At 63.8% G+C, this 54310-nt stretch carries 57 protein-coding genes and 1 tRNA gene (2 of these 58 cut by a window edge); 33 read left to right on the forward strand and 25 right to left on the reverse strand.

What is annotated here, in order from left to right; translation table 11 throughout:
- The 5 genes from D1227_RS15220 to D1227_RS15240 form a co-directional block, all read left to right on the forward strand.
- Positions 1–606: the end of a bifunctional [glutamine synthetase] adenylyltransferase/[glutamine synthetase]-adenylyl-L-tyrosine phosphorylase gene (locus tag D1227_RS15220; RefSeq protein WP_119405235.1), read on the forward strand. The gene continues 2124 nt to the left of window position 1, outside the view; the window shows 606 of its 2730 coding nt (coding positions 2125–2730); the start codon falls outside the window, past its left edge; it ends in the stop codon at positions 604–606.
- 49 nt (positions 607–655) lie between these two features.
- Complete coding sequence (locus D1227_RS15225) at positions 656–1138, forward strand: EF-hand domain-containing protein (protein ID WP_233350130.1); 483 nt, start codon at positions 656–658, stop codon at positions 1136–1138.
- 132 nt (positions 1139–1270) lie between these two features.
- Entirely contained in the window at positions 1271–1768 is a 498-nt protein-coding gene (locus tag D1227_RS15230; RefSeq protein ID WP_233350129.1) for a sigma-70 family RNA polymerase sigma factor, read from the forward strand.
- A gap of 2 nt (positions 1769–1770) precedes the next feature.
- Positions 1771–2229 (forward strand): hypothetical protein, encoded by a 459-nt coding sequence (locus tag D1227_RS15235; protein WP_147373328.1) that lies wholly within the window; start codon positions 1771–1773, stop codon positions 2227–2229.
- Positions 2226–2789 (forward strand): periplasmic heavy metal sensor, encoded by a 564-nt coding sequence (locus tag D1227_RS15240; protein WP_119405238.1) that lies wholly within the window; start codon positions 2226–2228, stop codon positions 2787–2789. The genes D1227_RS15235 and D1227_RS15240 overlap by 4 nt, the downstream gene beginning before the upstream one ends.
- Before the next feature lie 9 nt (positions 2790–2798).
- On the opposite strand, the gene D1227_RS15245 is transcribed toward D1227_RS15240, so the two are convergent.
- The 7 genes from D1227_RS15245 to D1227_RS15275 form a co-directional block, all read right to left on the reverse strand.
- Positions 2799–3197, reverse strand: coding sequence for a GFA family protein (locus D1227_RS15245; protein WP_119405421.1), 399 nt, complete (start codon positions 3195–3197; stop codon positions 2799–2801).
- A gap of 4 nt (positions 3198–3201) precedes the next feature.
- The gene (locus tag D1227_RS15250) at positions 3202–4635 is read right to left on the reverse strand and encodes an amidase (protein WP_119405239.1); all 1434 of its coding nucleotides are present in this window, start codon (positions 4633–4635) and stop codon (positions 3202–3204) included.
- 84 nt (positions 4636–4719) lie between these two features.
- Positions 4720–5121 carry a metallopeptidase family protein gene (locus tag D1227_RS15255; protein WP_119405240.1) on the reverse strand — a complete coding sequence of 134 codons (402 nt, stop codon included), beginning with the start codon at positions 5119–5121 and terminating at the stop codon, positions 4720–4722.
- A 22-nt stretch (positions 5122–5143) separates the two neighbouring features.
- On the reverse strand, positions 5144–5617 hold the full coding sequence (locus D1227_RS15260; RefSeq protein ID WP_119405241.1) for a YbjN domain-containing protein: 474 nt from the start codon (positions 5615–5617) through the stop codon (positions 5144–5146).
- A 15-nt stretch (positions 5618–5632) separates the two neighbouring features.
- The gene (locus D1227_RS15265; protein ID WP_158586670.1) at positions 5633–6586 is read right to left on the reverse strand and encodes an endonuclease/exonuclease/phosphatase family protein; all 954 of its coding nucleotides are present in this window, start codon (positions 6584–6586) and stop codon (positions 5633–5635) included.
- 150 nt (positions 6587–6736) lie between these two features.
- Positions 6737–8890 (reverse strand): methylmalonyl-CoA mutase, encoded by a 2154-nt coding sequence (gene scpA / locus D1227_RS15270; protein WP_119405243.1) that lies wholly within the window; start codon positions 8888–8890, stop codon positions 6737–6739.
- On the reverse strand, positions 8887–10827 hold the full coding sequence (locus tag D1227_RS15275) for a methylmalonyl-CoA mutase family protein (protein ID WP_119405244.1): 1941 nt from the start codon (positions 10825–10827) through the stop codon (positions 8887–8889). Before D1227_RS15275 ends, scpA begins: the two co-directional genes overlap by 4 nt.
- A 180-nt stretch (positions 10828–11007) precedes the next feature.
- Between D1227_RS15275 and D1227_RS15280 the strand changes: the two genes are divergently transcribed.
- Positions 11008–11253 carry a hypothetical protein gene (locus tag D1227_RS15280; protein WP_147373329.1) on the forward strand — a complete coding sequence of 82 codons (246 nt, stop codon included), beginning with the start codon at positions 11008–11010 and terminating at the stop codon, positions 11251–11253.
- A gap of 278 nt (positions 11254–11531) precedes the next feature.
- Positions 11532–12134, forward strand: a complete 603-nt coding sequence (locus D1227_RS15285) for a hypothetical protein (protein ID WP_147373330.1) — start codon at positions 11532–11534, stop codon at positions 12132–12134.
- A gap of 6 nt (positions 12135–12140) precedes the next feature.
- Here D1227_RS15285 and D1227_RS15290 read toward each other — a convergent pair whose 3' ends face one another.
- Entirely contained in the window at positions 12141–12887 is a 747-nt protein-coding gene (locus D1227_RS15290; protein ID WP_119405247.1) for a pyridoxine 5'-phosphate synthase, read from the reverse strand.
- Between the two features lie 90 nt (positions 12888–12977).
- Positions 12978–13292: a hypothetical protein gene (locus D1227_RS15295; protein WP_119405248.1), complete on the reverse strand. Its 315-nt coding sequence runs from the start codon at positions 13290–13292 to the stop codon at positions 12978–12980.
- A gap of 279 nt (positions 13293–13571) precedes the next feature.
- Here D1227_RS15295 and D1227_RS15300 point away from each other — a divergent pair, with 279 nt between their 5' ends.
- The 4 genes from D1227_RS15300 to D1227_RS15315 all read left to right on the forward strand — a co-directional run bounded on the left by D1227_RS15300 (position 13572) and on the right by D1227_RS15315 (position 18411).
- Positions 13572–14516: a calcium/sodium antiporter gene (locus tag D1227_RS15300; protein WP_119405249.1), complete on the forward strand. Its 945-nt coding sequence runs from the start codon at positions 13572–13574 to the stop codon at positions 14514–14516.
- A 136-nt stretch (positions 14517–14652) separates the two neighbouring features.
- Entirely contained in the window at positions 14653–16965 is a 2313-nt protein-coding gene (locus tag D1227_RS15305) for a hypothetical protein (RefSeq protein ID WP_119405250.1), read from the forward strand.
- 73 nt (positions 16966–17038) lie between these two features.
- Positions 17039–17602 carry a carboxymuconolactone decarboxylase family protein gene (locus D1227_RS15310; protein WP_119405251.1) on the forward strand — a complete coding sequence of 188 codons (564 nt, stop codon included), beginning with the start codon at positions 17039–17041 and terminating at the stop codon, positions 17600–17602.
- Positions 17599–18411, forward strand: coding sequence for an SDR family NAD(P)-dependent oxidoreductase (locus tag D1227_RS15315; RefSeq protein WP_119405252.1), 813 nt, complete (start codon positions 17599–17601; stop codon positions 18409–18411). Before D1227_RS15310 ends, D1227_RS15315 begins: the two co-directional genes overlap by 4 nt.
- Here the strand turns inward: D1227_RS15315 and D1227_RS15320 are convergent.
- From D1227_RS15320 to D1227_RS15340, 5 genes are all read right to left on the reverse strand, one after another.
- Positions 18408–18881, reverse strand: coding sequence for a nuclear transport factor 2 family protein (locus tag D1227_RS15320; protein ID WP_158586671.1), 474 nt, complete (start codon positions 18879–18881; stop codon positions 18408–18410). The two genes, D1227_RS15315 and D1227_RS15320, sit on opposite strands and share 4 nt — an antisense overlap.
- An 86-nt stretch (positions 18882–18967) precedes the next feature.
- The gene (locus tag D1227_RS15325) at positions 18968–19738 is read right to left on the reverse strand and encodes a class I SAM-dependent methyltransferase (RefSeq protein WP_158586672.1); all 771 of its coding nucleotides are present in this window, start codon (positions 19736–19738) and stop codon (positions 18968–18970) included.
- 201 nt (positions 19739–19939) lie between these two features.
- The gene (locus tag D1227_RS15330) at positions 19940–20584 is read right to left on the reverse strand and encodes a glutathione S-transferase family protein (RefSeq protein ID WP_119405255.1); all 645 of its coding nucleotides are present in this window, start codon (positions 20582–20584) and stop codon (positions 19940–19942) included.
- Complete coding sequence (locus D1227_RS15335; protein WP_119405256.1) at positions 20581–21507, reverse strand: hypothetical protein; 927 nt, start codon at positions 21505–21507, stop codon at positions 20581–20583. The genes D1227_RS15330 and D1227_RS15335 overlap by 4 nt, the downstream gene beginning before the upstream one ends.
- 83 nt (positions 21508–21590) lie before the next feature.
- The gene (locus tag D1227_RS15340) at positions 21591–23165 is read right to left on the reverse strand and encodes an ABC-F family ATP-binding cassette domain-containing protein (protein WP_119405257.1); all 1575 of its coding nucleotides are present in this window, start codon (positions 23163–23165) and stop codon (positions 21591–21593) included.
- A 190-nt stretch (positions 23166–23355) separates the two neighbouring features.
- Here D1227_RS15340 and D1227_RS15345 point away from each other — a divergent pair, with 190 nt between their 5' ends.
- The 3 genes from D1227_RS15345 to D1227_RS15355 all read left to right on the forward strand — a co-directional run bounded on the left by D1227_RS15345 (position 23356) and on the right by D1227_RS15355 (position 26396).
- On the forward strand, positions 23356–24657 hold the full coding sequence (locus tag D1227_RS15345; protein ID WP_119405258.1) for an NADH:flavin oxidoreductase/NADH oxidase family protein: 1302 nt from the start codon (positions 23356–23358) through the stop codon (positions 24655–24657).
- Between the two features lie 94 nt (positions 24658–24751).
- A complete protein-coding gene (locus D1227_RS15350; RefSeq protein ID WP_119405259.1) occupies positions 24752–25465 on the forward strand; it encodes a helix-turn-helix transcriptional regulator in 714 nt (237 codons plus the stop codon).
- 208 nt (positions 25466–25673) lie between these two features.
- Positions 25674–26396, forward strand: coding sequence for a helix-turn-helix transcriptional regulator (locus D1227_RS15355; RefSeq protein ID WP_119405260.1), 723 nt, complete (start codon positions 25674–25676; stop codon positions 26394–26396).
- A 9-nt stretch (positions 26397–26405) separates the two neighbouring features.
- On the opposite strand, the gene D1227_RS15360 is transcribed toward D1227_RS15355, so the two are convergent.
- Genes D1227_RS15360 through D1227_RS15370 form a run of 3 tightly spaced genes read right to left on the reverse strand, consistent with a single transcriptional unit; the run spans position 26406 to position 28261 of the window.
- Positions 26406–27218, reverse strand: coding sequence for an SDR family NAD(P)-dependent oxidoreductase (locus D1227_RS15360; protein WP_233350128.1), 813 nt, complete (start codon positions 27216–27218; stop codon positions 26406–26408).
- 60 nt (positions 27219–27278) lie between these two features.
- Positions 27279–27917, reverse strand: coding sequence for a DUF2461 domain-containing protein (locus D1227_RS15365; protein ID WP_158586673.1), 639 nt, complete (start codon positions 27915–27917; stop codon positions 27279–27281).
- A 2-nt stretch (positions 27918–27919) separates the two neighbouring features.
- A complete protein-coding gene (locus D1227_RS15370) occupies positions 27920–28261 on the reverse strand; it encodes a TfoX/Sxy family protein (RefSeq protein WP_119405262.1) in 342 nt (113 codons plus the stop codon).
- Positions 28262–28505: 244 nt separating this feature from the next.
- Between D1227_RS15370 and D1227_RS15375 the strand changes: the two genes are divergently transcribed.
- The 4 genes from D1227_RS15375 to D1227_RS15390 all read left to right on the forward strand — a co-directional run bounded on the left by D1227_RS15375 (position 28506) and on the right by D1227_RS15390 (position 31364).
- On the forward strand, positions 28506–29252 hold the full coding sequence (locus D1227_RS15375; protein WP_147373332.1) for a hypothetical protein: 747 nt from the start codon (positions 28506–28508) through the stop codon (positions 29250–29252).
- 96 nt (positions 29253–29348) lie between these two features.
- Entirely contained in the window at positions 29349–30368 is a 1020-nt protein-coding gene (locus tag D1227_RS15380) for an NAD(P)H-dependent flavin oxidoreductase (RefSeq protein ID WP_119405264.1), read from the forward strand.
- A 109-nt stretch (positions 30369–30477) separates the two neighbouring features.
- A complete protein-coding gene (locus D1227_RS15385; protein ID WP_119405265.1) occupies positions 30478–30906 on the forward strand; it encodes a D-Ala-D-Ala carboxypeptidase family metallohydrolase in 429 nt (142 codons plus the stop codon).
- Complete coding sequence (locus D1227_RS15390; protein ID WP_119405266.1) at positions 30894–31364, forward strand: hypothetical protein; 471 nt, start codon at positions 30894–30896, stop codon at positions 31362–31364. Before D1227_RS15385 ends, D1227_RS15390 begins: the two co-directional genes overlap by 13 nt.
- A gap of 69 nt (positions 31365–31433) precedes the next feature.
- On the opposite strand, the gene D1227_RS15395 is transcribed toward D1227_RS15390, so the two are convergent.
- From D1227_RS15395 to D1227_RS15405, 3 genes are all read right to left on the reverse strand, one after another.
- Positions 31434–33374, reverse strand: coding sequence for an alpha/beta hydrolase family protein (locus D1227_RS15395; protein ID WP_119405267.1), 1941 nt, complete (start codon positions 33372–33374; stop codon positions 31434–31436).
- A 168-nt stretch (positions 33375–33542) separates the two neighbouring features.
- Positions 33543–36731, reverse strand: coding sequence for a TonB-dependent receptor domain-containing protein (locus tag D1227_RS15400; RefSeq protein WP_158586674.1), 3189 nt, complete (start codon positions 36729–36731; stop codon positions 33543–33545).
- A 412-nt stretch (positions 36732–37143) separates the two neighbouring features.
- A tRNA-Thr gene (locus D1227_RS15405) sits at positions 37144–37218 on the reverse strand.
- Between the two features lie 77 nt (positions 37219–37295).
- On the opposite strand from D1227_RS15405, the gene D1227_RS20070 reads away from it, so the two are divergent.
- The 5 genes from D1227_RS20070 to D1227_RS15425 all read left to right on the forward strand — a co-directional run bounded on the left by D1227_RS20070 (position 37296) and on the right by D1227_RS15425 (position 41065).
- A complete protein-coding gene (locus tag D1227_RS20070) occupies positions 37296–37445 on the forward strand; it encodes a hypothetical protein (RefSeq protein ID WP_199288216.1) in 150 nt (49 codons plus the stop codon).
- A gap of 78 nt (positions 37446–37523) precedes the next feature.
- Positions 37524–38804 (forward strand): UDP-N-acetylglucosamine 1-carboxyvinyltransferase, encoded by a 1281-nt coding sequence (murA, locus tag D1227_RS15410; RefSeq protein ID WP_119405268.1) that lies wholly within the window; start codon positions 37524–37526, stop codon positions 38802–38804.
- Between the two features lie 11 nt (positions 38805–38815).
- The gene (locus D1227_RS15415; RefSeq protein ID WP_119405269.1) at positions 38816–39277 is read left to right on the forward strand and encodes a DUF2948 family protein; all 462 of its coding nucleotides are present in this window, start codon (positions 38816–38818) and stop codon (positions 39275–39277) included.
- Complete coding sequence (gene hisD / locus D1227_RS15420) at positions 39277–40584, forward strand: histidinol dehydrogenase (protein WP_119405270.1); 1308 nt, start codon at positions 39277–39279, stop codon at positions 40582–40584. Before D1227_RS15415 ends, hisD begins: the two co-directional genes overlap by 1 nt.
- Positions 40577–41065, forward strand: a complete 489-nt coding sequence (locus D1227_RS15425; RefSeq protein ID WP_119405271.1) for a UPF0262 family protein — start codon at positions 40577–40579, stop codon at positions 41063–41065. Before hisD ends, D1227_RS15425 begins: the two co-directional genes overlap by 8 nt.
- Here D1227_RS15425 and D1227_RS15430 read toward each other — a convergent pair whose 3' ends face one another.
- Positions 41066–42091, reverse strand: coding sequence for an HWE histidine kinase domain-containing protein (locus D1227_RS15430; protein WP_119405272.1), 1026 nt, complete (start codon positions 42089–42091; stop codon positions 41066–41068).
- A 182-nt stretch (positions 42092–42273) separates the two neighbouring features.
- On the opposite strand from D1227_RS15430, the gene infA reads away from it, so the two are divergent.
- Positions 42274–42492 carry a translation initiation factor IF-1 gene (infA, locus tag D1227_RS15435; RefSeq protein ID WP_084394245.1) on the forward strand — a complete coding sequence of 73 codons (219 nt, stop codon included), beginning with the start codon at positions 42274–42276 and terminating at the stop codon, positions 42490–42492.
- Between the two features lies 1 nt (position 42493).
- Positions 42494–43069 (forward strand): Maf family protein, encoded by a 576-nt coding sequence (locus tag D1227_RS15440; protein WP_119405273.1) that lies wholly within the window; start codon positions 42494–42496, stop codon positions 43067–43069.
- A 6-nt stretch (positions 43070–43075) separates the two neighbouring features.
- Here D1227_RS15440 and D1227_RS15445 read toward each other — a convergent pair whose 3' ends face one another.
- Positions 43076–43882 (reverse strand): hypothetical protein, encoded by an 807-nt coding sequence (locus tag D1227_RS15445; protein WP_119405274.1) that lies wholly within the window; start codon positions 43880–43882, stop codon positions 43076–43078.
- 135 nt (positions 43883–44017) lie between these two features.
- Between D1227_RS15445 and D1227_RS15450 the strand changes: the two genes are divergently transcribed.
- The 5 genes from D1227_RS15450 to D1227_RS15470 all read left to right on the forward strand — a co-directional run bounded on the left by D1227_RS15450 (position 44018) and on the right by D1227_RS15470 (position 47495).
- Positions 44018–44737 (forward strand): protein tyrosine phosphatase family protein, encoded by a 720-nt coding sequence (locus D1227_RS15450; protein ID WP_119405275.1) that lies wholly within the window; start codon positions 44018–44020, stop codon positions 44735–44737.
- Positions 44738–44809: 72 nt separating this feature from the next.
- On the forward strand, positions 44810–45118 hold the full coding sequence (locus D1227_RS15455) for a hypothetical protein (RefSeq protein WP_119376955.1): 309 nt from the start codon (positions 44810–44812) through the stop codon (positions 45116–45118).
- A gap of 85 nt (positions 45119–45203) precedes the next feature.
- Positions 45204–45479: a hypothetical protein gene (locus D1227_RS15460; RefSeq protein WP_119376954.1), complete on the forward strand. Its 276-nt coding sequence runs from the start codon at positions 45204–45206 to the stop codon at positions 45477–45479.
- Between the two features lie 111 nt (positions 45480–45590).
- Positions 45591–46487: a hypothetical protein gene (locus D1227_RS15465; RefSeq protein ID WP_119405276.1), complete on the forward strand. Its 897-nt coding sequence runs from the start codon at positions 45591–45593 to the stop codon at positions 46485–46487.
- Positions 46488–46526: 39 nt separating this feature from the next.
- Positions 46527–47495, forward strand: a complete 969-nt coding sequence (locus D1227_RS15470; protein ID WP_119405277.1) for a hypothetical protein — start codon at positions 46527–46529, stop codon at positions 47493–47495.
- Between the two features lie 2 nt (positions 47496–47497).
- On the opposite strand, the gene uvrA is transcribed toward D1227_RS15470, so the two are convergent.
- Positions 47498–50425: an excinuclease ABC subunit UvrA gene (gene uvrA / locus D1227_RS15475; RefSeq protein WP_119405278.1), complete on the reverse strand. Its 2928-nt coding sequence runs from the start codon at positions 50423–50425 to the stop codon at positions 47498–47500.
- 209 nt (positions 50426–50634) lie between these two features.
- Here uvrA and ssb point away from each other — a divergent pair, with 209 nt between their 5' ends.
- Entirely contained in the window at positions 50635–51123 is a 489-nt protein-coding gene (gene ssb / locus D1227_RS15480; protein ID WP_119405423.1) for a single-stranded DNA-binding protein, read from the forward strand.
- A gap of 20 nt (positions 51124–51143) precedes the next feature.
- A complete protein-coding gene (locus tag D1227_RS15485; RefSeq protein WP_119405279.1) occupies positions 51144–51878 on the forward strand; it encodes a nucleoside/nucleotide kinase family protein in 735 nt (244 codons plus the stop codon).
- Here D1227_RS15485 and D1227_RS15490 read toward each other — a convergent pair.
- Positions 51875–52501, reverse strand: coding sequence for a YitT family protein (locus tag D1227_RS15490; RefSeq protein ID WP_119405280.1), 627 nt, complete (start codon positions 52499–52501; stop codon positions 51875–51877). The two genes, D1227_RS15485 and D1227_RS15490, sit on opposite strands and share 4 nt — an antisense overlap.
- 32 nt (positions 52502–52533) lie before the next feature.
- Positions 52534–53550: a Kelch repeat-containing protein gene (locus tag D1227_RS15495; RefSeq protein WP_233350127.1), complete on the reverse strand. Its 1017-nt coding sequence runs from the start codon at positions 53548–53550 to the stop codon at positions 52534–52536.
- Between the two features lie 161 nt (positions 53551–53711).
- Here D1227_RS15495 and D1227_RS15500 point away from each other — a divergent pair, with 161 nt between their 5' ends.
- Positions 53712–54310: the 5' end (the start) of an acyl-CoA dehydrogenase family protein gene (locus tag D1227_RS15500; protein WP_119405281.1), read on the forward strand. 637 nt of this gene lie beyond the right edge of the window; the window shows 599 of its 1236 coding nt (coding positions 1–599); the start codon lies at positions 53712–53714; the stop codon falls past the right edge of the window.

A 54310-nucleotide genomic window follows, 5' to 3' on the forward strand; every position in this document is an offset into this window, starting at 1 on the left:
CTTCGGGCTTTCGACCGCTACCAGCATCATGATGCCTGGACATGGGAGCTGATGGCTCTTACGCGCCTTCGCCCTGTGGCGGGGCATGACGCGCTCGGCGAGCGGGCGCTCGAAATCGCCCATGATGCCATCGTGAATGGCAAGCCGGATGATGAGCGGCGCGCGGATATCCTAGACATGCGCCGCCGCCTCTGGAAAGAGCGACCGCCGCGCGGGGAGTGGGACCTGAAGCTCGCCGATGGCGGCCTGGTCGATCTTGAGTTCATTCTGCAGCAGGAGATGCTGCTGTGCCATAGTGCCGATTGCGTCTTGCCGACCGTCATCGATGCAGCGGAGACGCTCGGAGAGGCAGGGCGGCTGACCGCTGACGAGGTGAAGACGATCACGTCGAGCTTCTCCTTCCTTCAGTCCATTCAACAGATCCAGCGCCTTGCTGTCGGAGCCGAGCTGACGGCGGACCAGTTTTCCGAGGGCCTGAAAGCCCGTCTTGCCCTCGCTGCAGGGTGCGAGCGTTTCAGCGAGGTCGAGAGCCGCTACAGGTCTGTCCGCAAGCAGATCTCAGACCTCAGGTGTGAAAAAATCGGCACGCTCGCGACGGACTCCTGAGGCTTCCTCGTTCCACGCTGTGGGGCATGAAAAGAGGAAGACCCGAGACATGAAGACACTTGCAATTATCGCATTGATGGCTGGCACAGCGACCGTCGGTGCAGCCGGCCTTGCTGCGGCCCAGCCGCATCATGGCGGCATGGCAAACATGATGGAACGGTTCGATACCAATGGTGACGGCCAGATCACGAAAGAAGAAGCAGAGGCGGCCAAGGCGGCGCGCTTTGCCGAGGCCGATACCAATGGTGATGGCGGTCTGAGCATGGCCGAGATGCAGGCCTTCCACGCAGCCGAGAAGGCGCGCCGGATGGAAACCATGCGCCAGCGCATGTTCGAAAAGGCTGACGCCGACGGAAATGGCGTCATCAGCGCCGATGAATTCGAAGCGCGCGGCGCGCCGATGTTCGACCGCATGGACGCCGATGGCGACGGTGTGATCACCGCTGACGAGATGCAGGCGATGCGGGACCGGCGATGCGATGGCGCTATGGGCGATTGCCCGCGCCGCGGTGGTGGCCCTGGCCCTCGATAACTTGATCTGGCGGCGGCCGGAGCAGCGTTTGCGAATTTCCTCCCTCGCAACCTGCGCCGGCCGCGCTAGTCTGACTGGGTGTCAGCGATCAGCGAACGAGATGAGATCGCACGGGCGGCGGCTGGAGACCGGATGGCACAGTCGGCCCTCGTCAATCGTCACATGCCGGTCGTCTGGCGTGTGGCCTTTCGCATGCTTCGCGACCGGCAGGAGGCCGAGGATGTGACGCAGGAAACCTTCCTCAGGGCCTGGAAGATGCTGCCGGACTGGGAAGACCGGGCAAAATTCTCGACTTGGGCCTGCACCGTGGCGATCAATCTCTGCCGTGACCGCCTGAAGAAGAAGAAGCCGGTCCTGATGGACGAACTGCCCGAGCAGGCGGACCTGGCCCTGCGGCCCGAGCAGGCGCTGACGCAGAAACAGGCAAGTGCCCGAATCAAGGCGCTGGTCGATGCTTTGCCGGAGCGCCAGAAAGAAGCGCTCACCCTTTGCGCCTTCGAAGGGATGGGCAATATCGAAGCGGCGGAGACTTTGGGGGTCAGCGTCGAGGCGCTGGAGAGCCTGCTGGCCCGGGCGAGACGGAAACTGAGGCTTGAGCTGGCCGGTGACAGCGGAACAGGAATGAGATGATGATGACAGATGACCGCCTCCATGCGCTGATTGCGGCCTATGGCGCCGATCCGGCTTTCTGGCCGGAAGACGAGCGGGCGGCCGCCGAAGCCCATCTTGCGGCGGATGCCGGCCGGTTTGCAGCGGCGCTGGAAGAAGCGCGCGCCCTGGATCTTGCCTTTGCGGAGGCCGATATCCCCGACGCCCCGTCGGGACTGGCAGCGCGTATCCTGGCCGAAGCGCCGCAAGCGGCGAGACCGGGCGCCAGCTGGGCTGGCCGCTTGGGCGATATCCTGTTTCCCAATGGGCTGCGCTGGCCGGCCGGCGCGACAGCGGCTGCCCTCGTGATGGGATTGACGGCCGGTGTGTTCACGGCGCCTGCCACCGCCGATGATGGCTATCAGACGGCAAGCGAGGACCTCGTCTATGGCGCCCTCGGCTATGGCGGCTTCGATGCCTATGTCGAGGAGGTCAGCGGATGAGCCAGCAGCGAGCGCTCTCGACCCTAGGCATCGTGCTGGTGATCTCGCTCATCGCCAATGCCCTTCTGGTCGGTCTCTGGATCGGTAACACGGTCGGGCGTGGCAGCAATACGCCAGTTGAACGCGGGCCGCGCGGCGGCGGCGAGGATGCTGTCATCGCGCGCGCGCTCGAATCGGTTCTCCCGGACGGGGCCCGGCAGGACATGCGCGCGGCTTTCCGCAAAGGGCTACGCGAGGCGGCGCCCTATATGCGGGAGAAGCATCGTGCGCGCCAGCAATTGAAGGATGCGCTCGCGGCTGATCCGTTCGACCCGGCGGCCCTCCAGCAGGCGTTTGAAGATATCCGGGCGGCCGATGAGCAGCTGACCCGGTCTTTCCACGCGGTCCTGTCCGAAGAACTGGCGACCCTGTCGCCAGACCAGCGCGCAGAGCTCGTCGCGTGGATGGACAGGATGGAAGCTCGGCGCCGCGCCTGGCACGGCCGGTTCGGCGAAGACGGCCATGGTCCGCGAGGCCACCATAACGGTCCGCCGCCGCCGCTGGATGACCAGCCGGACTAGAGGCTAAGTCTATCCGCGGGACTTGTGGGCCAGACGCGCCGCGTTGGCTTCCCAGTTCTGCCCGTCGAAATTGGTGATCTTCGCGTCCATCGCCTGCCAGTCATCGAGGCATCGCCAGGTGATGCCGTAACCGTCCGGATTGGAGCGCGGGACGTAGAAGCTTTTGATCCCGCAGACCCGGCAGAAGAGATGGCGGGCCGTGCCCGTATTGAAGCGGTATTCGGTCAGCAGGTCTTCGCCTTGCAGCAGCCGGAAGCGGCTGGCCGGGACGATGATGTGGTCATTGCCGCTCATCGCGCAGATCGTGCAATTGCAGTCCTCGACCTCGACATGACCGGGCAGGTCGACCTCGAAGCGCACGCCGCCGCAATGGCAGCCGCCAGCATGGGTGGTCAGCGTATCGTTCATGAACTCAGTCGAACCAGACAGGCGGACGCCGGCCAATCCACGGCGTGGCCCGCTCGATCTGGCCTGCGATGGAATAGAGCAGGTCCTCACGGCCGAGACGGGCGCCGAACATCATGCCAAGCGGCAGATTGTCGGCGGTCTGGTGAAGCGGCAGCGAGATGGCGGGCCAGCCCGTCTGGTTGAACACCGGGCACCAGGGCGCAAAGCTTGTCACGGCTTCGCCATAGGCGTCCATGTCCTCCGGATCGAGGCTGAGCACGCCGAGCTCGACTGGCGGGCGCGACAGGGTCGGGGCGAGGACCAGATCGTAATTGCCATGGTCCATGAAGGTCTCGAACTCGAAGGCCGCCTGCAGGAAGGCATTGTTGGTGCGGACAAGTTCGGCCATCGGGATGGTCCGCCCGAATTCGATGAAACGCAGGGAGACCGGCTCGAAATCGTCCGCGCCGATCTTGCGCCCGAAGGCCTGCTCGCGCTCGTCGGCAATCGCCGCCATGGCGGAGGACACGATCATCATCATGCCCTTGCCGAGCGCTTCGCCGTTGAGGGTCGGGCCGGCTTCCTCGACCGTATGGCCGAGCGATTCCAGCAGTTTCGCCGTGGCGTCGAGGCCGGCGGTGGCTTCCTTGTCCGGGGTGATCCCGTTGGGCGCGGTTCGCCAGAGCGCGATGCGCAGCGGTCTCGGGTCACGCTGGGCGGCGGTGAGATAGCTGGTGCCCGACGGCGGGGCGATATAGCGTCCGCCCCGTTCCTGCCCCTGCGTCGCATCGAGCAGGGCGGCGCTGTCGCGAACGCTGCGGGAGACGCAGTGATTGGTCGACAGGCCGAACCAGTTCTCGCTGAGCGGCGGGCCCATGGGAACACGTCCGCGCGAGGGCTTCAGGCCGACCAGCCCGGTGCAGGCCGCCGGAATGCGGATCGAGCCGCCACCATCGCTGGCATGCGCCATGGGCAGGACGCCGGACGCCACCGTGGCGGACGCGCCGCCCGATGAGCCGCCCGAAGTGCGCTCGGTATTCCAGGGGTTGCGCGTCTTGCCATAGAGCGCGCTTTCGGTGGAGGTGGTCAGTCCGAATTCCGGACTGGTCGTCTGGGCGAAAATCACGAGACCGGCAGCCTTGTAGCGCTGGGTCAGCGTGGAATCGAAATCGGCGACGGTGTCCTTGAAGGCGCGCGACCCGCTGGTCAGCGGCAGCCCGTTGAGGCGGACGCCAAGATCCTTGGTCGCGAAGGGCACCCCGGCAAATGGCCCGTCGGGAAGCCCGGCCGCGATCTGCTCGCGCGCATGATCCTCGAAGATTTGCGAGAAGCAGTTGAGCGGCTCTTGCGCCGCTTGGGCGCTTTCAAGGGCAGCATCGAGCAGTTCGCCCGGTGTGACTTCCTTCTTCCGGACCAGATCGGCCAGGGCCGTCGCATCCTGATCGGCGAATGCCTTCATTGCTGAGTCTCCTCCCTCACCCTCGGTTTTTGCAAATCTATCGACCGAAGCTCGTAAAGGGCAAGGCAGGGCGACGGATTTGCTTCAATGATCGTGTCCGGCTTCATCCAGCAGGTCGTGCATTTCCTCGTCCGACCAGCCGAAATGATGGCCGAGTTCGTGGATCACGACATGTTCGATCAGCTCGCTGAGAGTCACATCCGGACGTGTCTGCAGCTCCGCCAGGAGGGGGCGCCGGTAAAGGAAGATGCGCGCCGATTCCGGGCTTGGAAACGTCACGCTGTCATGGATCAGCGGAATGCCCTGATAGAGACCGGTCAGGTGCATCGGATTTGAGATGCCGAGATCCCTCAGCACATCGCGGTCGGCAAAGTCCTGAACGTGGATCACGATCCGGCCGGCAGCCTGCCGGAAAGACTCGGGCAGGCCGGCATAGGCGTCTTCCGCCATGGACTGGAATGTATCAAGGTCAGGAACGTCACGCATCAGTCGGTCTTCCGCCCGGCTGTCAGTCGTTCACCCAGTGCTTCACATAGGTGTTCACGGCCTGCTCGAAGCGCTGGACGTCGCCGCCATCGATAACCGACTCACCGGACACGTCGATGACATAGTCGATGCCGACAAGGTTGCCGTCGCCATCCTCGGCCGGGAACACGAAGGCCCGTCCGATCGGGAAGCTGTCATTGTAGCGGTTCGTCTTGAGCAGCGTTTCTTCGTCGATGTCGCCGTCGATCTCGAAGGCCGTAAACATCACAACGATACCGCACTCATCGAACTGGTCGCACTCATCAAGGCGCACATACATGGAGCGCTCGTTCAGCCGGGCATTGATCACATGGGCATCCTGGCCAACGCCGGTCGAACTGGCGATCTCGGCGCCATAGGCTTCGAGTACCGCTTCCACATCGCTGGGTGTGACCGGTCCGGCCTGCGCGGCGAGCGGCAGGCAGGCAGCTGCTGCCATCGCGTACAGAGCTTTCATGAAGGCATTCCTTGATCAGTTTACACGGGGTCGCTTGGGCGGAGTCTCGCATGCACCGCGGCAGGGCGCAAGCGAGCTGGCGCCTTCTTCTCCGTCGCCGTCATCGAGCGTCAGCGCGCCCGGCTCCGGGACCCAGATGTCGAACTGGGTCAGGCGATGGTCCGAGCCCAGATTTTCGCCGACGCTGTGATTGTTGCAGACAAGACCCCCCCGGCAGAAGGCAAGGTCGATCGGGATGGTCAGGAAGCGGGCGAGGCCGGGCGTATCCATCATGTCGTCAATGTTCACCCGGCCCGGCCAGGTGCCGGCCCAGCGCTCATTGGCCAGGTGGAAGCCGAGATCATCCTGCATGCGCCGGCCGATCCGGCCCCAGGGCACCGAGTTGAAGTCACCCAGGACAACCAGCGGACCGTCAATGCCATCGAGCATTGTCCTCAGTGCCCGGTAGTGGCGCATCTGCGCTTCCGGCTCCTTGAAGGGCCAGGGGCGCGTGAAGTGGGCAACGACGACGGTGATCTCGCCATTCGGCGTCTCGACTCGGGCATGCAGCGTTGCCGGCTCATAGTCGCGCTTGCGGACCTGATAGTCCTTGATCGGGTATTTCGAGAACAGGCGAAGCCGGGCCCAGCTGTAGCGCCGCGTCTGTGCTTTCGCCATATAGGGCCAGCGCTCCTGCAGCCGGGCTTCCCATGGCGCCAGCGTGTCGTCACGGGCCTCGACGAGGGCGATGATGTCGGGATCCTCGCGCTCGACCTTGTTGACGATGCGCTCGAAGACGATGTTCTCGACATAGATATTGTGCTGGTAGACCTTCAGCTTCACCGCGCCATCCGGGACCGGGATGACGGGGTCATGCAGGATCGGCGCACCCGAGATGAGGCCGGCCAGGGCTAGCGGAATGAACCCGCCATGCTTCAGGCTGATGCGCGGCCACAGCATGAAGGCGACCAGCAGGACCGGCGCGGCCACCAGCACCCAGATCGAGGGCAGCAGGAATTGTGCGACGGCGTCAAAAAACCAGTGCTGCCGGGCAAGATGAGAACCCAGAACACTCAGGCATGACAGGACGACGAGGCCGTCGACCAGCCATGGCAGTTTCTTGATCCATTTGGCCAGGGCTTACTCCGCGGCTGTGTTGACCGGGTCGTCCTGCAGCGACTCCAGCATGGTACGCGCCGCATCTGCAATGACCGTGCCGGGCGGGAAGATCGCCGACGCGCCTGCGGCCCGCAGGGCGTCATAGTCACCGGGCGGAATAACCCCGCCAGCAATAATCTGGGTACTGGCGGCGCCCTCATTGCCGAGGGCGCGGCGCAGCTCGGGGATCAGCGTCAGGTGGCCGGCCGCCAGCGAGGAGGCGGCGACAATATCGACGCCCGCCTCACGCGCATCGCGGGCTGCTTCCTCCGGGGTCTGGAAGAGCGGGCCGATCTCGACCTCCCAACCGAGGTCCATCAGCGCCGAGGCAACGACCTTCTGGCCGCGGTCGTGTCCGTCCTGGCCCATTTTTGCGATATAAATCCGGGGCTTGCGGCCCTTCTTCTTTGCAAAGTCTTCGGCGAGCGCCCGGGCTTCATTGGCCTTTTCGTCCTTGCCGATCGAGCCGCCATAGACGCCCTTGATCGAGCGGATGACGGCCTGGTGACGGCCCTGGCTGCGTTCGACGGCTTCCGAGATTTCGCCCACCGTTGCCTTGGCACGGGCGGCATCGACGGCGAGTTCCAGCAGGTTACCCTTGCCGCTTTCAGCGGCGGCAGCGATCGCGTCGAGCTTGGTGTCGACTTCCGCCTGGTCGCGGTCGGCCTTGAGGCGGGCGAGCTTGTCGAGCTGCATGCGGCGCACCGTGGCATTGTCGACCTTCAGCACCGGTACGTCCTCATCCTGGTCGAGCAGGAACTTGTTGACGCCAACCACGGTCTGTTCGCCGCTGTCGATGCGGGCCTGCGTGCGGGCGGCCGCTTCCTCGATACGCAGCTTGGGGACGCCTTCCTCGATGGCCTTGCGCATGCCGCCGAGTTTCTCGACCTCGTCGATATGCTCCAGCGCCTTGGCGGCAAGATCGTGGGTCAGGCGCTCGACATAGTAGGAGCCGCCCCAGGGGTCGATGGTCTGGCAGGCGCCGCCTTCCTGCTGCAGGAAGAGCTGCGTGTTGCGCGAGATGCGCGCGGAGAAATCCGTTGGCAGGGCCAGCGCTTCGTCGAAGCTGTTGGTGTGCAGCGACTGGGTCTGCCCGCCGACCGCCGCTATGGCTTCAAGGCAGGTGCGGATGACATTGTTGTAGACGTCCTGCGCCGTCAGCGACCAGCCGGAGGTCTGCGAGTGGGTGCGCAGCGACAGTGATTTCGGGTTCTTCGGATTGAACTGCTGGACGAGCTTGGCCCAGAGTAGCCTTGCCGCACGCAGCTTCGCCACTTCCATGAAGGTGTTCATGCCGATGGCCCAGAAGAAGGACAGGCGCGGGGCGAACTTGTCGATATCGAGCCCGGCATCGAGCCCGGCGCGGATATATTCGATGCCGTCGGCGAGCGTGTAGGCCAGCTCCAGGTCAGCCGTCGCGCCGGCCTCCTGCATGTGATAGCCGGAGATGGAAATGGAGTTATATTTCGGCATCTTTTCAGAGGTGTAGGCGAAGATGTCCGAAATGATCCGCATGCTCGGCTTGGGCGGATAGATATAGGTGTTGCGGACCATGAACTCCTTCAGGATGTCGTTCTGGATGGTCCCGGCGAGCTGTTCGGGCTTCACGCCCTGTTCCTCTGCCGCCGCAATATAGAGCGCGAGGATAGGCAGCACCGCGCCGTTCATCGTCATCGACACCGACATCTGGTCGAGCGGGATGCCGGAGAAGAGCGTGCGCATGTCGTAGATCGAATCGATGGCCACACCGGCCATGCCGACATCGCCTGTCACGCGAACATGGTCAGAGTCATATCCCCTGTGGGTTGCAAGATCGAAGGCGACCGACAGGCCTTTCTGACCGGCGGCGAGGTTGCGGCGGTAGAAGGCGTTGGAGTCCTCGGCGGTCGAGAAGCCGGCATATTGCCGGACGGTCCAGGGCCGCTGGGTGTACATGGTCGGGTAGGGGCCGCGGCCGAAGGGGGCAAGGCCCGGATAGTCATCGAGATAGTCGAGACCGACCGTGTCGGCGGCGGAGTAGGCCGTCGCGAGATCGATGCCTTCCGGCGTCTCAAGCGTGCGCTTGCGGGATCCGGATGGCGCCTTCGCATGCGGCGTTCCGAGGTCGAGTTTGGTGAAATCGGGGAAGGTGGTCATTTGGCAACTCCCAGTTCGGCCTGTGCCAGCTCAAGGACCTCGACGGCGTCGCAGCCCATGAAGATGTTGGTGTCACTATAGGCAGCTTCGAACTTGCCGGCGATGAAGACGCGTTGGGCGCCGGCCTTTTTCAGCGCGCGAGCGGCGTCGGCGGCTTCGGTTTCGTAGCGCCTGTCGCTGCCGCAAATGACGGCGATGTGGCAGCCGGAGGCCTTGAACCCGGCGGCGATGTCGTCCGCGGCTTCCGGAAGCGACGGGGCCTCCTTGCCCTCGATCCCGCCAGCGGCGAAGAGGTTGCGCGCAAAGTCGACGCGGGCATTGTGTTCGGCAAGTGGACCCAGCGTCGCGATGAAGATGGACGGGCGCTTGCCGGTCTTGTGTTCATGGGTGGTGGCGCGGTCCCGCAGGGTTTCGAAGTCACGGGCGAGGTGAATGGCAGCCAGCGCTTCGGCCGTCGTGTCGGCGCCCGAGCGGTCGGGCAGGTCCTGCAGGAAGGATTTGAGCCCCTCATTCGAGACCCGCGTTGCGTCAGATTTCTGGTGCGCTTCGGCGACCGGGGCGTCGACACCATCGATCAGTGGATACTCGCTGACGCCGGTCACAGGCACTTTGCGTTTCGCGATGGCCTTGAAGCGTTCGTCCCGTACAGCCTTGATCCGGCTCTGGAATTTGCCGGCCGAGAGGCTTTCGACGAGACCGCCTTCGCGCTCAATTTCCTGGAAGACGGCCCAGGCTGCTTCGGCGAGGTCTGTGGCGACTGTCTCCTCGAACCAGGCCCCGCCGGCCGGGTCGGCAACGCGGCCGAGGCCGGACTCCTCCATGGCGATGATCTGCGTGTTGCGGGCGGTGCGGCGGCCGAGTTCTTCCGGCACGCCGAGGGCTTCGTTGAAGGCCCGTACGGTGACGATATCGGCGCCGCCGACGGAGCCTGCGAAACAGGCGGCCGTGTTTCGCAGCATGTTCACCCACGGGTCGTAGCGGGTCAGCATGCGGGCGGAACTGACCGATTGCAGCAGCATGGGTTCGGAATCGAGACCCATGACCTCCAGCACCCGCGCCCAGAGGCGGCGGGCCGCGCGCAGCTTGGCGATTTCCAGCCCGTAATTGGCGCCGGTGGCGAGCGTGAACAGCGCCTGTTCGGGGAAGGCCTTGATGTCGTATCCTGCTGCCTCCAGCCGCCGCATCGTGTCGACAGCATGGGCGATCAGGCCGCCCAGTTCCTGCGCTTCCGAGCCGCCTGCCTCGTGGACTGCGCGCGCGTCGACCCGCAGCGTGGTTGCCTTCGGATAGCGAAGGGCCAGCACGTTGGCGAGTTCGGCGGTGCGCACGAAAGCCGCATCCATGCCGCCCTCGACGAACCCCTTGCGAAGGAGGAGGCCGATCGGGTCGATGTTGAAGGCGAACTTCAGCGCATCCGACGCGCCCTTGTCTTCGCCCCACAGGGCAAGGAGCGCGGCGACCGATGTGCCCGATCCCTTGCCGCGATGGTCGAGCGCGATGGTGGCAATGTCGGCGCGCACGCCCTCGAGCGCGAGCGACAGCGTGTGGGCATCCTCGATGGCGCAGCCGTGCTCGCCCGTGCAATCGACCGACAGTTCTACAGAAGACACGCCGCGTTCGAGGTCGCGCAGGATCTCGCTATTGGTTGTCTCCGGGTCGGGATGAGTAAAGGCCTGGCGGATGTCCCAGGGCAGGTAAGCGTCCGGTTCGGCCTTGGCGCCGCGCAGGTAGGGGGCGGCGCCGGGCGCGCCGAGCGGGTCGGTTGCGCTGGCAAAACCGTCTTCCCGATAGAGGGGCCGGATGGCGATTCCATCGTCGCTCTTGCGCGTAATCCGCTCCAGGCCACCGCCTTTCAGCGACTTTTCGACAGCGGCCAGCCAGTCGGCTTCCGTTGCGGTTTCGAAGTCATTGCTGAGTGAGAGGAACCCGTCTGCCATATCTGTACTCGTTCTTGTCTCTGACTGCCCCGGTATTGGCCGCTGGTTGACGTGCGGGTCAAGGCTTTCCACTAGGTCAAAGCACGCCCTTTCCCTAGCGGAAGTCCAAAGCCTCTTGACGCGCGCGCCGAATTGCGTGCAAATGAGAACTATTCGCAATTTAGAGGGAAAGCGATGACGATGGCATGGCAACAGCATCTGGCGAACGGCTCGGAGCGCGGGAAAGCGCAATCGGATCGCGGAGCGACGCAATCGGAGCCGGGCAGGGTTCGTATTCTGGACTGGGTTGAGAGCCAGACCTGCGTGACCCGCATCTGGCTCGACGAACTGATCGCGAAAGGCGACCCGGACGATCTGGTCAGCGAGCTTCACAAACAGGCGGCATGGCTGGAACTGATGCGGGACCGGCTGAAAAAGGCCTCGTAATGTCCGGCGGAAAAGCATCTTCATAAGCGGGGGAAAGTCCGGTGCCCCTCCACCGGATGGTCCGCCGCCGAGACAGTCTTATTTCCGTATGATTCCAGTACAATTCCAGTATGATTCCGGTCTGATTGCAGGCTGACCGTATCCGGCGAGATGTCTTGACGGTGCCTTTTCCCGCTATCGGCCCCGCTGGCGAAGGCCTCCGCGAAAATTCGTCCGCCCCCGGCCGGTGCCGTGGCAATCTTGCGCCCATCGACATGACCCAGGACGCCAGACCCCTCATGGCCGGAATGCCGCTTGGCCGCATGCTGAAGGTGCGGACGCTGGAGACGGCGCTGCGAACCGGCGAGACCTTTGAGTGTGCCGCCGCCCGCGCCCGGGTGTCGGCGTCGACGGCGAAGACCTGGGCCGCCTGGCTTGGCATCCGCAAGGGCGACCTTCTGGCCGAAACGCCGGAAGCGCGGCTTGAGCGCCATGGTGCCTGGGCGCTGGCGCTTGCCGGGCTCAACCGGCTGGACGAGGCCGCCGCCTGGGAGGATGAAGCCCGCAAGCTGGAGACCGCGCTCGCGCGGATCGGCAAGCGGGCGGACATGACCGCGGCGCCGGAGCCGGGCGAGGTCGCGGCCATCGCTCTCCTTGAGCGGGTAGAAAGCACATTGCCGGACGGCGCCGGCCCGATGGCCGCCTGGTGCGCCGTACACGACTATTTCAGTCTGCTGATGGAAGCAGGCGCCTGTCTGGCGCCGGATGGCCGCGCCTCATGGCCGTGCGGCGTGCCAGCCGACCTGCCCTTGACGCCGGACTGGCTGCCCTGTGATCCGTGGTCGGTCGAAGACGAGGCCGCCTGGGAGAGTGCGGTCGGGCAGGCCATCCAATGGCTGTGAGCGTCTTCAGGCATCCTGTCCGCAAGCGCGCCGGAAGCGGCGCACCGTTTCGGCCAAGCCATGGATCAGCGCATCGGCGGTCAGGCCGTGCCCGATGGAGACCTCGGCAAGATCCGGGATGCGCAGGACGAGCGGGGCAAGGTTCTCGACGGTCAGGTCGTGGCCGGCATTGACGCCAAGCCCATGTGCCATGGCGGCCTCGGTCGTCTGGGCGAGCTTTTCCAGCTCCCGGGCAGCCGCTTCCGGATCGTCATGGCAGCTGCCATAGGGGCCGGTATAGAGTTCAACGCGGTCGCAGCCGGTTCCGGCGGCGGCATCCATCTGCGCCGGGTCCGCATCGGCGAAGAGCGAGATGCGCGCGCCCGTGGTGACTTTCAGGCGCGCCACGATCTTGTGCAGGCGCGCGCCGTCGGCCCGGAAATTCCAGCCATGGTCCGAGGTTGCCTGTCCGGGATCGTCCGGAACGAGCGTGACCTGTTCCGGCTGAATGTCCTCGACCAGTTCAAGGAAGTCTTCGGTCGGGTTGCCTTCGATGTTGAATTCGCGCTCGGGAAACTCATTGTCGATCAGCGCGCGCAGGGCGGGCAGGTCGCTGCGCCTGGTGTGGCGTTCGTCCGGACGCGGATGAACCGTCAGCCCGTTGGCGCCGGCTTCTAGCGCGATCCGACCGAGGCCGGTCACGCTCGGCCAGGGCAGGTCCCGCCGGTTGCGCAGGAGGGCGACCGCATTGAGATTGACGGAAAGTTCGGTCATCGCCGTGTCGAGGCCTTCATCATGCTCTGTTCGAGACGAGCCATGTAAGGGCGCCGGGCGGCGATGACCATAGGCAGATCGGCAAAGCGCCTATTCAGGCTGCACTTCGGCCGGCAGCGTCTCCGGCTGGGCCGTTACCGTATCGGTGAGAATGTCGCTTGCGATCGTCTCATCGGCGGCAAGGGTCTCATCAGCGGCGTCGACGATGGTTTCGACCGCGACGGCTTCGGCTTCGACCGAGGCTTCCAGTTCGGCAAGGTCGAGACCGGCGGCGTCTTCGACCTGTTCGGTCACCAGTGGCTCGGGAGCCGTGCGGGTGTTCGAATAGTAGGCGACGGCGGCGCCGCCACCAATGACAGCGACAGCCGCAACGGCTGCCACAATGTATTTATTACGTGCGCTCATCTGCGCATTTCCATTCAGGGTAAGAGTTGGACCGGGGCCCGTAGCCTGGTCCGCGGGGCTCAGTGTCCGCGCGACGTCATATGGAGAGAGTCCGCGAAGGGCGGAAGAGGCGCGACCTGGCTAAATGAAATTTAATCCGCATGGGGAGCAATCAGGCCCGCCTTGAAGTCCGCCGCAGCTAGAAGCATATGAGGGGTTCGACGTCCGGCCCGTGTCAGAAACGACGAGCCCCCGCGCGACGGCGGCCGGACGACCAAATCCGAAACCCTTCTTTTTCCCATGCTTGTTATCTCCCTTCTTGCCGGCCTCGCGCTTTTGCTGATTGGCGGCGACCTCTTTGTCCGCGGCGCGGTATCCGTTGCCCGAAAACTCGGCGTGTCGCCGCTGCTGATCGGGCTCACCCTGGTCGGCTTCGGCACCTCCACCCCTGAGCTTGTCACCAGCCTGCAGGCCGCCATGGCGGGCTCTCCGGGTGTGGCGACCGGCAATGTGGTCGGTTCGAACATTGCGAACATCCTGCTCATTCTCGGCCTTGCCGCGATGCTGAAGCCCGTGCTCGTCGACAGCGGCGCGCTGAAGCGTGACGGGGCGGTGCTCGCCATATCGGCGCTGGTCTGCCTGGCGGTCGTGATGAGCGGTGTGCTCGACCGGTTGTCCGGCCTTGTCTTCATTGCAGGCCTCGTCGCCTATCTCGGCTTCGCGATCTGGCAGGAGCGGCGCGCCCCGGCCGGGTCTGCGCCCGGTGTCGATACCGAAATCGCACCTGCCGAACCGCACGGCGTGCTTGCCCTGGTCCTCACCGTCGGTGGCCTCGCGCTCACCATTCTCGGCGCGTCGCTGCTGATCGACGGGGCGGTGGGCCTCGCCACCCGGTTCGGGATTTCCGAGACGATTATCGGCCTGTCGATTGTCGCGATCGGCACCTCGCTGCCCGAACTCGTCACCTCCGTTGTCGCAGCCCTGCGCGGGCAGAACGATGTCGCCTTCGGCAATATTGTCGGCTCGAACATCTATAACGTGTTCGGCATCCTGGGCGTGACGGCCCTTGTCCAGCCGATCCCCATCCCGCGTGAGATCATGGCGGTCGATATCTGGGTCATGCTGGCGGCGACCGGCGCACTGATCGTGCTCGCGCGGACCGGCCACCGGATCACCCGCGGCGAAGGCGCCCTGATGCTGGCCGGCTATGCCGGCTACACCGCCTGGCTGGCCAGTCAGGTGTAGACCGCCGGAAAAGGCGGGCCCGCCCAAGTCCCATCTTCTCAACCAAGGGTAAGTTGCGCTACAACTTCATTTCGGAGGCGCAACGATGGGGCTGGGTAGGGTGCAGGAGTCGCGGTCAGGACGCGGTGACCACAACATGTTTACGGTGTTGGCGGCCCTCTCGGCGACGGGTGCCGCGATGGTCGCCATGGTCATGTCCGGCAGCGCGGGGATCGTGGCCGCTGAGCGATTGACGCCGGCAGGGCTGGTCCTGACAGGTCTTCTCCCGTCCCTTCTACTGCTGGCTCAATTGTTGAGACTGGAAGCCGTCTGGATCCCGTACTCACAAGCGATGGCGACGCCGCTTCGGGCGCGAACACCTGAGCAGGTCAGACGCGTCAAGCACGGTTTCATAGAATTCTTCGTATATCTTTCGGCGAGCCTCGCCGGGCTCTGCGTCGTCGCCTACGCCTCTTCGGCCAGTGGCTGGGTCGGTCCCCTGCCGCTCCGGATCGCCGGCGAGGAGACGCGCCTCATTCACCTGATCGGCTTCCTTGCATGCTTCATCTCGGCCTTCGTGCCACTGCTGACAGGCTTCTACAGGCAGGCCCGGCTCGAAGCGGCCCAGCGCCCTGGCGATGCGAAGGGACAGATGTTGCGTTCCGACGTTGTCAGCGAATTCAGCTTCTGGACGAGCTTTGTCCTGATCGCCGGACTTGTGCTGCTTGCCTGGGCGGCGGCGGGCGGGAAGTTCGAGATGAAGGAAGACTTTGGCGTCTTCATCACCTTTGTGGTGCTGATGGTCTTCTTCGCCATCATCCTGTCGCCGCACCTGATGCGCGTCGTCAACAACTGGCGCGAACGGCGTGAGGAAGATGATGCCGCCCTCGGCAATCTCAGGGTCAATGGCGTCGCGGCTCTGACGCCTGGCGTACTGGTCAGCCGGCTTGATTCCATTCTCGTCCGTCTCGTTGCGCCCCTGTCGGGGGCAACCCAGCACGGGGCTGTCTGGTTCACGCCGCACTTGCTGGTGCTGATCGTCATCCTGCCGCTAAGCGCGCTCGGCTTTGTCCTCGCGCCGCCATGGGGACTGATCCCGATCGGCATGGCCATGCTGATCGCGGTGGCGCTCGGCCGGCGCTGGGCCTGGGTTGAGGAGGACCGGGAAACCGCCTCGCGGCTGCGCACGACGCGCGGAAGCGAGATCCATGTCGGCTTCGATAACGACCTAAAGGACGAGGCGTTGCTGGGCTATGCCTCGCTGTTCATCCTTGTCCCGCTGGCGCTGCACCAGCTTCAGGGCTGGACGGAATCCTTTGCGTTTGATGAGCGCTATTCGACGCACAATGCCTTCTTCGACTGGCTGCGCTTCTTCGGCGCGGAACTGGCCAAGGCCGTGCCCTTCGTCGACTGGTGGGAGATCTACAATGTTGACATCCAGACGCCCTATGATGCCACGACCAGCGAAAATCCGCTCGCCAAGCACCTGACCTTCGCCGCCCGCGCCATGGTCGACCTCGTCATCATGGCGGCGCTCTTCCAGGCGATCGGACTGTGGCAACGCTCGCGGGCGGACAAGAAATTCTACAAGGTTGGGCATTTGGACGTGTTTGACCCATTCACCGAAGCGGCCTTCTTCGAGAACGGAATGCGATACGACCGCAAGGCAGGAGAGCTGGTTCCCAAATCGAGGTTCAGGCAGCTTGTCCAGCAGCATGTCGATGAGCGTAAAAAGCTGAGTTGGGATCAAAATCCCTACAATCCGCGTCGCCTGAGCGAACTGGTCCATTCCGAAAACCCGGATGTAAAGGCGGGTGCCCGCTGGATGGTCGGACAGTACGAGGTGCTGGTCGGTACGCCCATCGAACAGCTGCGGCAGCTCGCCCAGCTTCTTGCAGATAATGCTGACACGAAACTGCGCCGTTCACTGGACGACAGGTCATTTGCCCGGCGGCAGAAGCTTGAACTCGAGCGGATTCTTCAGGAACTTCGCGATGATATTGACGGCTTCAGCCAGGCTGACGTGCCTTATATCGTCGCCACGCTGGAAGCGATCCGCAGTGTCCCCGAATTCACCTATGCCCAGCTGCAGGCGGTGCAGCTGCTCCGCCAGCGCCCCTCGCCGCGCGCGACGCATGCGCTCTTCAAACTGATCATGCAGAAGCGGCATTTCGAGACGGAAGCCGGTCGCGAGATGTGGGATCAGTTCAAAGCTGAACTCGGCTCCGATGCGCCGGTCTTCCTGGATCAATTCCAGAGCCGGATGGATGTTCTCCATGCCATGCGTGAGCACGGCAACTTCTACTTTGCCAACCGGGACAAGCAAATGCTGCGCGAGGTTATCGAGCTGGTTGACTGGATGGGACAGGACACCGGTGTGAAGTACGGGACATCTGGCGACCGGTCGGACAAGGTTCGCGAACTCGCGAGAGAGATCGAAAGCGAGCTTCGCGCCCTGCTGCGGTTCTAACTCTCGTGGCGGGAGGCTTGCCTCTGCCGGGGTGCGGTCCTTTACTGCCCGGCAAAAAGCAGGAGGACACCGCATGCGCTTGGACAAACCCCGGATTGCGCCGCTCAAGGATGAGGAGATGGGCGAGGAGCAGAAGGAGATGCTCGGCCAGCGCTTCCAGCAGGGCCGGGTGTTCAACATCTTCCGCACGCTCGCGCGCGCACCAAAAGCCTATAAGCGCTTCATGGTGTATGGCGGCTACATCCTGTCCGAGCACAATGACCTGCCCCCGCGTGAGCGCGAACTCGTCATCCTGCGCGCCGGGTTCAACTGGAAATCCGGCTATGAATGGGCCCAGCATGAGCGGATCGGCCTCGATTGCGGGCTGACCCGTACCGAGATCGCGCGCATCAAGGACGGCCCGGACGCGGAGGGGTGGAGCAAGGAAGACGCAGCCCTTCTCCAGGCCACCGACGAGCTGACAAGCGATGCCTTCATCACGGATGCGACCTGGGCACGGCTCGCCTTCCTCTCGAAGAAGCAGAAGATCGACCTCGTCCTGACGGTCGGCCAGTACACCCAGGTCTCGATGCTGCTGAACTCGCTCGGCATCCAGCTCGACGAGGGCCTCACCCTCGACCCGGATCTCAGGAAATGAGCGATATCGACGTTTCGGGGCGGCTGGCCGGAAAGGTCGCGGTCGTCACCGGCGCGGGCCAGACGCCCGGCTCGACCATCGGCAACGGCAAGGCCTGCGCCATGCTCTTTGCGCGTGCCGGCGCAAGCGTCGTCTGCGTCGACCGGGAGCTTGAACGCGCCGATGCCACCGTGGCGGCGATCCGCGAGGAGGGCGGCGATGCGCTCGCGCTTGCGGTCAATGTCGCCAAGGCCGACGAGGCGGAGAACATCGCCCGCCTGACGCTCGAGACGTATGGCCGGATCGACGCGCTGGTCAACAATGTCGGCATTGGCGCGGGCGACGCCCCGGCCAAACACCTCACCGAAGAGGCGTTCGACCGGATCATGGCGGTGAACTTCAAGTCGGCCTGGCTGGTCACCAGGGCCTGCCTGCCCATCATGGAGACACAGGGTGCGGGCGCCATCGTGAACATCTCCTCGCTCGCCTCCATCGCCGGCCATCACATGATGGCCTATGAGACGTCCAAGGCCGCGATGAACCGGATGACCGAAGCGGTCGCCCTGTCGGCAGCAAGGAAGGGCGTGCGCTGCAATGCCATCCTGCCCGGCCTGATCGACACGCCGATGGCGATCGAAGGCATTTCAGAGCGGCGCGGCATCTCGCCTGAGGCGCTTCGCGAGGAGCGGTCGGCCATGGTGCCCATGGGCCATATGGGCACCGGCTGGGACACCGCCCACGCCGCCCTGTTCCTCGTCAGCGAGGAGGCGAAATTCATCTCCGGCATGCTGCTACGCGTCGATGGCGGGCAGGGCGCGCGGCGCGGCTAGGGGGCGAGCGGATCGCAGGTGACGTCGGAGACGTGTGAGGAGACCGGGCGCCAGCGGTCGTTTTCGCGCCGGATGGTGTTGCTTGACCAGTAGCTGTGCGCGCACGGCGCCCCGTTCTCGGTTGCCCGTGTGCTCAGGCCCCGCCCATAGACGATGGCGGCGTCCGGCCCGATAAAGACGACACCCTCGACGTCGTAGCGGAAGTCCTCCGGCGCGTCCCACGGATTGTTGCGCATCCAGTCGACCTCCTTTGCCTTTGGCGTGACGCTGCCGCCTGCAATGAGCACGAAGTCATCCGCAAGGAAGGCGTCGAGCGCCTCGGCATCGTTAGAGGCGTAGATGGCTGGCCAGGTTTCAGTCTTGAGCGTACGCAACGCCGCTTCGTCTTCCGCGCGGTCGGCGTGTCCGGGACCGGCAAGGACCGAGGAGACGGCGAGCAGGACGACGCCAGCCCGAAGATTGATCCGCATGAGTTCGCTCCCTGTTTCACTACAAGCGTAGCATGGAAATCTGCGGAGACAATCGGAGACGATGGCTGGCGCCGCCCGCGGCGCGGCTAGGCCGGCTTTCGCGCCTCCCAGGTCACCATATGCGTCCCGGCCCCCGGCGGCTCGCCGCGCCTGTAGTCGCCATGGCATCGCGCATCGGTAAAGCCCGCCCGCTCCAGCGCCATGCGGAACTCCTCGATGCCCCATTGGCGCATCACCATGGGTTCGAGCTCGGCGGCGACCAGCCGGTTCTCGCGCCAGCGTTCGTAGCGGACAGACAGGCGGAAGGCCTGCTTCGTCCAGTCGGTTTCCGTGCGCACGGCGTGAAGGGTGAGCAGGTCGCCATTCTCCGCCACCCAGCTGCGCCGGTCGTCTTCAACCGGGGCGAGCGTGCCGAGCGGTGTCAGGTCGATGAGCAGCAGGCCGCCCGGCGACAGCGCGGCATGAAAGCGGGCGAGTACGTCGAATGCCGTGTCAGCGTCCTCGATCAGGGTGAAGGAGGCGACCGGCAGGATGATGGCCGAGAAGAGCCGGTCGTAGGTGAAGTCCGACCAGCCCTGCTGGCTCAGCCTGGCGCGCACGCCGGCCTTCGCGCAGCGCGCTTCGGCCTGCGCCAGCATCTCCGCGGAGGTGTCGAAGCCCCACATCTCGTGGCCCGCCTCGGCGAGCGGAACGAGCGTGCGGCCAGACCCGCAGGCCGGCTCCAGGATTGGCCCGTCGAGCCCCTTCAGCGCGTCCCGGTAGAAGGCCGTGTCCGGGAGCTTCCCGAAAGGCTTGTCGATGTCGTAGATTTCGGCGGCGAGGGACCCGTAACGATTGTCGGGTGAGTTGGTGTACATGTCGTGATGTCCGTGAAAGCGGGCATGGCCCATAGGAAAAACGTCCGGCGCAACCGGTCTCCCGGGGCCGGCTTCATGGCCGTGCGGATGATCCGTGGCGCAGAAGGCGTCTTCAGGCTTTCATGTCGGGCTGTTCGTGCACCGGCCGAACGCAGCCCGCAAGTCACGACAGCGTGAGCGCGTGCGGCGCTGTGGCGACGTTCAGGAAACGGCGACGTCCAGGGGCGGCAGGTCGGGCCGCGTCGCCTTGAAGGCATCGTGCGTACTGACGGTGGCAAACCAGTCAGCAAGCGCAGGATATGGCGCCAGCAAGCCGGCGGATTCCGGCGCGAGCAGGGCATAGTCGATCATTGGAGCGGCATGGATGTCAGCGAGGCTGAGCTGTCCGGTCCCTGCAAGGCCTTGCCGCGGAAGCAAGGTTTCAAGCACCTCCAGAAGGCGCGGCGCGGCTGCAAGGCCGGCCTCGACCGTTGCCGGATCCGGCCGACCGCCGGCGCGCCTGCGGAAATAACCCTCGGCGGCAATTGGATGGACCAGCGGGCGACAGCCCTCGGCATCCATCAGCGACACGATCTGGTGCACGCGTGCCCGCTCGAAAGGGGCCTCCGGCATCAATGCAGGGCCTGGAAGGGCTTCGTCGACAAAGCGCGTGAGCGCAGCAGTCTCGAACAGGTCGCCTTTCGGCGTTTCCAGCAGCGGCACCTTGCCGAAGGGGTGGCGCGTCCAGCTCTTGTCCGTGAACGGATTGATTTCGACGTACTCGAACGCCACACCCTTCGCCGCCAGCGCAAGCCGCGCTATCCAGCAATAGACGCTGTGGCAATAGGCATGGAGGGTGAGCTTCATTCCTTCTCATACCATGACGGACGCTCATCGCCCCAGCTTTCAGCGACGATCTGGTCGATCTCTTTGCGCGACAGGCGGGGCGGCGGCTGGCGCGGTTCGGGGCGCGGCGTCAGATACTCGTCCCGGACCCATTCGAAATAGCGCCGCTCGGCCTCTTCGGGCGACATCGCCGCCTTGTCCGCGTCATAGGCGGCATCGCGCTGGCGGGTGAGCGTCGAGCGCTGGACATATGGTTCGCCAAGCGTGACGAGATAATTGCCGTTGAGATCGTAGAGTGTGTAGCCGGGGCGCGCCTTGGTCAGCTCGCGCTCGTCGAGGCCGGCAATCGGGCGCCCGTCGGGCATGTGCTCGCCGTAGATCAGCGCAAGCTGCGCCCGGCGCATTTCGGCGGGCTCGCAGGTGCGGACCGGCTCTATGCGCCGGATCAGGCCAAGCGGTTCGTTGGTCCATGACCGCGTGGCCTCGTCCCAGATCCAGTCGCCTTCGCTGGCATATTCTTGTTCTGCGACCCGGATGGGCGTTCCGTAATGCTGCTGCGGCGCAAGGCTCGCGCTGAACTGGAAGACCGGCCTCGCGGCGCCTGCAGAGGGATTGAAGAAGGCCCAGGCAATGAGGAACGCCCAGACAAGCGCGCCAGCGAGCGCGAGATTTACCAGCCATAGCATCCAGAAGCTCGGACGGACGTCTCGCGTGAGCAGATTGTCCAGGGCCTGGACAAGAAGGAGCGCCGCGCCGGCGAGCCCTATGACCAGAAGCCATTCCATCGGGCCGTCGAAGGCCGGTGTCGGGCCGATAAAGGCGATGTGCTGCTCGTCGCAGTCCCGGGCGGTGACCGTTCCCCAGGCATCGACGAGCCGCTTGAAGAAAAGTGAGACGACCAGGACCGCAAAGATGCTCCAGCTTAGCGGGTCCAGTCCTGACAATCTGCGCCGCGCGCGCGACCGTGCCTTCCTCATACCCGATACATAGGAACGCCAACCTCTGGCTGAAAGCGAAATCGGCGCGGTTACAACGCAACTTGCCGTTCAACGCCGATGGCGTCGAGGAAGCGTTGGTCGTGGCTGATGGCGAGGATGGCGCCGTCATAGGCCTGGAGGGCGGCTTCCAGGAGGTCCACGGCGTCGATGTCGAGATGGTTGGTCGGCTCATCGAGCAGGAGGAGTTCCGGCGGCTCCGGCGAAGCAAAGGCAGCGGCCAGTCCGGCGCGCAGGCGTTCGCCGCCGGACAGCGTGCCCACCGCCTGCAGTGCATCCTCGCCGCGAAAGGCGAAGCGGGCGAGCTGGGCGCGCGCTTCATTGTCGTTGAGGGCCGGGGCGAGCGCCTTCATGTTCTCGATGAGCGAACGGGCCGGGTCGAGGCGGCTGACATGCTGGTCGAGCAGGGCGATGCGGCCTGTGTGGCAGGTCACCGTGCCGGAGGTGGGGGCGAGGTCCCCGGTGATGAGCTTTAGCAACGTCGACTTGCCCGACCCGTTCGGCCCGGCAATCGCGACCCGCTCCGGCCCACGCATCTCGAAGGACAGGGGGCCGAACAGGGGGCGGTCCCCGAAGCTCATGGAGACGCCCGAGACCGTCAGCAGCTGGCGGCTGGCGGGCAGGGAGCAGGCGGGCAGGTCAATGTGCAGCGGGGTGATAATGTCCAGCCGCGCCTCGGCCTCCGACAGGGCGGATTCGGCCTCGCCGAGCTGGCGGCTGGCAAGCTGCTGGCCGCGCGCACCCGTGGCCTCGGCCCGTTCGGCGCGGGCATCGAGCAGCATCTTGGGCTGGCTGCCGGTGCCGCGAACGGCGCGGCCGCGCGAATCCGAGCGGTCCTTGCGCTCGCGCGCCTGCTGGACCTTGCGCTCTGTCGACTTCAGCTTGTTGGCGGCAGTTTCGGCGTCCTGCGCGGCACGGGCGCGGGCTGCCTCACGCGCTTCGGCAAATGCGCGCCAGCCGCCGCCAAAGACGGTGCAGCCGACCGGGGTCAGCTCGACGATCCGGTCGACGGTTTCCAGGAGGGCGCGGTCATGGCTTGCGACGATGAGGCCGCCACTCCAGCGCTGCATCAGCGCCGTGACGGCAGCGCGGCCGTCAGCGTCGAGATTGTTGGTCGGCTCGTCCAGCAGGATGAGGCCCGGCTCGGCGAGCAGGAGGCGGGCCAGGCCGACCCGCGTGCGTTCTCCGCCCGACAGGGTGGCAAGGCGCCGGTCGAGCGCCATGGCGTCGAGCCCGGTTTCGGCCAGCGCCTTGCCGAGGCGCGCTTCCAGCGTCCAGTCAGCGGTCTCGAAATCGTCTTCGGTGCCGTCTCCGGCGGTGATCCGGGCGAGGCAGGCAAGCGCCCCCGCGACGCCAAGCGCTTCAGCCACGGTGAGCGTCTCGTCAAAGCGCTGTTCCAGCCGGGCGAAGCGGCCATGCGTGTGGATGGCCCCGCGCGCAGGCTGCACGTCTCCGGCAATCGCCGCGATCAGCGTGGACTTGCCACAGCCATTGCGTCCGACAAGGCCGATCCGCTCAGCGCCGGCAGACAGGGTGAGGTTTTCGAAAAGCGGTGTGCCGTCAGGCTTGGCAAGCGACAGCTGGTCGAGGGTGAGAAAGGCAGACATGGAAAGAGGCCCGGGCAGAATGGAAGGTCGTCGCGAAATGTGTGCGGGCGAAATCCATTGCCTCTGTCCTTTTCCGGGTCTGGCTTGAGGGGTTTCATTAGGGGGCAGATCGCGAAAAAGCAACTCTGGACGGTTCGGGCGCGCCGGGCCATGGTTCCGGCTCGGACAATTCAGGGAGGGCCACCCGTCCATGACCAGCATTCTTGAGCAACCGCTTGACCTGCCTTGCGGGGCGCAGCTTCCCAACCGCCTGTGCAAGGCGGCGATGACCGAACAGATCGCCGTCGGCAATCGCGCGGGCGAAGGCCATGCCCGGCTCTACAGGGCGTGGAGCGAGAGCGGCTGCGGCATGCTTCTGACGGGGAATGTGCTGATCGACCGGCGCCACCTGGAATCGCCCGGCAATGTCGTGGTGGATGGCCGCCCCGATGCCGATCATATGGCGGCCCTCAAGGCCTGGGCAGCGGCAGGACAGGAACGCGGCGGGAAGATGTGGATGCAGATCAGCCATGCCGGGCGCCAGACGCCGAAGCTGGTCAATCCGGCCCCGCATGCGCCGTCCGCCATACCGCTCGACCTGCCCGGCGGCCAGTTCGGCACGCCCGTCGCAATGGACGGCCAAGACATCCGCAAGGTGATCGAGGGCTTTGCGCTTTGCGCCAGCGTGGCACGCGAGGCCGGGTTTGACGGCGTGCAGATCCACGGCGCGCATGGCTACCTGATCAGCCAGTTCCTCAATCCGCGCGCCAATCAGCGCGAGGATGAATGGGGTGGCTACCTTGAGAATCGCGCGCGCCTGCTGCTCGAGACGGTCGACGCGGTCCGCACGGCCGTCGGGGCGGACTTCCCGGTCGGCGTGAAGCTCAATTCGGCCGATTTCCAGACCGGCGGCTTCAGTTTCGAGGAATGCCGCCAGGTGGTGCGCTGGCTGTCGGAAAAGAAGATCGACCTGCTGGAAGTCTCCGGCGGCAATTACGAACAGCCCAAGCTGCTCGGCATCGAGGGGTTCGAGGCCGCCGAGTACCAGCCCGTGCGCGAGAGCACCAAGGCGCGCGAAGCCTTCTTCGTCGACTATGCCGGTGAGGTCCGCGAGGAGGCCTCGATGCCGGTCATGGCGACTGGCGGATTCCGCTCGAAGGTGGCGATGGAGGAAGCGGTATCGGCCGGCCTTGCAGACATGATCGGTCTCGGCGCGCCGCTCTGCACCGATCCGCGCGGACCGGCGAAGATGCTGGCCGGTGAGATCGACCGGCTTGAAAACCACGCGAAGACAATGCGGCTTGGGCCGGGCTTCCTCGGGCCGGACAGCGGCATCGGCCTGTTCAAGATGATCAATGCCCTCGGCCAGCAGGCCTGGAACTATATGGCGATCGAGGCGCTGTCCGAAGGCCGCGATGTTCCTAGGAAACTCGGCCTGCTCAGCGCATACAACAAACACCAGAAGCGCCAGAAGTCACAGGTCAGGGCCTTGCAGGGCGCGGCGCAGGCCTGACTGCTTTTCGGGCCAGTTGAACTGCCCTTCCCGCATTGAAGCGGCGCCGAACAGGCTTACGTCGCGTCATTAGCAAAATTTGCGGGAAGTGCACATGGAACTCCTGGCTTATCTGGAAGCGGTTTCCGACTGTCAGACAAAGGAAGCTCTGGACGAGGTCCTGATCGACACATGCAATCGCATCGGCGTCGCGGCGCTGTCGGGATACAACTTTCCGGTCAGTGCCTATGATGATGATCAGCGCCTGCCGATCATTTCGACCTGGCCGGACTCTGTGCGGGCTGTCTATCGCGACATCATGGTCGGGGACGATCCGCTCATGAATGCGGCCATGGCGCTCGGCATACCGGTCCACTTCCGCTCACTGACGGCGAAAATGGACCTGAACGAGAAGGGGCAGACCTTCGTCGCTGCAATGTTTGCGGCCGGATTGGTCGACGGTGTCATCACTCCGGTCATCTCACGGCCCGGCAATGTCGCCTGCTTTGCCGCCGCCTTCGAGGAAGAGCGCAATGATATCCGCCCGGCCGAGCTGAGGCGCATCAAATTCCTCTTCTCGGAATACTATTTCCGCTATCGCGAGCTCACCGATGTGCGTGTCAACGAGCTTTCCCTGCGCGAACGCCAGGTGATGGTCGCCATCGTGAACGCCAAGTCCAACCCGCAGATTGCGCGTGAGCTTGGCGTGTCGGAGCACACGGTCGGCACCTATGTACGCCGCTGTTTCGAAAAGCTCGACGTGAATAACCGCACACAGGCGATTGTGCGATTTCTTGGCGGGGGTGCCGGCAGCCTGCCCAGTTTATAGCGCCGCCCCGGGTGGGGCCTCGACGTCCCAAAAAAATCCTGGCCGGTTCAGCGCAATTGGTAATCGCCAGAAGCACCAGAAATCACAGGCAAAAAACCTTCAGGGCAAGTTGAATGGCGGGGCCGCGGGAATAAACCCGGCCATTGACTATTGAGTTATTTGAGAATGGCATAGTTTACTTACGGTAGAAGAAACGAAAGCTGGGTTCGTGCTGGACCTCTCGGCCTATCTCAATGAAATTTACCGCTGCACGTCCCGGGATGACCTGGACGAGGTGCTGATCGAGACGTTTGAATCGATCGGGGCCACCGCCCTATCGGGTTACACCTTCCCCTTCGGCGGCGCCGCATCCACCAGACAGCTGCCCATCCTTTCGACCTGGCCGGAGAGTGTGAGAGCCGCCTATCGCCAGCAGATGGCCGGCGACGATCCGATCATGTATGCGGCCATGACACTCGGCATGCCGGTGCATTTCCTGACGCTGGAAGCCTCGCTCGACTTCAATGATCGCGGCACATCGGTCCTGGACGTGATGCGCGCAGCGGGCTTCCATGACGGGGTGACCACGCCCGTCTATTCCAAGCCCGGCGATTTTGCCTATTTCGTTGCCGCCTTCGAGGAGGAACGCCCGGACCTGACCCCGGCGGACCTGCGCCGGATCAAGTTTCTCTTCTCGGAGTATTTCTACCGCCTCAGGGAGCTCGAGACGGTGCGCATGGATACGCTGTCGCGGCGCGAGCTGCAGGTCCTGGTCGCCATGGTGCACGACAAGTCGAACACCGAGATTGCGCGCCTGCTCGGCGTGTCCGAACATACGGTCGGCACCTATGTGCGCCGCTGTTTCGAGAAGCTGAACGTGCACAGCCGCACCCAGGCGGTGCTGCGTTTTGTCGGCGCCGGGACGATGGAAATTCCGCCGCTGGAGCCCTAGCGGGCCTGGCTAGATCAGCCCCCGGTCCTTCAGCCGCCCGACCAGCACCTTCACATCATATTCCTCGTCGCCCTCATAGCGCGGGGCGTATTTGGCATAGGCCGATCTCAACGCGTCCATGCGCTCGTCGATCCGCACGACATTGTAGGCGTGGCTGACGACGAAGCGCTCACCGGCCTTGATCTGCGGATAGATGATGGCGGCGAAATCGTCGGCCGGCATGACATGTTCGTTGAATTGCGGGTTCAGCTCCGAGGCGACCCAGCCGGGAATGATCAGGCCAACGGTGATATAGTTCGGCACCTGCTGGCGGAACATCTCGGTGAGGCCGAGCACAGCGTGCTTGGAGGCGATGTAGGCCGCGCCGGTGGAGGCGCAGAAGAAGGAGTTCTCAGAGCCGGTATTGTAGATCATGGCCGGCGAGCCCTGTTCCTTCATCCGGTTGCCGAAGACGCGGCAGCCATGCCAGACGCCCCAGAAGTTCACGTCCATGATGCGGTGGGCATCTTCCATCGGCGTGTCCGGCAGGCGCTTCTCGCGCAGCCCGATCCCGGCATTGTTGATCAGTACGTCGCAGCGGCCATGCTGGCCCCAGGTGAAGTGGGCGAGCTTCTCGACGCTTTCGAGGTCGGTGACATCGCACACCGTCCAGCGCGCATCCACGCCAAGCTCGCCCAGCATCTCGCAGGCTTCCTCCATCCGGTGCTCGCGCGGCTCGGCGATCACGATTTTCGCGCCGTCCGCGCCGAATTTCTTGGCGAGCGCATAGCCGATCCCCGTCGCCCCGCCGGTAATCACGACGGTCTTGTCCTTCATGTTCATGTCTGCCTCCCATCTCTTGTTGGCGGCGATAGTGGCACGCCGCAGTCCCGGCGCACAGGCTCAGCCGAGCATCCAGTCGAAGAGCGGCTTCAGGCGTCTGAATTCGGCAAGGCAGCTTGCCGGGCCATCATCGCCGAAGGCTGTCTCGACCGGCAGGGCGTCGATCCAGGCGGTGAGGCCCTTGCGGCGCAGCAGTTCGCCGCGCTCATGGTCCTGCGGATAGGGCGCGGGCACGCGTTTCAGGTCCGGCGCGCTGAAGCGGACGCCATCCTTGCCGAGCGCGTCCATGAGACCGGCCAGCGCCGCACCATCCTTGCCGTCGATCCGGGCCCGCCAGGCGTCGAGATCGGCGCGCTCGAATTCGAACATGCCGACGCCGAGGGTCAGGTCGCCCGGTTCGAGGCCGAGCATCCAGCGCGGCGAGCCGGACTGGCCGCAATCGGGCGCCCAGGCCATGCGAAGATAGGTGTTGTAGGGCGTCTTGTCCTTCGAGAAGCGGACATCGCGCGGCAGGCGGAAGATCTTCGCGCTGTAGTCATGGCCGGTCATCTGCTTGAAGCCGGCCGCCATGGCGTCGGCGAAAGCGCCGGACGGGGCTGTGAAGGCGGCGTCGCGCGTCTTCTTGTTGGCATTGAACCAGTCGCGGTCATTATTGGCGGCAAGATCGGTGAGGAAGGCGATGAGAGCGGGACCCTGCATCGTCATTTCTCCGGCAGGGACAGGGCATGGCTGACGGCGAGGGAGACCCAGTCGCGCAGCAGGGCATCATCGCAGGCCTCCTCATCGACATGGAAAAAGCCCGACATGCGGCGGCCGCCATGCACCATCGGCTCACCGCCGGGCAGGGCGGACGCTTCGGCCTCATTGTCCTTGCCGACCCGGAACATGAAGCGTGACGGACCGGCTTTCGCGCTGCTGACCCCGCCGACCATGTTGCCGTTCAGCAGGAAACAGAGCCCGCCCATCATCTTCTTCTCGCTGAGGCCGACCAGGCCAGTCAGCGCCCGGCGGAACCGGTCAGCTGTCTGTTCGTCATACGCCATCCGGTCGATCCTCTGGCGTCGCGCCAAAGCAGAACTGGCCGAGATAATTGGCGAGCGTGTCGTTGATCTTCACTGGCAGGTCCCCTCCACGCGTTGAGCCTACGACAGCTTGCGCCGGAATGGCCAGACCGGATTTCGATTTCGGGTTGACGGCGCGCGCCGTGCCGGATGCGCGAATTAGGCCTCGCCTTGCGCGGGCGGATTGGCCAGTATGCTGGCTGGCGATACCAGGGGCGAGGGGCCGATGCGTCTTCGGAGACTGAGCGAGCATATCGGGCAGCAGAACTGGCTGGCGGTCGGGCTCGACTTCCTGATCGTGGTGGCCGGTGTGTTCATCGGTCTCCAGCTTGGCAACTGGAACACCGCGCGCGCCGATCGGGCGGCCTATCAGGACGCGCTGGAGCGCTACCGCGCGGAGGTTGTGACCAACCTTGCGACCCTCGACGAGGCCGACGAACAGGCCATTGTGACTCTCGAATTCGTATCGAATGCTTTTGACAGCCTGCTATCGTGTGACGACTCCCCCGAAGCGCTGGCGGCCGTCAACAGGGGGATCAATGTGATCATGGGCACGAGTGGCCTGTCGCTGCGCAGCTCGGCGCTGGAGGAGCTGACCTCCTCGCCCCGGCTGCTGGCCCGGCAAGGCGAAGACGCCCGAAAGCGGTTCAGTGACACAGCCTATTACAAGTCGGTCTTCCTGCGCGAGGCTGAATTTATCGAAGTGCTGCCGCTGGATGAGCGGGCGCAGAACAACCCGATCATCGAGGTTGGCGCGATCACCCGGCGCGAAGTGAACTATGCCGGGCGGGACTATTCGCGCCCGGACCGGTTGCTTCGCCTGGGCGTGCCCGTCAGCGCGGCCTGCCGCAATGACCGGCTGATCAAGTCTTTCTACACCTGGGAGCGCTGGCAGTCGGCCTTGCCGGCGGTGAGCCGCATCCTGCGCGAGCAGCTGGAGAGCGATCTTGCCTGGCTCGAAGGGCAGGCGTGATCCTCAGCTTTCACCCCACGTCATACCTTGCCGCGGACGCCGCGCCTGCTACCTAATCCGGCAGAAAAGATAACCGCTGAAGGTAGAGGTTTGCCCATGTCTGTCCCGCCCGTGCTCCAGAATCTTCGTATCCCGGTTATCGGGTCTCCGCTTTTCATCATTTCCAATCCGGACCTGGTGATTGCCCAGTGCAAGGCCGGCGTTGTCGGCTCGTTCCCGTCGCTGAATGCGCGTCCGATCAGCCAGCTCGATGAGTGGCTCGACCGGATCACCTCCGAGCTCGACGCCCATAACAAGGCCAATCCGGACCGGCCGGCCGCGCCCTTCGCGGTCAACCAGATCGTCCACAAGACGAACAACCGCCTGGAAGAAGACCTCGAGCTTTGCGTGAAATACAAGGTGCCGCTGGTGATCACCTCGCTCGGCGCACGCACCGAGGTCAACCAAGCCATCCATTCCTATGGCGGCATCGTCATGCATGACGTGATCGACACATGGTTTGCCAACAAGGCGCTGGAGAAGGGCGCCGACGGCCTGATCGCGGTTTGCGCCGGGGCCGGCGGGCATGCCGGGCGGCTCTCGCCTTTCGCGCTGATCCAGGAAATCCGCAAGTTCTTCGACGGTCCGCTCGCCCTGTCGGGGTCGATCGCGCATGGCGGGGCAGTCGCCGCGGCGCAGGCCATGGGCGCTGATTTCGCCTATATCGGCTCGGCCTTCATCGCCTGCGACGAGGCCAATGCCGTGGACGGCTACAAGGATGCCATCGTCGAGTATGGCGCCGAGGATATCGTCTATTCGAACCTGTTTACCGGCGTGCACGGCAACTATCTCAAGCCGTCGATCGAGGCGGCCGGGCTGGACCCGAACAATTTGCCTGAAAGCGATCCGAGCAAGATGAATTTTGGCTCCGGCGGCAATCAGAAGTCCAAGGCCTGGAAAGACATCTGGGGTTGCGGGCAGGGCATTGGCGCGGTCGACAAACGCATGTCGACGGCCGAGTTCGTCGACCGGCTGGCGCGCGAATATGAAGGCGCCATCGCCGCCCTCAACCAGCACAAGGCCTTCCGGCCGGAAGCGGCCGTGGCGAAACAGGCTGCAACCAGCGGCATCCTCTAGGAAGCTGTTCGCAAGGCCCGGAATTCAAACACTTAATTCGGGCATCCTCCCAATTCGTCCGACAGCGGACGGGCGCCGCTAGTCTATCCTCCGTCAAAGGAGGATAGGCGTGCTGTTCCATTGCGTGAGAGAGGCGGGCCGGGCGGTTGCGGCCGGCTGGCGCTGGCCGCATTTTTCGATTGCGGAACTGGCCTGCCGGTGCGGCGGACGGTTCTGCGGCGGCGAATACTGGCATGACGCGGCGTTTCTCGATGGGCTCGAGCAGATGCGGGCCGATATGGGCGCGCCGCTTTTCATCACGTCGGGGCATCGATGTGCGGGCTGGAATGCAGCGGTCGACGGGGCGCCGCTATCGATGCACAAGCAGCTGGCCGCCGATATCCGTCTGGCCGGGCATGACCGGTTCGCCCTGCTGTCAGCCGCAGAGCGAGCGGGTTTTGCCGGCTTTGGTCTCGCGCGCAGCTTCCTCCATATCGACAGGCGGGCGCGGCCAGCGCGCTGGTTCTATCCGGGAAGCGAAACAGTATGGACGATATAGCAGGACTGGCGGCGAGCGCGGCGGGCGGCGGATTGTTCGGCCTCATCGGGACGGCGCTTGGCAGGGTCGCGGGTTTCTTCGAAGCTCGCCAGGCCCAGGCGCATGAACGGGCCCGCTGGGCGCATGAGACAGACTTGCTGGAACTCCAGCAGGCGGCGCGCGCGGCCGAGACCGAGGCTGAGCTTGCCCTGGCCGAGACGGCGGGGCGCTGGGAGGGCTTGCGTGCGTCGGTCGAGGCGGACACGGCGATCGCGGCGAGCTATCGCTGGGTCGATGCGGTGCGCGGGCTGACCCGGCCGCTCCTGACGCTGCTGCTCTGGCTCATCGCTGGCGGCATCTGGCTCGGCGCCGATGCAGGTGCGCGCGCTTCGATCACCGAGACCGCGACCTTCGCGGCCACCGCCGCCACGCTCTGGTGGTTCGGCGACCGCAGCCCGAGACAGGGCCGAGCGCCTTAAGGCCCGGCCATGAAAAAAGGCGGACCCGAAGGCCCGCCTTTCCTGATTGGGACTGTCCCGTGAGAGGGATCAGAAGCCGCACTTCGTATCGAAGAATTCGAACAGCTCCGGCAGCCATTGCATGTTCTGTTCATACCAGAACGGGCTGTGAGTCATGTCCTCGATCTCGACATACTTGACGTCGGCGCCCATGGCTTCGAGGCGCGATACCCAGCGGCGGCTATGCTCGACAGGCACCGTCGTGTCGAAGTCGCCGTGTATCAGCAACATCGGAACGGTGACCTTATCGGTATGCTCGATGGGATTGACGCCCGAAATGGTCGGCTTCTGGAACTCGCGCAGGAAACGGCTGCCAGCCAGGCCGCCGCGAATGCGGCTGATGTCGGAGACACCGGCGCCTGCAGCGATACAGTTGAACATATCATTGTCGCGGGTGGCTGCGGCAAACGCACTGTAGCCACCATAGCTCCAGCCGAAGAAGCCCAGCTTGTCCGGATCGGCGATGCCCATCTCGACCAGCTTGTTGATGCCGTCCTCGACATCATCCTGCATGCTGAGGCCCCACTGATTGTCCCCGGCGATCCAGTGCTTCTTACCAAGTCCACGCGACCCGCGATAATTCGGCTGGAAAACGGCATAGCCCTTGTTTGCGAGCATTTGCGCCCATTCGTCATAGCCTTTCTCATCGCGGACCCAGGGGCCGCCATGCGGCATGGCGATCGTCGGGAACGGGCCTTCCATATCGCGCGGGACGGTGACATAGCCGGAAACTTCCATGCCGTCGCGTGCCGTATAGGTCACGAGCTCCTGAGGAGAGAGGGCCTCTTCGGGGATTTCGGGGTTGCGCGTGATGACGGGCGCAACCTTGTTGTCCTTGATGAGATACCAGCTTCCCGGATCCTGCGGGCTTGTCACATAGATGAGCGTCGTGGAGTTATCGTCCGAAACGCGGCGGATCGATACATCCTTGCCGGGAAACGCGGCTTCGATACTGGCGTGAAGGCCGCCGAAGTAGTCATCGATGTAATACGGCTTGGTGCCTTCGAGATCTGAATACCAATACCCGACAATCTTGGCGCCGTCGGACAGGCGGGGTGAGCGGATCACGCCCACAGCGTCATAGCGTTCCGTGCCGAACAGCATTTCCCGTTCGCCGGTGCGGATGTCGACATCGTAAATGGCGGTTGCATCCCGGCCGGGTTCGTTCGCCACCACGGTGGCGAGTTCGGGGCGGCCCGGATTGAAGAAGCCGACGAGGCTGAATGCGTCGCGGCTGTCGGCATTCAGGGCACCGATTTCCTTCCAGTCATCGTCTGGCGAGATGCGCGCATAGGTCACGATGCGGTTGCGGGCCGCATCATATTCCTCGGCGCCGCGGGGCTGGCCCGCCCGGTCGAAGGTGAAGCTCGAAAAGCGCTCGCCACTGCGCAGCACGCGGTCGCGATTGCCGTTCCGGACATCGGTAATGTAGTAGTTCGGGCTCTCGCCGGGGTCTTCGGTGTGCGAAACGAGAACCTTGTTCTTCTCATCCGGGAGAGATGCGACGACCTCACCAATGCCGAGGCTGCCCATGAATTCCTGCATCGGGTCGCGCGGGTTCGGCCGGTTTGTGGTGCGCACCAGCGATTGCCATTTCTTGGTCTTCACATTGTAGGAAGCGGTGCGTGGCAGGTAGACGGGGCGCCCGCCATCCTCGGTCTCGAGGATCAGCTCGACGACAATGTGGGTATCGTTTGCCCAGAACACGCTTTGCGGGATCAGGCCCTCGGTCTGGATCGCCTGGATCGAGCCCTGAATATCGTCCGTGTCGAAGATGATCAGTTCGGGATCGGCTGCGCGATCGCGGCGCATCAGCATCGCAATGCGCTCTGCGTCCGGCGCCATGTCCAGCGACTGGACCTGGTTGGTGTCGGCCCAGACTTCGACCGGCACCGGTTCTGGCTGAGCGATGGCCGGCGCGGACAGCAGGCAAAGTGCCCCAGCAATCGTTCCAATGACCCGTTGAAACACGTGAAATCTCCTTGATTACATACGGATAAGTCGACCATTCCGTGAGGTAGAAAGCAAGGCTTTACTCGTCTTCGTGCTGCGCAAAAAAAGCCCGCGACAACTCGTGTCGCGGGCTCATTCGGTTTGTTGGTCGCGGGCTCGCTACCCGGCCCGCAACTGATGCACCGCTTAGAACGTCTTGGTAACGTTCAGGAACAGCGTGCGGCCACCAAGATCGTAGCCAATACCGCCCAGCGTACCGAGGTCGTTGTTGTTGGTCAGCGGCGGAGCTTCGTCGAAGACGTTGCTGATACCACCGCGAACAATCAGGGTGTCACCCTGCCAGGCAACCGACATGTCGTGCACCCAGTATTCCTCTGCATTGTCGTAGGAAATACAGGCGGCGCCGTTCGGTGCTTGCGGAGAGCCTGCCGGGAACTGGTCACCAGCCTGGACGCAGGGATTGAAGCCGGACGTGACCTGGTCAAACGGGTCATCATTGTCTTCAATCATTTCACCAATGTAACGCGACTGGAACAGGAGACGGTAGTCGTTCCAGTTGAGGATGTTGGTGAAGTTCAGGCGCCATTCCGGATTGCCGTATTCGCCGAGATCGTCATCGACGAAAATGCCGTCCACCAGGAACTGTTCTTCGGTCTGGGTCAGCGACTGCGTCGCCCGGGCGATGAGGTCGTAACCAACCGGACCTTCCAGGCCAGGAACATTGAATTCGTAATTGAATTCAATGTTGTAGTCGATGCCTTCGACAGTCTGGTCACCCAGGTTCTGGTTGAGGGCGTTCACGAAGGTGATTTCACCAGACGTATCGTCACCCGCAACACGCGGTGCACGCGTAACAAACGCACATTGCGGATCGCTGAGGTTCGGCGAGTTGTAGCAACGGTTCACGATGGTGTTTGCCGTCAGCTGGTCAACTTCGTCTTCAACCGTGATGTCGAAGTAGGTGACAGATGCACGAAGGTCGAAGGCGTCCGTGAACGGTTGCTCGAACACGATACCAGCCGAAAGGGCCTTGGACGTTTCCGCCGCCAGGTTCGGGTTGGAACCCGAAGCGACTTGGGTCGGTGCGCCGAAGAAGACCGGGTTCGTTGAACCAAGTCCGCCGATACCGAGCTGGGTCGGATCGGTCGGTTCGAGGCCGAAAGGACCGCCGCCATTTTGACAGTTTGAAATGACCTCCGGATCACGAGGATCAAGGTTAGGCTGGTATTCACGCGTATCCGGCGTGTTCGGGTCGTTGTCATAGTCACCGAACGGAACCGCGACGCCCGGAACCCGGCATGGATCGCTCGGGTCGCCAAAGCCGACAACGCGTCCACCAAACTGCTCACCGAGGTTCGGTGCGCGGAAGGATGTACCGTAGGTCGAGCGGACGCTGACCCAGTCGGTCGGCGCATAGACGCCCTGGATGCGATAGGTCCACTGGGACCCGAAGTTATCTTCCTCGGTCCAGCGGGCCGCACCGTTCAGGGTGAGCTCGTGAACAAGCGGCATATCCGCAAGCAGGGGCGCTTCAAGCTCGATGAAGGCTTCCTGCAGGTTACGCTGACCATTCGAACCCGGGTCGGCGAAGAAGCCGAAGAAGTCACCGGCAGTTGCACCGGCGTCCGTCCTCGTCTCGATCGCGTCATCGCGAAGTTCGACACCGATCACCATGCCGAGCGGACCGGCCGGCAGTTCGAACAGATCACCCGACAGGTAAGCGTTGAACACGGTCTGTTCGACGGTCGTGTCAGTGATGCGGTTCGGGAACAGATACTCGTTATCAGCCGGATCAGAGAAGCGGCCCGTATTGATGAACGTGCTGTCGTAGAAGTCCAGCGGACGGCAGCTTACGGTCTGCGTTTCACCGGTAACACCGCGCGGATCACAGACAAACTCGCCCAGAGCTGAGTCGAAGCGAGTATTCGAGAGGGTCTGTTCCAGACGCGGATAGAACGGGATACCGCTAACCACGTCATTGCCGGACGAACGGCTGTAGCTGAGGTAAGCGTCATAGCCCCAGTTGTCGAGCGGGCCGGCGTTCATGAAGGGCAGTTCGCCTTTCATGCCACCAATCAGGCGCGACTGGGCCACGTTCGTCTCGTTCACGAACCGGCTGTTGTAGTAAAGCGTACCCGTTGCTCCAAGCTCATTGAGAGCATAATCGGCCGGAATGCGGACACGGCCCTGGCCAGACGTGTTGGTGTAGGTATCACGATAGGCGTGCGAGCCTTCGAAATAGACCGTCAGGTCGCCATACAGGTCGGTTTCGTACTCACCGGTCGTGTAGAAGGTGGTCCGCGAGAAGTCCGGCGTAAGCGTCGCGTTCAGCTCCTCAGGGAAGAGCAGCAGGCGAGAGCCGTTAACCGATCCAGGCGTCAGCAGGTCTGCGGTAACCGGGATCGGGCGGAAGTTTGGCGGAAGCGGAGCGCCGTAATCAAAGCCCTCATCGTAATAGAGGAAGCCGAATGGCGTGCCGCTGACGGCGCCAGCACCGAATGAACCGGTGCACGATTCATACAGATCGCCGCTTTGGCCTTGAGCATAGAAGCGTTGGCATGGCAGCGTGTAGGGATAGTAGAAGCTGCCGAAATCACCACGACTGAAGCCGTCGGTCCGGCTATGTTCAGCGGCGAAGGCCATGTAGCCGCGATCGTTCGAAATGCCGAGCGACGCGGTATAGACTTGTTGCTTGCCGCCATTGCCGCGCATTTCTGGGTCAGTGTAGAAAGCATCGAGCTGAAGACCATCAAAGTCCGTCCGCAGGATGTAGTTCACAACACCGGCAACAGCGTCCGAACCGTAAACCGACGAAGCGCCGTCCAGCAGGACGTCCACGCGCTCGATCAGGGAGCCCGGGATCAGGTTGAGGTCAGGCGCGCTGGGTGCGCCGCGCACACCGGCCGGAGCAAGGCGGCGGCCGTTGATGAGGACCAGTGTCCGGCCTGCATCAAGACCGCGCAGCGATGCGGTCGCGGAACCCGGGCCGTTGTCTGACAGAAGACCGGCGGAGGTGGACAGGCCGGTCGTGGTTTGCTGACCCTGGACAACCGTCGTCTGACCGAGCAGGTCGGATGCGTCGACGAGACCAAGGTCCCGAGCCGTATCGCCATCGATCACCTGAAGGGGCGAAACACTTGAGTATTCGTCGCGCGCGAGACGCGAACCGGTGACAACGACGCGCTCCTGACGGGCCTCGTCTTCATCGGCTACTTCTTCGATAACAATAGGGGCTTCTTCTTCTTCGTCAGACGCTTCTGCCGCCGGAGTCGAACTCGTCTCCTGCGCGATGGCAGCGCCTGCCCAGATGCCGCCTGCGACGCCAGCAAAAAGCGTGGTCGCGAGAAGCTTCTTCTTCCAGATATCTTGGGTCAAAATGACCTCCTCCATAAGTGCTCACCCGGAGGAGGACCTCCGGGGAGCATACCCTGACAGTTGTAGAGACTGATCGACGCCCGAGCAGCCCTGCCAACTACGCTAGGCAACCGGCTTTAAAGGCGTCAATGACTAAGTGAAGGATTTGTCATTTCCATCTGCAATCGTGACGAAACTGTGTCGAAAGAGACACATTTTGCGACAGCTGGGCAGTGAGCGGGACAAGTCTCCCCTCCAAACACCCGGTTCGGGGCGAATTTTCCTTCTGCATCAAGGCAAGCGCTCAACCGGGTCAAACTTTAGCGCCGGTTTACCAGAATGACCGCAACGCGTAGAGGCTGCCTTGAGCCCCGCAAGCCCGGCCGGGAAAGGCATCGCTGCCCGGTGCAGGGTGTGGCAGGTAAGGGGGAAATGGTGCCGCGGGGGAGGATTGAACTCCCGACCTCGTCATTACCAATGACGCGCTCTACCACTGAGCTACCGCGGCATTTGAAGCGGGTGAGGGAGGCCCTTAGCTTATGCGGGGAATGATGAAAAGACCGTTTCGGAAGGTTCACTGAACAAATGACTGACAAAGACAGCGCCGCCAGCCGCGATGCCCGTCTCAAGGCGGCCCTTCGCGACAATCTCAAACGCCGCAAACAGGCCGCCCGGCGCGGGCGGGAAGACGAATCCCGCAAACCGGGCGAAAAGGGTGCCGGGACGGACACATAAAGGCTCTGTTCAGGGTTTGGGCAGGTGCGCCGCATTCCTGCCTTTTCCACGCCGACAAGACCACTATAAGGAGCCGCCATGGACAGATTGAAGATCACTGGCGGCAAACCGCTTTCCGGCACGATCCCGATTTCGGGAGCGAAGAATTCCGCGCTGAAGTTGATGGCGGCGGCGCTGCTGACGCCTGAGCCGCTCACCCTCACCAATGTGCCGCAGCTGGCCGATACGCGATTCCTTTCGCAGCTGCTGCAGACGCTCGGGGTCGAGGTCTACTGGCCGAAGGGCGATTCGACCTGCCGGATGAACGCAGAATCGCTGACCTCGACCATCGCGCCTTATGAACAGGTGCGGAAAATGCGGGCGAGCTTCAACGTGCTCGGCCCGCTCCTGGCGCGCTACGGCCACGCCACGGTCTCGCTGCCCGGCGGTTGCGCGATTGGGGCCAGGCCCGTCGACCTGCACCTGAAGGCCTTCGAGACCATGGGCGCCGACCTTATTGTCGAGGAAGGCTATGTGAAGGCCGCAGCGATTCGCGGGCTGAAGGGCGCGCATATCGTCTTTCCCTTCGTCTCCGTCGGGGCAACCGAACATGCCATGCTCGCCGCGACCCTCGCCGAGGGTGAGACGGTGCTTGAGAATGCCGCGCGTGAGCCGGAAATCGCCGACCTCGCCGATTGTCTCAATGCGATGGGCGCCAAGATCAGCGGCGGTGGCACGGCAACCGTCACGATCCAGGGCGTCGAGAAGCTGCACGGCACCACGCACGCCGTAATGCCGGACCGGATCGAGGCCGGCACCTATGCCATGGCCGTCGCCGCGGCCGGCGGCGACGTGACGCTGACCAATGCACCCGTGAGCGCGCTGAGCGCCCTGACCGGGGCCCTGCGCGATGCCGGTGTCACCGTGGAAACCGACAAGCAGGCCGGCACGATGCGGATTGTGCGCAATGGATCGACGCTGAACGCGGTCAGCGTCGACACCGCGCCGCATCCGGGCTTCCCGACCGACCTGCAGGCGCAGTTCATGGCGCTGATGACGCTCGCCAATGGCACGTCGGTGATCCGGGAGAACATTTTCGAGAACCGGTTCATGCACGCCCCGGAGCTTTCACGGCTCGGGGCGAACATCGCCGTGCGCGGTCATGAGGCGATTGTGAAGGGTGTGGAGACCCTGAAAGGGGCACCGGTGATGGCGACTGACCTTCGCGCGTCGGTTTCCCTTGTCATCGCCGCGCTCGCTGCCCAAGGTGAGACCGAGGTCAACCGGATCTACCACCTGGACCGGGGCTTTGAACGGCTGGAAGAAAAACTGAGCGCTGTCGGGGCCGATATCCGGCGTGTCAGCGACAGTGAGGAATAGGGGCGCCAGACATGGCTGACATGAAGCCGCTGAGGCTTATCGCCGAGGACAAGGACGACCTGACGGTGATTTCCGCTGCCATCCAGGATGCGGTCACCAAGGCCGAGCACCTGAAATACGAGGCCCGGCGCCACCGGTTCTCGATCGAGCTGAACCGGTTCCGTTGGGAAGAGAAGGGTGGCAAGCGCCGCAAGAAGGAGCCGGGCGCGCGCGTGCGCTCGCTGCTGGCCTTTGACGGCGTGCTGTCGGTGAAGTCGCTCGGCATTTCCAAGGCCGATCCCGACATGGTCTATTCACTGCTCGCCATTGAATTCGACCCGGCCGATGAACCGCCGGGCGGGATTGTCCGTATCGTGTTTGCAGGCGACGGTGAACTGGCCCTCGACGTCGAGGCGCTCGATGTCACCCTGCTGGACAGTGAGTATGAGTGGACGACCCGCCATACGCCGAGCCACGAACGGAGAAAGCGCTGATGGTCCGCTGGATCGATGCGACGCAAGGCAGCTTCAAGGAAACCTTTGCAGCCTTCCTGGATGAACCGCGCGGCGAAGCCGGCGATGTCGCCGCGACGGTGCGCGACGTCATTGCCGATGTGCGCAAGAATGGCGGCGAGGCGGTTGCGCGCTACACCTCGAAATTTGACCGGCTGACCCTCGACCCGGTGACGCTGCAATCGGACAATGTCGACCTGGCGGCGCTGGCGGCGGGCTGTCCGGCCGACCTGCGCGAGGCCATCGACTTCGCGGCCGAGCGGATCGCCGCCTATCATGAGAAGCAGCGCCCGGTGGACCACATCTTCAAGGATGCGTCCGGGGTCGAACTTGGCTGGAAGTGGACGTCGCTGGACAGCGTCGGCGTCTATGTGCCGGGCGGGCTTGCGTCCTATCCAAGCTCGGTGCTGATGAACACGGTTCCGGCCAAGATTGCCGGTGTGGACCGCGTCGTGATGACTGCGCCCGCGCCGGGTGGCCAACTGGCCCCGGCGGTCGCTTATGCCGCCCTCAAGGCGGGTGTGGATGAATTCTATCCGATTGGTGGGGCGCAGGCCATTGCCGCCCTCGCTTTCGGGGCTGGACACCTTGCGCCGGTCGACAAGATTGTCGGCCCCGGCAATGCCTATGTCGCCGAGGCCAAGCGCCAGGTTTTCGGGACGGTTGGTATCGATACCATCGCCGGACCATCGGAGATTCTCGTGGTGGCCGACGAAAGCGCCAACCCCGACTGGATCGCCGCCGACCTGCTCAGCCAGTCCGAACACGACACCTCCTCGCAGTCGATCCTGATTACTGTGAACAAGGATGTGGGCAAGGCTGTGGAAGAGGCTGTGGAAAAACAGTTGAAATCTTTGTCCACAGAGGCCCGCGCCCGTCAGGCCTGGGAAAGCCATGGCGCGATCATCCTGGCCGGGTCGCTTGACCAGGCCGCTGACATCGCCAACACGATCGCCGCCGAGCACCTGGAGCTCGCCGTGGAGGATCCCGACCTGCTTTTGCCGCAGATCCGGCATGCCGGTGCGGTGTTCCTCGGCCACCATACGCCTGAGGCCCTCGGTGACTATGTGACCGGGTCCAACCACGTCCTGCCGACCAGCCGGGCGGCGCGGTTCAGCTCAGGCCTTGGTCTTGCCGACTTCATGAAGAGAATGAGCATCCAGCGGGCGAGCGCAGACGGATTCAACGCGCTTGCACCCGCCGCCCTCCGGCTGGCAGAAGCAGAAGGGCTTCCGGCGCATGCGCGGTCGGTTTCCATTCGCACCAATTCCGGCGGAGGCCATGGCTGACAAACGCCTCATCGCGGTCGAGATCGACGAGGAGACGCTGTCCTCCAGCGGGCCGGATGCCGAGCATGAGCGGCGCGTCGCCATTTTCGACCTCATCGAGGAAAACACCTTCGGCGTGATCGATGATGATGGCGGGCCCTATGTGCTCCACCTGTCCATGGTCGAGCGCAAGCTGGTCTTCGACATCCGCCGGGAAAGCGGAGAGAAGGTGCACGCTTTCATCCTGTCGATTTCGCCTTTCAGGGGAATTATCCGCGACTATTTCATGATCTGCGAGAGTTACTATTCGGCGATCAAGACGCAGACCCCGCACCAGATCGAAGCGATCGACATGGCGCGCCGGGGCATCCACAATGAAGGCTCATCGCTGCTGGCCGAACGCCTCGAAGGCAAGATCGAGGTGGATTTCGATACGGCGCGCCGGCTGTTTACCCTGATCTGCGCGCTGCATGCCGGTCAGGCCCGCGCCCCGGGCGGCTGATCAGCCCTCGGCGTAGTCGAGCGGACGGTCGAGCAGGATGGTCCGGATCGTGATGCGGATACCGTCTTCCTCATAATCGCGTTCGATGCTGACATTCGGCATGAAGGTCTCGAGCCGTGTTCCGAAGCCGAACTGTTTTGGGGCACGAATGCCGCTGAGGCCGGACTCCTTCCATTCGACCTTCAGCTGCTTGCGTGCCAAATCCGGCCAGCAGGTAATGTCGAGCCGGCCACCGGGTTTACTGAAGCAGCCATATTTCGCGGCATTGGTGGCAAGTTCATGGCCGAGCAGGGAGGCCATCTGCGAGGCGCGCGGGTTCAGCGTGACGTCATTGCCATGGAAATGGGCGCGGCCGGGTGCGAAGCCGCCATACTGTTCGATGCTGGTGTCGAGGATGTCCTTGAGTGAGAGGCCGGCCCAGTTGGTGCGCGAAAGAAGGCTATGGGTGCGGCTCATCGCCATGATGCGATCTTCGAAATCCTCCCGAAAATCCTCGATGCTGCCAGCGTTCTTGCCAGCCATGGCTGCCACGGCCTGGACAACCGAAAAGACGTTTTTTACGCGATGATCGAGTTCGAGGCTGATCGCTTCATTCCGGCGTTGGAGATTTTCCTCTTCGGTGACGTCCTCGGCGTGCTGGATGATGTAGACCACGTTGCCGGTGCCGTCGAAATAGGGCGTCTGGGTGCACTGCCAGCATCGCGTGCTGGTCGTTCCGTCGGCATGTTCGAAGCGGAACGCCTGCCGGTCCAGCTGGGTGGTGCCGCCATCCAGTGTCTGCAGGAATGTTTCCCGCACAGAGGCCACACGCTCCGGGGTATCCGGGAAGGCATCGAAGATGTACCGGCCCGAAATCTGGTCCAGCGTGCGCTCCAGCATGGTGAGGTAGGCCTTGTTGGCGTAGACGATATGCAGCTGGCGATCCATCACCATGTACGGTGTCGGCATGGTGTCGAAGAGCTGCATGAAGTTGAGGTAGCCGGCCTGGACGGGCGGCTTGTCGGCGCGCGGCATGTCGAGGGGCATGAGATCTCCGGCTTCCGGTTACGTCCAATTCACACGCTTTCTGGCAGAAAAGCGTTACTGTCTGGTGCACCCCTGAGGGGCGCGGCAGTGCAAAAGGACTTGCGTCGAGACGGTGACGAAAGTACCGAACCGCACCATATTAAGCGTGCGGAACCGATTCCGCGGCAAATCATGGAGTGCCAATGGCAAAAGAAGAACTTATCGAATTCAACGGGACCATCATGGAACTGCTTCCGAACGCGACCTTTCGCGTGAAGCTGGAAAACGACCATGAGATCATCGGCTATACCGCCGGCAAGATGCGCAAGAACCGTATCCGCATCCTGACGGGCGACAAGGTTCTCGTTGAGATGACGCCCTACGACCTGACCAAGGGCCGGATCACCTACCGCTTCAAGTAATATGACAGACCCGCGCGCGCCCCTTGTCCTGGCGAGCGCGTCACCGCGGCGCCTTGATCTGCTTGCCCAGGCAGGCATTCGTCCAGATGACGTCAGGCCCGCCGACATCGATGAATCCCCTCAAAAAGATGAAACGCCCCGCGCGCTGGCCCACAGGCTTGCGCTGGAAAAGGCGCAGGCGGTGCATCGCAGCGGCGAGTACACGCTGGCGGGCGATACGGTCGTCGCGCTTGGCCGGCGCATGCTTCCCAAGGCTGCCAGTAGTGACGAGGTCCGTGCCTGTCTGGAGCTGATCTCGGGGCGCGCCCACCAGGTGCTGAGCGGCATCGCCGTGATCGCCCCGGACGGGCGTGAATCGGTCCGGGTTGTGACGTCACGGGTCGTCTTCAAACGCCTGACCCAGCCGGAAATCGAGCGCTATGCCACGGCTGGCGATGGTGTCGGCAAGGCGGGCGGCTATGCCATCCAGGGCGGCGCGGCGCCTTTTGTCCGGCGCATCAACGGCTCCTACACAGCCATTGTCGGCCTGCCGCTTTATGAGGCGGTGTGCATGCTGGAAGGGCTCGGCTACCGCTAGCCTGGTCTAGCCGGTCGGCGCGTCGAGCGGGGCGGAATAGGTGCGCAGCGGCGCAACCCCGGTCCTGGCCTGCGGCGCTGAAATATCGTCGAGCGTGACGGTGACGCGCGCGTCTTGCGGCAGCGGCCCGTCCAGCGAAATGGAAAAGGTGCGGTCGCTGGCATCGAGGACGACGAGGTTCGTGACCGGATAGGTCTGGCCGGTGCCGTCCCGGCCCTCAATGCGGATCTTGCCTTCAAGGCGCGCATGTGCATTGCCGCTATTGGTCAGATCGACCTCCAGCCGCGGCGCACTGGCCGTCCCTGCCACGCGCACACCGCTGACCTCCGGTGCGCTCATCGCCGGCTGGACCGTCAGGTAAAAGAGGCTGGCGCCTTCGGTTTTCTGCATCCGGCCATCGGCGCCCGGGGCCACCTCGGAGGCCATCAGCGCGAGCTTGTAGTCGCCCGCCGCAGCGGGTTTGGCCGGAACGATGATGTCGACAATCACCTTGCCGGACTGGCCGGGCGCCAGCGGCAGGTAGGCGGGCGTGATGCGTGTCCAGCCAGTGGCCGATCGCTCATCGGTGCCCTCCGGCGACAGGACCAGCGCGCCCTGCCGGCTGAGCGTCCAGTCCGCCAGCCCCACCGTGAGATCGCGGGACATCTCATCCGACAGGTTGGTGACCGTCAGCATCTGGCGGTAGCGCTCGCCCGGCTCGGCCGGGATCTCCACCGACGAGGGCTGGATGTCGATCCCCTGCGCCAGGGCCGGCAGGGCGGTTGCCACAAGGCCGAGGGCCGGGATGAGGAGGCGGGCAAGGGAGGCAATCATTCGGGTGTGCAGGGCCTGTTGATGCTGGGTCGGGAAATCCCGGTCACGTTAAGCCCGTCTTCTTACTGGTCGTTTAAGACCCATATGACCTTGCGGCTTGCCCGCAGCAGGCAGCTTGGCTAGGCGGCAGGAGTGATGAGCGAACAGACGCCGGAAAAGAAGAAGAAAAAGCGCAAGAAGAAGCGCCCGCATATCGCCGCCGACCTGTCGACGGTGGACGGGCGCGCGCGCGCCGAACGCGAGCTGGTGCTCGGCGATCACGGCTTCCTGCGCGAGAGCTTCCAGAACCTGCACCAGATCAGCCCGGAAATGTGGCGCTCCAACCAGCCCAATCCGCGGCAGGTGGCAGAACATGCGGCCGAGCGCGGTATCCGTACCATCATCAATCTGCGCGGCGAGAGCACCAAGGGCTATTACCTGCTTGAGAAGGAAGCCTGTGAAGCGGCCGGTATCGCGCTGGTCGATTTCCAGGTCTTCTCCCGCGATACGCCCAAGGTCGAGACCATCGAGGCGGCGCAGGCCCTGTTCGAGGACATCGCCTATCCGGCGCTGATGCACTGCAAGTCAGGCGCTGACCGCGCCGGACTGATGAGCGCGCTCTACATGATCTTCCGGCGGAAGATGCCGGTCGCAAAGGCTGCCGAGCAGCTGTCTGGCCGTTTCCTGCACGTCAAATCCGGCAAGACCGGCATGCTGGATGCGTTTTTCGCCACCTATCTGGAAGAGACGGCGGATAGCGGAAAACCCTTCATGGACTGGGTGCGCGAGGATTATGACCCCGCCGCCGTCAAGGCCGAATTCATGAAGCGCCTGGGCAACAGGTTTCAATGGGATCGCCTGCTACGGCGCGAATGACCTCTTTTTTTCTGGCAAGCGCGGGAAAATCGTGAAAACCTTGCCGGGATATCAATTGAGAGGGAAATCGCCGTGAAACTCATTCATATTGCACCGGCCTCGCTACTGTTCATCGCTGCCTGTGGTGGCGGCGGCAACGACAAGCAGGCCATTGTCGACGCCTGTGTCGCTGATGGATCGAGCGACCAGGCGACCTGTGAGTGCATGGCCGATGCGGCCGAGAAAAATCTCGACGGGAAGCTGTTCTCGATGCTGGCCGATGCGGCGCGCGACGGCTCGGAAGCGACCGAGGAAATCATGGGCGACCTGACGCCCGAGCAGCAAACCCAGTTCATGTCCTTTGCCATGCAGGCCGCAATGACCTGCGGTATGGGCGAATAAGCGCGAATCTGACTGAAGACAGCTTGCGCAAGAGCCGCTATGCTCCTGCGCGAGGTCTTACCCTCAATGTGGAAAGGGGACGCAAATGAAGTTCTTTATTATCAACAGCTTCCGCACGATGGTCTATGTCGCTTACATTGCGATCATCCTCGCCGGCATCCTGATGGGTATCTACCAGCAAGGGGCGGCCGCGTACGACCTGCTCGGCCTTGAAGGGCCGGTGGCGCGGGCTCTGGAAATCGGCGTCGGGACGCTGATCGGCTGGATATCGGCCAGCCTTGTCTGCGGCCTGATCGTGACGCTTCTGGATATTCGTGACGACATCAACGACCGCCTGCCGGACGCCCGCCGCGACGACTGAGCGCGCGCTGGCAAACAACATGATCGAACGGGGCGGAAGCATGGTCTTCCGCCCCTTCTTTTTGTGCAGGGAGAGGGTGTGCGAAGGCGGGTGGTGCGCTAGGAAAACCGGATGAGTGCTGTGCTTCCAAAACCCGCGGCCCTGATGCGCGATGCGCTCACGAATGCGCGCTCGATTGCGCTGCCGACCTTGCCGGGCCTGTTGCTGTTCGCAGCGGCCATGGGCGGGCAGAGCTGGTTCAACCGGCTGGCGGCCGATGGCAGCTCCTTCATGCTGCTATGGATGTGCGTCAGCCTGGTCACGATTTTCGTCGGCTGTTTCTGGTCGGCGGACATGTACCGCAAGCTGATGCCGGACAGCGGCGTGAGGACGGTCTTTGTCGATGCCGGACGGCTGTTCCTGGCGAGCCTCGCTGTCTACGGTCTGTACTTTATCGTCGGTTTCCTGCTGACGCTCTTCTTCTCCATCTTTGCCGGCATCCTGATCGGCACGGCGGGCTACGACCCGTCCGAGAATGCGGGCAGCACGGAAGCGGTCTGGGAGTCGATCCGCGCGCTGTCGAACTCCGGCGGCGCGGTGCTGCTCTACATCCTGCTTTTTGTGGCGGCGGCCGGGCTTGTCTGGCTCGGCCTGCGGCTCTTCCTGTTTGGTGCGGCGACCGTCGGGGAGCGGCGCCTGACCATATTCCGCAGCTGGTCGTGGACGTCCGGCCATGTTTCGCGCATCGCGCTGCTCTGGGTGGTACTGCAGCTGGCGCCATGGATTGTGCTGACCCTGCTGGCATCGGGTTTCCTGCACCTGATGGGCGTCGACACGATCTTCTCCTTTACCACGGCCGGGCAGGCGCCATCCGGGGATGTCGCCCTGCCGGCGGGGCTTTATGCCGGGCTCACCAGCGCCGGGACCCTGATCATGGCGCCGTTCTACTGGCTCGGCCACGGTCTGGCGGTGACCCTTTACAACCAGCTGGCGCCGAACAGAGTTGACCCAGACGCCACATTCGGGTGATATATCGAAAAACGATAACACTCGGAGACGTCGCCGCGCATGGCCCAGCAGTTCAGTTTTGGTAATTCGGTTCTGCATTTCGCCCGCAGCGACGGTCCCCGCGGCTTCCTCTGGAAATACCTCGCCTCCTATCTGGCCGTGGCGGTCTGTCTCACCGCGCTCAGCTATGCGCTCTTCCAGCCGCTTTTCGGGATTTGGTTCAGCATCCTTGTCGAAGCGATGGGCGGGGCCAGCGACGCCGAGATCGAGGCGATCCTCGCCCGGCGCGCGGTCGAGATCGTTGGCTGGATCGTGTTCGGCTACCTGCTGATGCTGATCCTTGGCGTCATGTTCTGGGCGGTGTTCGAGGCGGCAGCCCAGCGGCGCCTGGTGCGCGACGAGGGCTTCAGTCTTCGGATCGGCGGCGACGAGTTCCGGTTGATCCTGGTCGGGCTGATCTGGGTCGGGCTTGGCCTTGCGGCGCAGATCTTCAGCATCATCTTCATCGCGATCTCCACGGCCTCGCTGGTCTATGCCCTCGACAATCCGGCCGGCGGCGCGATTGCGGTCCTGCTCTGCATGGCGCTGCTTACCGGCCTCTGGACATGGATCGGCGTGAGGCTTGCGCCCGCCTCGGCGATGACCGTGCGCGACGGCCGGGTCATCTTTTTCGATGCCTGGAACGTCACGCGCGGGCGGTTCTGGACGCTGCTGGGATCCTATCTCGTGCTGGCCATCATCGTGGTGACGATCGCCATGCTGACCTGGTACTTCATCGGCACCGGCGTCGCGGCGGCCATCATGGCGAATATCGAGCGGTTCCAGACGGCGATCGATGCCCAGAACCCGCTCATGCTGCTGTCGGCCCTCATGCAGTTCGACATCCTTGCCCCGATCATTGGAGGCTGGATGTTCTGGGTGATGGTGCAGGGGCTGATCACCTTCATGTGGGCCGGCCCGGCCGCGCTGGCGGCCAAGACCGATCCGCGCGGCGGCGGGGTTGCGCAGGCGCCCGACGTGTTCGCCTGAGCCTATTCGGCGGCCTGCGCCTGCTTGGCCTTCTTGCGGTTCGCCTTGTTGCGCTGGGCGCGTCTCTCATCCTGCCGGCGGAAGGTCTCGGCGAGGAATTTTCCTGTCCAGCTTGAGTCACTTGCGGCGACTTCTTCAGGCGTTCCAGTAATGACGACCTTGCCGCCGCCATCGCCGCCCTCGGGGCCGATATCGATTATGTGGTCGGCGGTCTTGATGACGTCGAGATTGTGCTCGATCACCACCACCGTATTGCCCGCATCGACCAGCTCATGCAGCACTTCGAGGAGCTTGCGGACATCCTCGAAATGCAGGCCCGTGGTCGGTTCGTCAAGGATGTAGAGCGTTCGGCCCGTGGCGCGCTTCGACAACTCCTTGGCGAGCTTCACGCGCTGGGCTTCGCCGCCCGACAGGGTCGTCGCCTGCTGGCCGACCTTGATATAGGACAGGCCCACCCGGTTCAGCGTTTCCATCTTGGTCTGGATGCTCGGCACGGCGGAGAAGAACTTCTCGGCTTCCTCGACCGTCATGTCGAGCACGTCGGCGATCGACTTGCCCTTGTAGAGGACTTCCAGCGTCTCGCGATTGTAGCGCTTGCCGTTGCAGGTCTCGCAGGTGACGTAGACATCCGGCAGGAAGTGCATCTCGATCTTGATGACACCGTCGCCCTGGCACGCCTCGCAGCGCCCGCCCTTCACATTGAAGCTGAAGCGGCCCGGCGCATAGCCGCGTGCCTTGGCTTCCGGCAGGCCGGCATACCAGTCGCGGATCGGACCGAACGCGCCGGTATAGGTTGCCGGGTTGGAGCGCGGCGTGCGGCCGATGGGCGACTGGTCGATGTCGATGACCTTGTCGAGATGGTTGAGGCCTTCAATGCTCTCATAGGGCGCTGGGGCGTCCGAGGCGCCGTTCAGCTTGCGCGCCAGTGCCTTGTACATGGTCTCGATGATCAGCGTCGACTTGCCGCCGCCCGAGACGCCGGTGATCGCGGTGAAGGTTCCGAGCGGGATGGTGGCATCGACCTTCTTGAGATTGTTGCCGCTCGCGCCCTTGATGGTCAGCGACCGGGCCTTCTTCTTCAGGCGCCGCTTGGCCGGGATGGCGATCTCTTCCTTGCCGGAGAGATAGGCGCCGGTGAGGCTGTTCTCATTGGCGATGATGTCTTCCGGCTTGCCTTCAGCAATGACCTCGCCGCCGTGCACGCCCGCGCGCGGGCCCATGTCGATGACATGGTCGGCGGTGAGGATGGCGTCCTCGTCATGCTCCACGACCAGGACGGAATTGCCGAGGTCGCGCAGACGCTTCAGCGTTTCCAGCAGGCGCTCATTGTCGCGCTGGTGCAGGCCGATGGATGGTTCGTCGAGGACGTAGAGCACGCCCTGCAGGCCGGAGCCGATCTGGCTGGCGAGGCGGATGCGCTGGCTTTCCCCGCCCGACAGCGTGCCCGAGGCGCGCGACAGGGAGAGGTATTCAAGGCCGACCGCGTTGAGGAAGACCAGCCGGTCATTGATTTCCTTCAGGATGCGGCTTGCGATTTCCTTCTGCTGGTCGCTCAGCGAGCCTTCGACCGAGCCGAACCAGTCGCCGGCTTCCTTGATGGAGAATTCCGAGGCGTCGGCAATGTCGTGATCGGCGATCTTCACCGCCAGGGCCTCGGCTTTCAGGCGCTTGCCGCCGCAGGCGGGGCAGTCGGCCGCCGACATGTATTTGGTGATCTCGTCGCGCACCCACTGGCTGTCTGTCTCGCGGTAGCGCCGGTTGAGGTTGGGGATGACGCCCTCGAACGTCTTCTTCACCTCATAGCGGCGCAGGCCATCATCATAGACGAACTGGACTTCCTCATCGCCCGTGCCGTTGAGGATGATATCGCGGACTTTCTCCGGCAGCTTGTTCCACGGCTTGTCGAGGTCGAAATCATAATGGTCGGCCAGCGCCTGCAGGGTCTGTGTCTGGTAGGGTGACTGGCCCTTCGCCCAAGGCGCAATCGCGCCCTTGGCGAGCGTCAGGTCCTTGTCCGGCACGATCAGTTCCGGGTCGGTCTTCGACTGCTGGCCGAGGCCGTCGCAGGTCGGACAGGCGCCGAACGGATTGTTGAACGAGAAGAGGCGCGGCTCGATTTCCGGAATGGTGAAGCCGGAGACGGGGCAGGCGAAATTGGCCGAGTAGGTGATCCGCTTCGGTTCGGTCTCGCCCTCTTCAAGATCGGCATATTCCAGCACGGCGATGCCGTTTGCGAGGCCGAGCGCGGTCTCGAAACTCTCGGCCAGGCGCTGTTCCATGCCTTCGCGGATGACGATCCGGTCGACCACGACATCGATGTCATGCTTGTACTTCTTGTCGAGCGTCGGCGGGCTTTCGAGGTCGTGGAACTCGCCATCGACCTTCACGCGCTGGAAGCCGTTCTTCAGGAGTTCGGCAAACTCCTTCTTGTACTCGCCCTTGCGCCCGCGGATCATCGGCGCGAGCAGGTAGAGGCGCGTCTTCTGCGGCAGGTCCATCGTCCGGTCGACCATTTCCGAAACCGTCTGCGACTGGATCGGCAAGCCTGTGGCCGGCGAATAGGGTATGCCGACACGGGCCCAGAGCAGGCGCATATAGTCGTAGATCTCGGTAACCGTGCCGACCGTCGAGCGCGGGTTCTTCGAGGTCGTCTTCTGCTCGATGGAGATGGCCGGCGAGAGGCCCTCGATGCTTTCCACATCCGGCTTCTGCATCAGCTCGAGGAACTGGCGCGCATAGGCAGACAGGCTCTCGACATAGCGCCGCTGGCCCTCGGCATAGATCGTGTCGAAGGCAAGCGAGGACTTGCCCGAACCCGACAGGCCGGTCAGCACGACGAGCTGGTCGCGCGGAATGTCGACATCGATATTCTTGAGATTGTGCTCTTTCGCACCGCGCACGCGGATCATGCGAAGGTCGGGGGCAGTCATCGGCAAAGCCTCTGGGAACGCTTCAGGTCTATCAATCTACATGTGTGCCCGGAGTCCAGCTTGACGACAAGAACAAAAAATGAACATCATGCCAGTGACAGTGGTTTGGGCGCAGGATTGTGGAAATATGGGGTGCGAGGGCGACACGCGCCAAGACACGTATTACACCCAAGCCTTACGATTCGAATGCGAAATGAATGGAGCGCGACATGGCAGGCTCGGTGAACAAGGTCATCCTCATCGGTAATCTGGGCGCCGACCCGGAAGTGCGGCAGTTCCAGAATGGCGGGCAGGTCTGCAATCTGCGTATTGCGACGTCCGAAACCTGGAAAGACAAGAATACCGGCGAGCGCCGTGAGAAGACCGAATGGCACAATGTCGCGATTTTCTCCGAGGGGCTCGTGCGCATTGCCCAGCAGTATCTCAAGAAGGGCTCCAAGGTTTATCTCGAGGGCAAGCTGCAGACCCGCAAATGGCAGGACCAGAACGGCCAGGACCGCTATACGACGGAAGTCGTCCTGCAAGGCTTTGATGGCACGCTGACCATGCTCGACAGCCCCGGTGGCGGTCAGGGCGGCGGCGGTGGCGGCCGCATGGGTGGCGGCGGCTATGGCGGTGGCAGCTCCGGCGGCCCGCGTGAACTCGATGGCCCGCCGCAGGACTTCAACCAGGATTTCGACGACGAAATCCCGTTTTAGGGCGAGGCTGATCAGGCACGATGGCGGGACACCCAGCCGCTCCGGGAACCGATGTCATAGCCGGGCGCCTTGCCGGAATGGCCAGCCCTGGTTCGGTGCTCGTCATCGGGCTGACCGGTTCGGTTGCATCGGGCAAGACGACGCTGGCCGGGCATGTCGCCCGACACCTGTCTTCAGCCGGCCACACGTCCGAGACCGTTTCGACCGATGGTTTCCTGTTTCCGAATTCGGTGCTTGAGGCGCGCGAGCTGACCAACCGCAAGGGCTTTCCCGAGACCTATGACCGCGCCGCGATGGCGGCTGCGATCCGGGCCGTTCGCTCAGGCCCGGCCCGGTTTCCGGGCTACAGCCATGAGACGTTCGACATCGATCCGGCGCTCGCGCGCGAGATTACCCGGCCGGATGTGCTGATCCTCGAGGGGCTCGGCCTGCCGGTGCCGGGCGGCCGGGAACGGGGCGCGGGCGAGCCGGACCTGCTAGTCTATCTCGATGCCGACATTGTCGACCTCGAAGCCTGGTATGTCGAGCGCTTCGTGCGCTTCTGGGAAGCGGCCGAGCATGATCCGACGTCGTTCTATGCCCGCTTCCGGCACATGACGCTGGACGAGTTGAAAGTCTTTGCCCTGAAGGTCTGGAACGACATCAACCGGCCCAATCTCGACAACCACATCCTGCCGATGCGGGACCATGCCGACATCGTCGTGAAGAAGGACCCCGGCCACGCCGTGCGGATCGTGGAGGACCGGCGGGCCTAGCTCATCCCGCGATAGCGGCCGGGCTTGTGATTGATGGCGACGGTCAGGTTCAGCACGAAGGCGCCGATGATCGACAGGGCGACCAGTTTCAGCGGTAGCATGAACAGCGCCACGATGAGGATGACAAGGTCGACGATCAGCTGGAAGAGCCCGGCGCGGATGATCCCCTTGTCCTGCAGGAATTGCGAGAGGATGGTGACCCCGCCAATCCCGGCCCGGTGACGCAGCAGCACGACCAGACCGACACCCATCATCGCCGCGCCCATGACGGCTGCAAAGCTCGGCGCAAGGAATGAAAAGTCGGCCCAGAGCGGGATCAGCCGCGTCAGCGCAGAGATCAGCGCGATGCAGGCAAAGGTCCTGAGCGTGAAGCCCCAGCCCATGCGCATGATGGACAGAATGTAGAAGGGCAGGTTCAGAACGAAGAAGACCGGGCCAAAGCTCAGCCGCGTCCCGAATTCCACGAGCAGGCTGGTGCCCGCCACGCCGCCCGTGATGAGCATCGCCTCGCTATAAAGCGTGACACCGAAGGAGAGCAGCAAGGTGCCAAGCAGGATCGCCTGCAGGTCCTCGTACCATTTGTGCTGCTGCAGCGGGGCTGAATTGTCTGTGGTGTCTGCCATGGACGGGGCTTTCGCCCGCACCCGTCAGAAGGTCAAGGGCGGTAGATCTCCACGGCTGCGCTTGTCTGGCTGCCGCCGCGCTGGCGCGCACCGCCGATAAGATAGATGTCGTTTCCGACCGTCACGCCGCCGAGGCCATGGCGCGGCTTGGGCATGTCGGCAATCGCCCGCCAGCGGTCCTCGATCGTGTCGTACTCCCAGGCCTCGCGGTAGACCCCGCCGCCATTGTTGAAGAATTCCCCGCCAAAGGCGTAGAGCCGATCGCCCATGACGCCAGCGGCCAGCCCGCCCTGCGCCTTCGGCATCGGCGCCATGCGCTCCCAGCGGTCCGACCAGTGATCATAGACCTCATGTACGGGGGTGTTGCCGCCTGAGACGGTCCGTCCGCCGACCACATGCAGGCGGCCATCGGCGACAACGCCCGCAGCGCTGTTGCGCGGGGTTGGCAGTGGGGCGGCATCGCTCCAGGCGGTGCCGTCGAACACCCAGTGTGCGCCGGTATCGGTATGGTCGTTCCAGTCGAGATTGCGCGTCCCCGACGGCTGGCGCCCGCCGACGACATGAAGGTTTCGGCCCAGAACGCCGGTCACGCTCTCGCCGTTCGGCGCGGGCATTTCGGGACCGGCCACCCAGCCCTCATCTTCGCCGGCAAGCCGCCAGACATCCCGCTTCATCTGCCAGGCGCCGGCCTGGTGCGATTCAAAGCCGCCAATGCAGTAGAGGCTGCCGGAAAAGCTGACGAGCTGGGGATGGTGGCGCGCAACGGGAAGGGGTGTTCCGGCCTGCCAGGCGCCGCTCGCGACATCGAGAACATGGTGCGCAGCGGTTGGTCCCGTAATCCGGCCGCCTGAGGCCACGAAGCCGCCCGCGACATGGATCCGGCCGTCATGCAGGCAGGGATAGATTTCCTGCACTGGAATGGGGAGCGACGGCCCGTCGCGCCAGCCCGGCCGCTCATTCGCCATGGCACGTGGAGCCAGCGAGGCGATGCCCGCCATTGCACCGGCCTGCAGAAGCCTGCGCCGGTTCCATGAAGACTGCTCGCTCATGCCGATTCCTCCACGCTGTCCGACTCGACCTTAGCGGCGGCGCGCGGCCAGAGGCAATTCGAAGCTACACTCCCGCTTTCCTCCGTGACCTCGCGGCAGGCGTGTGCAGCCGTGAAGATCGCCGCTAGGCTGCCTCGAAAGACAAACAAGGGAGGCCAGCTGTGGCGATTGATTTCACGATACCCGAAGAGGCGAAGAAGGTCCGCGAGCGCGTGCGCCAATGGGTGCAGGATGAGTGCATCCCGGCAGAGAAACGGCTGACGGATGGCGAGGACTACAAGACCGTCCTCAATGAGCTGCGCGGCAAAGCGCGAAAGCAGGGCCTCTGGCTGCCCTTCATCCCGGAGGAGCATGGCGGCATGGGGCTTGGGCCGCTCGCCAATGCGCTGGTCCAGATGGAGCTTGGCCAGAGCCATCTCGGCGCGCTGTCGATGAACTCGCAGGGCCCGGACGATGCCACCATGCTGACGCTGCTCGCGCACGGCACCGACTACCAGAAGGAAAAGTTCCTGAAGCCGATCCTGAATGGCGAGAAGCGCGTCTGTTACTCCATGACGGAAAAGGCTGCCGGCGCCGATGCGACCGGCATGCAGACCCGCGCGGAGAAGGACGGCAATAGCCACTACGTGCTGAATGGCGAGAAGTGGTATTCGTCTGCGGCGTCGGTCGCCGACATCGCCGTCGTCATGGCCAAGACCAATCCGGAAGCGCCGCGCCACGAACAGTTCTCGACCTTCATCGTCGAACTGCCCGACCCGGG

Origin of the sequence: Henriciella mobilis, from assembly GCF_003576315.1 — a bacterium.
Lineage (GTDB): Bacteria > Pseudomonadota > Alphaproteobacteria > Caulobacterales > Hyphomonadaceae > Henriciella > Henriciella mobilis.

What these genes read in the sequence shown, in the direction of transcription:
- D1227_RS15495 (WP_233350127.1), bottom strand. Translation starts at nt 53,550, where the DNA reads ATGAGCGAGCAGTCTTCATGGAACCGGCGCAGGCTTCTGCAGGCCGGT.
- D1227_RS15390 (WP_119405266.1), top strand. Translation starts at nt 30,894, where the DNA reads ATGGACGATATAGCAGGACTGGCGGCGAGCGCGGCGGGCGGCGGATTG.
- D1227_RS15305 (WP_119405250.1), top strand. Translation starts at nt 14,653, where the DNA reads ATGTTTACGGTGTTGGCGGCCCTCTCGGCGACGGGTGCCGCGATGGTC.
- D1227_RS15280 (WP_147373329.1), top strand. Translation starts at nt 11,008, where the DNA reads ATGGCATGGCAACAGCATCTGGCGAACGGCTCGGAGCGCGGGAAAGCG.
- D1227_RS15320 (WP_158586671.1), bottom strand. Translation starts at nt 18,881, where the DNA reads ATGCGGATCAATCTTCGGGCTGGCGTCGTCCTGCTCGCCGTCTCCTCG.
- D1227_RS20070 (WP_199288216.1), top strand. Translation starts at nt 37,296, where the DNA reads ATGACTGACAAAGACAGCGCCGCCAGCCGCGATGCCCGTCTCAAGGCG.
- D1227_RS15295 (WP_119405248.1), bottom strand. Translation starts at nt 13,292, where the DNA reads ATGAGCGCACGTAATAAATACATTGTGGCAGCCGTTGCGGCTGTCGCT.
- D1227_RS15340 (WP_119405257.1), bottom strand. Translation starts at nt 23,165, where the DNA reads ATGTCTGCCTTTCTCACCCTCGACCAGCTGTCGCTTGCCAAGCCTGAC.
- D1227_RS15245 (WP_119405421.1), bottom strand. Translation starts at nt 3,197, where the DNA reads ATGAACGATACGCTGACCACCCATGCTGGCGGCTGCCATTGCGGCGGC.
- D1227_RS15345 (WP_119405258.1), top strand. Translation starts at nt 23,356, where the DNA reads ATGACCAGCATTCTTGAGCAACCGCTTGACCTGCCTTGCGGGGCGCAG.
- D1227_RS15235 (WP_147373328.1), top strand. Translation starts at nt 1,771, where the DNA reads ATGACAGATGACCGCCTCCATGCGCTGATTGCGGCCTATGGCGCCGAT.
- D1227_RS15255 (WP_119405240.1), bottom strand. Translation starts at nt 5,121, where the DNA reads ATGCGTGACGTTCCTGACCTTGATACATTCCAGTCCATGGCGGAAGAC.
- D1227_RS15290 (WP_119405247.1), bottom strand. Translation starts at nt 12,887, where the DNA reads ATGACCGAACTTTCCGTCAATCTCAATGCGGTCGCCCTCCTGCGCAAC.
- D1227_RS15300 (WP_119405249.1), top strand. Translation starts at nt 13,572, where the DNA reads ATGCTTGTTATCTCCCTTCTTGCCGGCCTCGCGCTTTTGCTGATTGGC.
- D1227_RS15445 (WP_119405274.1), bottom strand. Translation starts at nt 43,882, where the DNA reads ATGATTGCCTCCCTTGCCCGCCTCCTCATCCCGGCCCTCGGCCTTGTG.
- hisD (WP_119405270.1), top strand. Translation starts at nt 39,277, where the DNA reads ATGGTCCGCTGGATCGATGCGACGCAAGGCAGCTTCAAGGAAACCTTT.
- D1227_RS15310 (WP_119405251.1), top strand. Translation starts at nt 17,039, where the DNA reads ATGCGCTTGGACAAACCCCGGATTGCGCCGCTCAAGGATGAGGAGATG.
- D1227_RS15415 (WP_119405269.1), top strand. Translation starts at nt 38,816, where the DNA reads ATGGCTGACATGAAGCCGCTGAGGCTTATCGCCGAGGACAAGGACGAC.
- D1227_RS15380 (WP_119405264.1), top strand. Translation starts at nt 29,349, where the DNA reads ATGTCTGTCCCGCCCGTGCTCCAGAATCTTCGTATCCCGGTTATCGGG.
- murA (WP_119405268.1), top strand. Translation starts at nt 37,524, where the DNA reads ATGGACAGATTGAAGATCACTGGCGGCAAACCGCTTTCCGGCACGATC.
- D1227_RS15350 (WP_119405259.1), top strand. Translation starts at nt 24,752, where the DNA reads ATGGAACTCCTGGCTTATCTGGAAGCGGTTTCCGACTGTCAGACAAAG.
- D1227_RS15360 (WP_233350128.1), bottom strand. Translation starts at nt 27,218, where the DNA reads ATGAACATGAAGGACAAGACCGTCGTGATTACCGGCGGGGCGACGGGG.
- D1227_RS15225 (WP_233350130.1), top strand. Translation starts at nt 656, where the DNA reads ATGAAGACACTTGCAATTATCGCATTGATGGCTGGCACAGCGACCGTC.
- D1227_RS15440 (WP_119405273.1), top strand. Translation starts at nt 42,494, where the DNA reads ATGACAGACCCGCGCGCGCCCCTTGTCCTGGCGAGCGCGTCACCGCGG.
- D1227_RS15425 (WP_119405271.1), top strand. Translation starts at nt 40,577, where the DNA reads ATGGCTGACAAACGCCTCATCGCGGTCGAGATCGACGAGGAGACGCTG.
- D1227_RS15250 (WP_119405239.1), bottom strand. Translation starts at nt 4,635, where the DNA reads ATGAAGGCATTCGCCGATCAGGATGCGACGGCCCTGGCCGATCTGGTC.
- D1227_RS15275 (WP_119405244.1), bottom strand. Translation starts at nt 10,827, where the DNA reads ATGGCAGACGGGTTCCTCTCACTCAGCAATGACTTCGAAACCGCAACG.
- D1227_RS15365 (WP_158586673.1), bottom strand. Translation starts at nt 27,917, where the DNA reads ATGCAGGGTCCCGCTCTCATCGCCTTCCTCACCGATCTTGCCGCCAAT.
- ssb (WP_119405423.1), top strand. Translation starts at nt 50,635, where the DNA reads ATGGCAGGCTCGGTGAACAAGGTCATCCTCATCGGTAATCTGGGCGCC.
- D1227_RS15470 (WP_119405277.1), top strand. Translation starts at nt 46,527, where the DNA reads ATGGCCCAGCAGTTCAGTTTTGGTAATTCGGTTCTGCATTTCGCCCGC.
- D1227_RS15260 (WP_119405241.1), bottom strand. Translation starts at nt 5,617, where the DNA reads ATGAAAGCTCTGTACGCGATGGCAGCAGCTGCCTGCCTGCCGCTCGCC.
- scpA (WP_119405243.1), bottom strand. Translation starts at nt 8,890, where the DNA reads ATGACCACCTTCCCCGATTTCACCAAACTCGACCTCGGAACGCCGCAT.
- D1227_RS15460 (WP_119376954.1), top strand. Translation starts at nt 45,204, where the DNA reads ATGAAGTTCTTTATTATCAACAGCTTCCGCACGATGGTCTATGTCGCT.
- D1227_RS15450 (WP_119405275.1), top strand. Translation starts at nt 44,018, where the DNA reads ATGAGCGAACAGACGCCGGAAAAGAAGAAGAAAAAGCGCAAGAAGAAG.
- D1227_RS15315 (WP_119405252.1), top strand. Translation starts at nt 17,599, where the DNA reads ATGAGCGATATCGACGTTTCGGGGCGGCTGGCCGGAAAGGTCGCGGTC.
- D1227_RS15465 (WP_119405276.1), top strand. Translation starts at nt 45,591, where the DNA reads ATGAGTGCTGTGCTTCCAAAACCCGCGGCCCTGATGCGCGATGCGCTC.
- uvrA (WP_119405278.1), bottom strand. Translation starts at nt 50,425, where the DNA reads ATGACTGCCCCCGACCTTCGCATGATCCGCGTGCGCGGTGCGAAAGAG.
- D1227_RS15485 (WP_119405279.1), top strand. Translation starts at nt 51,144, where the DNA reads ATGGCGGGACACCCAGCCGCTCCGGGAACCGATGTCATAGCCGGGCGC.
- D1227_RS15370 (WP_119405262.1), bottom strand. Translation starts at nt 28,261, where the DNA reads ATGGCGTATGACGAACAGACAGCTGACCGGTTCCGCCGGGCGCTGACT.
- D1227_RS15330 (WP_119405255.1), bottom strand. Translation starts at nt 20,584, where the DNA reads ATGAAGCTCACCCTCCATGCCTATTGCCACAGCGTCTATTGCTGGATA.
- D1227_RS15430 (WP_119405272.1), bottom strand. Translation starts at nt 42,091, where the DNA reads ATGCCCCTCGACATGCCGCGCGCCGACAAGCCGCCCGTCCAGGCCGGC.
- infA (WP_084394245.1), top strand. Translation starts at nt 42,274, where the DNA reads ATGGCAAAAGAAGAACTTATCGAATTCAACGGGACCATCATGGAACTG.
- D1227_RS15490 (WP_119405280.1), bottom strand. Translation starts at nt 52,501, where the DNA reads ATGGCAGACACCACAGACAATTCAGCCCCGCTGCAGCAGCACAAATGG.
- D1227_RS15230 (WP_233350129.1), top strand. Translation starts at nt 1,271, where the DNA reads ATGGCACAGTCGGCCCTCGTCAATCGTCACATGCCGGTCGTCTGGCGT.
- D1227_RS15285 (WP_147373330.1), top strand. Translation starts at nt 11,532, where the DNA reads ATGGCCGGAATGCCGCTTGGCCGCATGCTGAAGGTGCGGACGCTGGAG.
- D1227_RS15240 (WP_119405238.1), top strand. Translation starts at nt 2,226, where the DNA reads ATGAGCCAGCAGCGAGCGCTCTCGACCCTAGGCATCGTGCTGGTGATC.
- D1227_RS15325 (WP_158586672.1), bottom strand. Translation starts at nt 19,738, where the DNA reads ATGTACACCAACTCACCCGACAATCGTTACGGGTCCCTCGCCGCCGAA.
- D1227_RS15375 (WP_147373332.1), top strand. Translation starts at nt 28,506, where the DNA reads ATGCGTCTTCGGAGACTGAGCGAGCATATCGGGCAGCAGAACTGGCTG.